The following is a 55,668-nucleotide window of genomic DNA, read 5'->3' as shown; positions in this document are numbered from 1 at the left end:
CCGTGCTCAGCGGCGAATCGGGCGCCGCCGGCCTGGCCGCGCTGGCCGCCCTCATGGCCGACCCCGCCCTTGCCGCCCAAGCCGGCCTGGGGCCGGACGCGCGCGTACTGCTCATCAGCACCGAAGGGGCCACCGCCCCGGGCGTCTACGAAGCCATCACCGGCCGCAGCCCCGCCAGCGTGCTGCAGGCCCAGGCCGAGTGGCAGGCACGTCCATTGCACGCGTGACAATGAATGCACCCATGACCCCAGGAACCCCGATGAACCACAGCACCCCCACCCTCGACTTCGATTCGCCCAGCGTGCGCCAGCTGCGCGAAGACCTTGCCCTGGCGCTGCGTGCCGCCGCCCACCACGGCCTGTCCGAAGGCGTATGCAACCATTTCAGCGTGGAGCTGCCCGATAAATCCGGCCGCTTCCTGCTCAACCCGCGCGGCCTGATGTGGAGCGAGGTCCAGGCCGAGGACATCGTGCTCATCGACGAACAGGGCCAGCGCCTGGCCGGCCGCCACGAGGTGGAGCCCACGGCCATGTTCATCCATGCCGCCATCCACCGCCTGTGCAAGAAGGCCTGCGTGCTGCACACCCACATGCCCTATGCCACGGCGCTCACGCTCACCACCGACCGTGCGCTCGACACCACCCTCTCGCAGAACGCCATGCGCTTCCATGGCCGCACGGCCGTGGACCCGCACTACAACGGCTTCGCGCTCGACGTGCGCGAGGGTGAGCGCATCGCCGGCGTGCTGCAGGCCGCCGACATCGGCTTTTTGGGCAACCACGGCGTGGTGGTCTGCGGCGACCGCATCGACTACGCCTACGACGACCTGTACTACCTGGAGCGCGCCTGCATGGCGCAGGTGCTGGCGCAGTCCACCGGCCGCCCCCTGGCCCCGGCCAGCGCCGCACTCGCCCAGCACGTGAGCGAACAGTCCATGGGCGAACGCCTGCAGTCGGAGCTGTTCTTCGAAGCATTGCGCCGCACGCTCTGATCTTTTAGAAGGAAGCTGTCACAGAACGGACCCCACGCACGTCTGGTATGCACCAGACTATGCTTGGAGCCCGACCATGACCGCAGCCCCCCTGGCCCCCGAGGCCGACGCCACCTTCGCCGCCCTGCGCCCGCGCCTGTTCGGCATCGCCTACCGCATGCTGGGCGTGCGCGCCGATGCCGAGGACGTGGTCCAGGACGCCTGGCTGCGCTGGAGCGCCACGGACACGGCGGCCCTGCAATCGGCCGAGGCCTGGCTGGTCACCGTGACCACGCGCCTGTCCATCGACCGGCTGCGTGCCGCCAAGGCCGAGCGCGAGGCCTACGTCGGCTGGTGGCTGCCCGAGCCGCTGGTGGAGCAGCTCGACGAGCGCACGCCAGAAGCCGCGGCCGAGCTGGCGGGCGAGCTGTCGGTGGCCTTCCTCTACGTGCTCGAACGCCTGGGCCCCGAGGAGCGTGCCGCCTTTCTGCTGCGCCAGGTCTTCGACTACGACTACCCCGAGATCGCCGCCCAGCTGAACAGGAGCGAAGCCGCCTGCCGCCAGATGGTGCACCGCGCCAGCGAACGCGTGCAGCAGGCCCGCACCCGCTTCGAGGTGCCGCGCAAGGTGCACCACCAGTTGCTCGAACGCTTCATCGCAGCCGCCCACAGCGGCCAGCGCGATGCCATCGAGTCCCTGCTGTCCGAAGACGCCATACTGATCGGCGACGGCGGTGGCAAGGTGCAGTCCTTCCCGCACCCGCTGGTGGGCGCCTTCCGCATCGCCAACCTGTTCTGGGCGCAGTGGCGGCGCATGGCCGAGCAGGTGGTCTACCGCACCGTGCTCATCAACGGCGAGCCGGGCCTGCTGCGCTACATCCACGGCCGCCTCGAATCGGCCCAGGCCATCGTGACCGATGGCGAGCGCATCGTCGCCATCTACGCGATCCGCAACCCGGACAAGCTGCAGGGCATCCCGCTCACGCTGGATTGATGAACACCCCCTGAGTCGCTTCGCGCCTTCACCCCTCTCTCGCATTGCTGCGCAATGCGGGAGGGGGACGCCCCCAGTGCGGCGGGGCGGCCCTTGCACGGGGGCACTGGCCTTGGCCGTGCCAGTTTCATGCGATGCGGGTGACGCGCAGCGCTATGGAGAACTGAGAGAAAGGTTTTTTGCGGCCGGCTGTCACAACGGCACAGGCCCGCGCGTCTTGAAGGGTATGGAAGGCAACGAAAGGCCCGGCGCCTTCCAGTTATCAACCCTTCATCTCCCAGGAGTCTTCACCATGTCCCAGCACACCGCCCGCCTGCCCTACCACCAGCTCGCCAACAAGGCCTTCATGGGCCTCGTCAACCTGTCCGAAACCATCAAGAAGGGCAGCCTCGGCGCCCGCCTGGCCGAACTCGTGTTCCTGCGCGTCTCGCAGATCAACGGCTGCGCCTACTGCATGGACATGCACTGGACCTATCTCGTCAAGGACGGCATGGACCCGCGCCACCTCAACGCCGTAGCCGGCTGGCGCGAAGCCCCGTTCTTCAGCGAGCGCGAGCGTGCCGCCTTGCGCTGGGCCGAGATCATCACCGCCACGCCGCACAGCGACGCCAGCGACGAGGAGTTCGCCCTGCTCAAGGCCCAGTTCAACGACACCGAGATCGCCGAGCTGGGTTTTGCCATCGGCACCATCAACGCCTGGAACCTGATCAACGCGGGCATGCGCAGCCCGATCCCGCAAGGCGCCTGATCGATCGACTCAGGCAGGCTGCAGCACGTGCTGTGACAAGGCCGCCGCGCTGCCTGCCGCCAGCGTCAGGCCCAGCGCCCCATGCCCCACATTGAGGTACAGGTTGCTGCCGCGCCAGCGCCCGACGATGGGCACCGAGGTCGGCGTTGCCGGCCGCAGGCCCGCCCAGGTGGCGGGGTCGTTCAGCACGCACAGGTCCGGGTAGGTCTGCGCCACCGCCTCCACCATGGCCTGCACGCGCCGGGCCGGCACCGCTAGGCCCATGGCACCCACCTCGGCCATGGCCGCCACGCGCAGTTGCCCGCCCAGCGGCGCGAACACCGTCTTGCGCCCCAGGTCCGTCACGCTCGCGCGCGGCCGCACCGCACCAGAGCGGAACGGCACCGTGATGCTGTAGCCCTTGATCGGCTCGATGGGCAGGCGCAGGCCCAGCGGGGCCGCCAGCTGGGGCGAGCGCGGGCCCGCAGCCAGCACGAAGGCATCGGCCGCGATGTCCCCCACGCCGGTGCGCAGCGCCGCGATGCGCTCGCCCCGGCGCACGAAGCCCTGCGCCTGCACACCCAGCGACACCGTGCCGCCCATGCGCCGCACGCTCTCCACCAGGGCCAGGCACAGGCGGTGCGGGTCGCCCACGCATTCGTCGCGCGTCCACACCCCCCCGGCGAACTGCAACGCAGTGGCACCGCGCAACGCGGGCTCCTTGTCCAGGCACTCCTGCACGCCCAGCACCTCCTGCGTGCAGCCCATGCCGGCCTGCAGGCGCACCTGCCGCTCCTGGTGGCGCAGCGAATCGGCAGTGGGGCACAGCACCAGCTTGCCGTTCTCGGCAAAGCCGAAGTCCCAGTGCTCGTCACGCATCCACTGCGCCAGCACCACCCGGCTCGACTGCGCCAGCTGCAGCAGCTGCGCCGTTCCGCTCAGCGATTGCCGCGCGGTGCAGGCGCGCAGGAACTGCAGGCCCCAGGCCCACTGCCGCCAGTCCCAGCGCTGGCGAAAGCGCACCGCTGAATGGCGCGACAGCAGCAGCCCCGGCAGCGCCCGCAGCGTGGCCGGCGAAGCAAAAGGCTCCACATAGCTGTAGCTCAGCTGCGCACCATTCGCGTGGCTGGTCTGCAGGCCTGGAGCCTGTGCCGCATCGATCAGCTGCACCTCGCAGCCCTGGCGTGCAAGCTGGTAGGCCGTGGCGCAGCCGATCACGCCGGCGCCGATGACGCAGACCTTCATGGCTGCGCCCCTGCATGCAGGATGCGCGAAACGGCCAGCTGCGCCACCGCCACGTCGGCCAGGCCGATGCCCACCGACTTGAACACCGTGATGGCCGGGCCGGCGGGCCGCCACGGGGCCTCGCCCGCATACAGCTGCGGCAGATCGATGAAGGGCGAGTTCGCGCTCCGCCCCGGCCACAGCACCACCTCGCCGGCCTCCTCCAGGCTCTGCGGCTTCCACTCCACGATGATGCGGCCGGCGCGGTCCATGGTGGCGTCGTCCAGTTCGCGCCCCTTGGGTGTGCTGGTGCCGATGGCCGAGACAAAGGCCCCCGGCGCAAGCCACGCGCCATCGAAGACAGGCGTGGACGAACGCGTGGCCGTGACCACGATGTCGGCATCCCGCACCGCCGCCTCGGCCGTGGTGAAGGCCACACGGCTGCCTGTGCGCACGGCCAGGGCCTGGCCCCAGGCCGCATCGCCAGCCGGGTCCACCAGCGCGATCTCTTCGAACCCGAACCAACCGCACAGCGCATCGGCCTGTGCGCGCCCCTGCAGCCCCGTGCCGAACAGCGCCAGCTTGCGCGGGCGCTGTGCGGCCGCCTTGGACGCCACCAGCGTGGTGATGGCCGCCGTGCGCAGCCGCGTGAGCTCGTTGCCGTCGAGCAGGGCCAGCGGCCGGTTGCTCGCCAGGTCGAACAGCAGGATGGAGAAGCTGAACTGCCCGCGCACCGTGGGGTAGACCTTGACCCCGCCCACGCCCCGGTCGGCCCACACCGCACCCATGGTGCTCAGCCGCAGGTCGCGGCAGTCGGTGCGCTGGCGGCGGTGCACGGCGGCACCTGCGGCGGCCAGGCTGGCAAAGGCCTCGTCCAGCACGGCGGCGACCGAGCGGTAGTCCAGGGCCTCGGAAATCTGCTGGTCGCTGATGAAGGGAATGCTGTTGCTCATGGGATGCTCTGCAGAGACAGGAATGGAAAGAAAGAGAGAGGAAGCGAAGGAGCGCCAGGGCACCGCTTCAGGGAATGCCGTACTTGTTGGGGTAGCGGATGTTTTCGCGCATGTGGGCGCTCATCGGGATGCGCAGCAGCGCCGTGTCGAACCACTTGCGGTACAGGGCCGCCAGCTCGCCCGAGTGCATGAGGCCCAGGACCGTGCGATCCACCACCTCGCGCAGTGGCGCATCGTCCTTGGGCAGCATGAAGGCATAGGGCTCGACGGTGAGATGCCGGCCGGTCACGTGCAGCTGGTCCTTGTGCGGCGATGCCGCAATCAGTCCATAGAGCAGCACATCGTCCTGCGCGAACGCATCGACATGGCCCTGCTCCACCAGCCGCACGCCCTCAGCGTCGGTGGCCACCACGGTCATGGCGATCTCCTGCTCGCGCTGCGCGCGCTGCACTGTCTCCTGCGCCGTCGTGCCATTGCTCACCGCAATGCGCCGCCGCCACAGGCTCTGCCCGCCGTCGAGCTGCACCGAATCGCGCGCGAGGAAGCGCACTCCCGTGGTGAACAGCGTGTGCGAGAAATCCACCTCTTTTTGCCGACCCACGGTGTTGGTGTTGCCACCGCACTCCAGGTCGATGCTGCCGGCCTTGAGCAGTGGGATGCGCTGCGCCGCCTCCAGCGGGCGAAACTCCACGCGCAGGTCCGGCCGGCCCAGTTGCTTGCGCAGGGCCTCCACGACCTTCATGCAGACATCGATCGAATAGCCCACCGTATGGCCTGCCGCATCGCGGAAGGCAAACGTGCCGGGCGTGGGGATGTAGCCCACCTGCACCGTGCCGCTGCGCGCCATGCGGGCCAAGGCACCACCGCCTGCGTTCTGCGCGTGGCACAGCGGCCCCAGCAGGGCCAGGGCAATAAAGGACGCCAGGGACTTCACAACGACGATGGCACGCATGGTTCGCTCCTTCGGAACAAGGTCGCCCCCGCCGTGCGCGCGGCACGGACGAGAGCAGGCAGGTGGCAATGAAAGGGGGGCCGGCTAGCCGTCCAACCCCGGCGGAACGGCCCGGTGCCAAGGTGTCGCACGCTCGAACGCTTGGCCCACACGCAGCGCCGTGGCCTCGTCGAACGGCCGGGCAATGAGCTGCAGCGACACCGGCATGCCCGCCCGCGTGAAGCCCGCCGGCACAGCCAGCGAACACAGGTCCAGCAGGTTCACGAAGCGGCCGAAGCGCGACAGCGGCGTCGCCAACTCATCCACCTCGGCGAGTGGGATGGCGGCGATGGCATTGGTCGGAAACACGCATACCTCCACCCCGTCCATGGCCGCCAGCATCTCGGCCTTGGCCTGCTCGCGCAGCCTGAGCAGCTGCAGGTACTGCGCCGCCCCGATGTCGCGCCCCAACAGGATGCGCCGGCGCACGTGCGGGTCGAACTCCAGCCCCTCCTGCTCGAACAGCGCGCCCAGGCTCGCATAGCCTTCGGAGCTCATCAGGCTGCCTGCCACGCGCATCGACTCGGCCAGGCTTTGTGGCAATGCGCGCTCCACGCGCCGCATGCCCAGGCCTTCGAGCACGCGCACGGCCTCATCGCAGGCGGCCAGCACCTCGGGGTCCACGTCCATGCGCTCGGCATCGGGCAGCACCCACATGCGCATGCCGGCCACGCCGCGTGCCGCATCGAGCTGCGGCAGCACCGCGCGCGCAGGCACCGCCAGCGACACGGCATCGCGCGGGTCGGGGCCCGAGAGCACGTCCAGCAAAATGGCGCTGTCGCGCACCGTGCGCGTGAGCGGGCCCACCGTGTCGTGCGTGGGGCACAGCTCGATGAGCCCGTGGCGGCTGATCAGCCCGCGCGTGGTCTTGAGGCCCACCACCCCGCACAGCCCCGCCGGGATGCGCACCGAGCCGCCCGTGTCCGTGCCGATGCTGGCCGAGCACAGGCCCGCCGCCAGCGCCACGGCCGAGCCGCTGCTGCTGCCGCCCGGCGTGCGCTGCGTCTTCAGATCCCAGGGGTTCCAGGGCGTGCCCATCGCGGCATTCGTGCCCCAGCCGCCAAAGGCGAACTCCACGGTGTGCGTCTTGCCGATCACCACCGCCCCGGCCGCGCGCAGGCGCTCCACCACCGCCGCGCTGCGGGCCGATGTGCGCGGCGGCCGCGCCTTCGATCCCGCCGCGATGGGCTTGCCCTCGACCTCGAACAGGTCCTTCACCGCCACCGTCACGCCGTGCAAGGGCCCGAGGCGGATGCCGGCGCGCGCCATCTGGTCCAGGCCGCGCGCAGCGGCGCGGGCCTCGTCGGCATACACGTCGGTGAAGGCGTGCAACTGCCCGCCGTGGCGTTCGATGCGCGCGAGCTGGTTTTCGAGCAGTGCCTCGCTCGACAGCTCACCACAGGCGATGGCTTGTGCCAACTGCTCCAGTGGTGCGTAGGTCATGGATGCCATGAGGTCCTCCTTCATGCTGCTCCCACCGTACGGCGCCCTTGGGCCAGGCGGCGCTCCAGCAGCCGCGAGAGCATGGACAGGGGAAAGGCGATGGCGAAGTACAGCAAGCCCACCAGCAGGAAGATGTGCAGCGGCAAAAAGTACTCGCTGGACATGGCGCGCGCCGCCAGCATCAGCTCGTTGGTGGCGATCAGCGCACACAGCGAGCTGTCCTTGAGCAGCGCCACATAGCTCGACAGCAGCGGCGGCAGCATCACGCGCAGGGCCTGCGGCAGCGTCACGTGGAGGAACACCTGGCGCGGCGTGAGGCCCGCGGCCAGCCCCGCCTCGCGCTGCCCGCCATGCACCGACTGCAGCCCGCCGCGCAGGATCTCGGCCACATAGGCCGCGCCGTGCACCCCCAGGCCGATGGCCCCGGCCCAGTAGCCCGACAGCGTGATGCCCACCGAGGGCAGCGCGAAGTAGATGGCCAGCAGCAGGGCCAGCAGCGGCACCGCGCGCAGCAGCTGGATGAAGCCGTTGGCCCCGTGGCGCAGCGCCGCCACGCCACTGCGCAGCATCCACACCAGCAGGGCGCCCAACACCAGCGCGATGGCAAAGCCCAGGGCCGAAAGCTCGGCCGTCACCCGGGCTGCCTGCAGCAGACGCGGCCACCACTCGCCCAGGTATTCGGCATAGGTCGTGAAGAAGGCCATCATCGCGCACCCCCTGCGGTGCGGCGCTCCAGCCGCGCAAAGGCCCAGCTCACGGGCAGCACCATGGCGGCATACAGGGCGATGGCCGTCAGGTAGATCAGCGGCGTCTGGAAGGTCGAGGTCACCAGGTTGCGCGCATAGAACATCACCTCGGGCGCCGCGATGGCCGAGGCGATCGAGGTGTCCTTGACGAGTTGGCTCGCATAGTTGCCCAGCGCGGGCAAGGTCACGCGCAGCATCTGCGGCAACAGCACCGAGCGCAGCGCCTGCGCGGGCGTCAGGCCCACGGCCAGGGCCGCCTCGCGCTGGCCCACATGCAGGCAACGCAGGCCGGCCGCAAACACGTCGCAGAGCACGGCCGCGCCCACCAGGCCCAGGCCCACCACCGCGGCCGTGAGCGGCGACAGCCGCACGCCCACCGAGGCCAGGCCGAAGTACAGCACGAACAGGTGCGCCAGCGCGGGCACATTGCGCATCCATTCCACATAGGCGGCAATGGTGAGCTGCAGCACGCGGTTGCGCACGAAGACCACGGCCAGCGCCAGCAGCAGGCCCAGGCTGGCCGCCAGCAGGCCCGCGCCCAGGGCCACCTGGGCGGCCGTGAGCGCACCGCGCGCCAGTGTGGCCACGATCAGGGTGAGGGTGTCGATGCCCGGCATGCTCACGCCCCCACCTGGCCCAGGAAGCTGCGCGTGCGCTCCATGCGCGGCTGGTTGATCACCTGCGCGGCCGGGCCTTCCTCCACGATGTGACCACCCTCCATGAAGATCACGCGGTCCGCCACGTCGCGCGCGAAGCGGATCTCGTGCGTCACCAGGATCATCGAGCGGCCCTCTTCCGCCAGCTCGCGGATCACGCCCAGCACCTCGCCCACCAGCTCAGGGTCGAGCGCCGAGGTCGGCTCGTCGAACAGGATCAGCTGGGGCTTTTGCGCCAGCGTGCGCGCGATCGCCACGCGCTGCTGCTGCCCGCCCGAAAGCTGCTCAGGGTAGGCATCGGCCTTGTGGCGCAGGTGCACCTTCTCCAGCATGGCCTCGGCCAGCGCATGGGCCTCGTCGCGCCGCATGCCGGCCGCCTTGATGGAGGCCAGCGCCACGTTCTCACGCACCGTGAGGTGCGGCCACAGGTAGAACAGCTGGAACACCATGCCGATCTCGCGGCGCTGCGGCGCCATCTCGGTGTCGCTCATCAGGCGCCAGCCGCCCTTGCGGTCGGGCCGCTGGCCGATGCGCTCGGCGCCGAGCAGCACCTCGCCCGCCTGGGGCTTTTCCAGAAAGTTCAGGCAGCGCAGGCAGGTGGACTTGCCCGAGCCGCTGGGCCCGATCAGCGACAGGGTCTCGCCCTTCTTCAGGTCGAAGGAAATGCCCTTGAGCACTTCGGCAGGGCCGTAGCTCTTCGTGAGGCCGCTCACGCGCAGCAGGGGGGGTTGGTCGTTCACAGCGGGGTTCTCCAGACGGTTGCTTGTGCGGGCTTTGCGGCACGGTCCTTGCAGCCGCATGCCCTCGTTGCCCAGTGCCTCCATGCTAGGAAGGGCAACCCTCTGTTCATTGCAGGCGGTCGCCGCTATATTGAACGTATGCGACATGCAGGGAAAACCCCATGCCACCACCCACACACCGAGCTGACCTCACTCCTGCCGAGATTGGTGCGCAGGCGCACCAGGCCAGTGCACAGAACACAGGCGACATTGGTGCATTGATCGGCAAGCTCGATGCCGCCAGGGCATCGCCCGCACCGAAGCGCAGGCACTCGGGCACGACCTCAGCCACAGAGCTGCGCGTGGGCATCCTGCTGTGGCCGCAGTTCCCCCTGCTCTCACTGGCCGGCCTGTGCGACGGCCTGCGCCACGCCGCCGACGTGGGCGACCAGAGCCGCCAGATCCGCTGCTCGTGGACCATCCTGGGCGTGCCCGGGCACTCGGTGCAAGCCAGCTGCGGCGTGCCTGTGGCGGTGCAGGATTCGCTCTCGTCCGATGGCGACTACGACTACATCGCCGTCATCGGCGGGCTGCTGCCCGCCATCCCCACGGTGCACCCGCGCTACACCACCTTCCTGCGCGAAGCGGCAGCAGCGGGCAAGCCGCTGATCGGCATCTGCACCGGCACCTTCGCACTCGCGCATGCGGGCCTCATGGCCGGGCGCCGCGCCTGCGTGCACCCCTACCATGTGGAGGACTGGAAGAGCGCCTTCCCCGCGCTCGACTACAGCACCGACTGCCACTACGTGTTCGACGGCGACCGCATCAGCTGCGCGGGCGGCATCTCCATCGTGGAGCTCACCGCCGAGCTGGTGCGCCTGCACTGCGGCCCCGACCGCGCGGCCAAGGTCATCCACCAGATGACGGTGAACCCCGCTGCGCGCAGCACCCACGTGGCGCGCCGCCATGCGCTGGGCTACGGCACGGCCGACCACGACAAGCTGCGCCAGGCCATCGTGCTGATGGAAAAGAACATCGGCACGCCGCTGGAGATCGCGGTCATCGCACGGCTGGTGGATTCGAGCAGCCGCCAGCTCGAACGCGTGTTCCTGGCCGAGACGCGCACCACCCCGTCGGAGTACTACCGCAACGCGCGCCTCAAGTACGCGCGCTGGATGCTCACCAGCACCGAGCTGCCCATCATCACCATCGCTTACGAGTGCGGGTTCTCCGATGCCTCGCACTTCATCCGGCACTTCCAGCAGCTGTACGGCATGCCGCCGGGGCGGATGCGCAAGGCGCTTCAGGCAGGGGCCGTGGAGGCCTGAAGCAAGAACGCCGCATGCGTGCCCAGGGGCACGCATGCGGCTCGCCAGGATGTCAGCAAATCACTTGCAGGACGGCAGCTTCCAGTCCACCGCGCGGTCCACGCCGGCCCGGGCGTTCTGGCCCACGGGGAGGTACCAGACATCCTGCACCAGACCATAGGTCTTGCCGATCTTGCGCAGCTCGCAGCTGCCCCACAGCTTGGCGATCTCGGCGTTCACGGCCTTCACCAGCTCGGGGTTGTCCTTGTTCAGGCCGAACACCACCTGGCCCAGGCCCGTGAGCAGCGGGTAGTCGGGCGAGGCATCGGTGAAGGCATTGAACTTGATCTTCCACTGCGGGTTCTGCGAGATCGCGTACTGCATCACCGGCGGGTCGCCGATCACCGCGTCGATGCGGCCGGCCAGTAGGTCGCGCACGGCCGCATCCGAGGTGTCGTACAGCGCCAGCTGCAGGCCGTTGATCTTGCGCAGCTCGGGTATGAACGAAAAGCCCGTGATCGTGCCGACCTTCTTGCCTTCCAGATCCTTGAGCTTGCTCCAGTCGGTCTTGTCCGACTGCGTGATGCCGTTCTTGAAGTAGTGGATCGGGTCGCTCAGCGCCATGATTTTCGAGCGCTGCTCCGTCCAGCCCATGGTGCCGGCCATCACGTCCACGCGCTTCGATTGCACCGAGGCGATGGTGCCCGACCACTCCATCAGCGCGGGCTTGACCTTGAGTTTCAAAGATTCGGCAATGCGCTGCAGGATCTCGCCGTCGTAGCCCACCATCTTGCCGTCCTGGTAGCCCGTGCCGGGCATGTCGCCCGAGAACGCGATGGTGAAGGCGCCCTTGTCCACCGTCTCCAGGGCATGGGCGGAAAGGCCCAGGGACAAGAGGCAGGTGGCGGCCGCGAACGAGGCCAGCAGCCTCCCGATTTTTGAAGTGGGCTTGGTGATGAACATGGTGGTGACCTCCAGAAGTCCGGTTTGTGGTTTCCTCCCACCGAGCGATGGGGTGAGTCCACTGTAGGGACGCCTGCTGCGCGGCGATTGGAGGCGCTCACAGCGAAATGGAATGCCCGCGACATCGCGGGAATTCCCCAGGAAACTGCTCTGTTGTGTAGCCTGCCGGACAGTCCGCGCGCCGCTGGCGGCCTACAGTGGGCTCTGATCGATCCCCATAACTCCAGGAGACATACCCATGATCGCCATCCCTTCCCTGCAAGAGAGCGTCAGCCCCGAAGAATGGCAGCTGCGCTGCGACCTGGCCGCCTGCTACCGCCTGGTGGCCCTGTACGGCTGGAGCGACCTGGTGTTCACCCACATCAGCGCCAAGCTGCCCGAATCGGTCTCGGGCCCCGAGCACCAGTTCCTCATCAACCCCTATGGCCTGATGTTCGACGAGATCACCGCATCGAGCCTGATCAAGGTGGACATGCAGTGCAACAAGCTGCACGACTCGCCCTTCCCGGTGAACCCGGCCGGCTTCGTGATCCACAGCGCCGTGCACGAGGCCCGGCCCGACGCGCAGTGCGTGCTGCACACCCACACCCGCGCCGGCGTGGCCGTGAGCGCCCAGAAATGCGGTGTGCTGCCCATCAGCCAGCAGAGCACCTTCGTGCTGGCCTCGCTGGCCTACCACGGCTACGAGGGCGTGGCCTTCCGCGACGAGGAAAAGCCGCGCCTGCAGGCCGACCTGGGCGAGGCCAACTTCCTCATGCTGCGCAACCACGGCCTGCTCACCGTGGGCAAGTCCATCGCCGACGCCTTCCTCTCGATGTACACCTTCGAAAACACCTGCCGCATTCAGATCGACGCGCAGGCCGGGGGCGAGCTCAACCCGGTGGACCCGCAGATCGTGAGCGGTGTGGCCCAGGCCATGCGCGTGCAGACCGGTGGACTGGGCGGCGCCTTCGTGTGGCCATCGCTGCTGCGCAAGGCGCAACGGGACGCACCCGGTTACGACAGCTGACAAAGCTGACAGGGGCCCGCAGCGGATTTACCGCCCGGGTCATGCAAAAAACCAGGGCTGCGCATAGGATAGTGGGCTCCTTCCTGCCATTTTTCACACCAGAGGACCCAACAATGAAACTCTACTACTCTCCTGGCGCCTGCTCCCTGTCCCCGCACATCGCCCTGCACGAAGCGGGCCTGGCCTACACCCCCGTGCTGGCCAGCACCAAGAGCCACAAGCTGCAGGATGGCACGGACTACTACACCATCAACCCGCTGGGCTACGTGCCCATGCTGGAGCTGGACGACGGCACGCGCCTGCGCGAAGGCCCGGCCATCGTGCAGTACATCGCCGACCAGGTGCCGCTGAAGATGCTGGCCCCGCAGAACGGCTCGCTGCAGCGCTACCGCCTGCAGGAATGGCTGACCTTCATCGGCACCGAGATCCACAAGGGCTTCTCGCCCCTGTTCAACCCGGCCACGCCCGAGGAGTACAAGACCATGGCGCGCGAAAAACTGCTGCAGCGCCTGCAGTTCGTGGACGGCCAGCTCGCGGGCAAGGACTACCTGATGGGCGAGCAGTTCACCGTGGCCGACGGCTACCTGTTCACCGTGACCAACTGGGCCAAGCCCACCAACGTGGACATCTCCGCCCTGGCCAACCTGGCCGCCTACCGCGAGCGTGTGGGCGCCCGCCCCGCCGTGCAGGAAGCCATGAAGGCCGAAGGCCTGCTGAAGTAAGTCAGAACACCCTGGAAGGGCTCAACGCCCCTTCCAGGGCACCAGTTGCTGCTCCAGCCAGCGCATCCACCAATCGAAGCCCCAGGCCACCAGGCCGATGGCCAGGATGCCCATCACCACCACGTCGGTGCGCAGGAAGTTGGAGGCGTTGAGCACCATCTGCCCCAGCCCCACGGTCGCCGCCACCATTTCGGCAGCCACCAGCGTGGTCCAGCCGAAGCCGATGGCGATGCGCAGGCCCACCAGGATCTCCGGCAGCGCGGCCGGTACGATCACATGCCGCACCAGTTGCCAGCGGCTCGCGCCCAGCGACAGGGCGGCGTTGATCTGCTCCACGCTGGCACTGCGCACACCGGCCTTGGCGGCCAGCGCGATCGGCGCAAAACACGCCAGGTAGATCAACAGGATCTTGGACGCCTCGTCGATGCCCAGCCAGATCACGATCAGCGGTAAATAGGCCAGCGGCGGCAGCGGGCGGTAGAACTCGATGGGCGGGTCGAACACACCGCGCGCCACGCGGCTCACGCCCATGGCAATGCCCACCGGCACCGCCGTCACCACCGCCAGCGCAAACGCGCCGAACACGCGGATCGCACTCCACTGCAGGTGCTTCCACAAGGGCTCGCCGCCCTGGATGTTGCCGCGCCAGGCATCGCCCAGGGCGCGCAGCACGGCCTCGGGTGCGGGCAGGAACAGCGGAGGCACCCAGCCGAAGTGCGTGGCCAGCCACCACAGGGCCACCAGCGCAGCCACGGTGGCGGCACTGATGGCCCGGCTGGACCCGCTGCCCGGCAGGCGGAACGGGGCCACCGGGCGCGGCAATGGTGGCGTATCGGGATGTACCAGCACCGCAGCCCCCGGCGCATCACGGCCGCTGCCCGGTATCACCAGGATCTGGCTCATCGCGTCAGGCACCGGCGGGCTCCCCCTGCGCCACACTGGGCGCGATCCAGTCCAGCACGCGCTCGCGCCAGGCGATGAATTGCGCGTCCGACTTCACCGCGCGCGCAGGCCGGCCCGCCAGGTGCTCGCGGTTGAAGCCCAGCGCATGCTGCTGCGCGATACGGCCCGGGCGCGGCGTCATCACGATCAGGCGCGAGGCCAGGAACAGCGCCTCCTCCACATCGTGGGTGATGAAGAAAATGGTCTTGCCCGTGCGCCGCCACAGCTGCAGCACCAGCTCCTGCAGCGACTCGCGCGTGAACGCGTCGAGCGCGCCCAGCGGCTCGTCCATCAGCAACACATCGGGGTCGCTGGCCAGGGCGCGGGCAATGCCCACGCGTTGCTGCATGCCGCCCGAGAGCTGCCACACGGGGGCCTGGGCAAACGCCTCCAGCCCGACCAGGGCGAGCTTCTCAGTGGCCAGGCGGCGCCGCTCCTCACGTGCCACACCGCGCAGGCGCAGGCCCAGCGCCACGTTGTCCACCACATTGAGCCAGGGCATGAGCGCATGCTTCTGGAAAACCACGCCGCGCTCCGCACCCGGCCCGGCCACATCGCGCCCGTTGAGCGTGATGCGGCCCGCCGAGGCCTCGGTGAAGCCCGCGATGCAATTGAGCAAGGTGGTCTTGCCGCAGCCCGAGGCACCGAGCGCCACCACCAGCTCGCCGCGGGCGATGTCGAGGTCCACGTCCTGCAGCGCGAGCACCGGCGATGCGCCCGCGTAGCGCACATTCAGGCCGCGTATGCGCAGACCGGATGCGCTGTCGTCGTCACTTGGCACGCCGGACCCAGGCCGGGTTCACGCCCGCGGCGTAGTCGGGCAGCACATTCTGGATGGTGCCCTGCTCCTTCAGGAAAGCCGCCGTGGCCGCCAGCGATTTCGCCACGCCCGAATCCTTGCCGCCGCCCAGCCATTGGTTCGATGCCTGCTCGGTGGGCGGCACGAAGGCATACAGCGCCAGGCTGGCGGGCACAGTGGACACCTCGGCCCCGCTCCACTTGCCCACGGCCTTCACCTCGGCCGAATCGGCGTTCCACGCGGCCTTGTTGCCGGTGTAGGCCTTGTCGGCGTCGGCCAGCACCTGCACGAACTGCGCGAGGAAGGCGTCGTGCTCCTTGGCGAAGGCCTTGGTCACCGCCAGGCCGTCGAAGGTCGCCTTGCCGGTTTTCGCCGCAATCTGGCCCGAGGTCACGATGACCTTGCCATTGCCCTTGGCCTTGGCCAGCACCGGGTCCCAGACGAAGGTGGCGTCGATGTCGCCGCGCTCCCAGGCAGCCAGGATCTCGGGCGGGCGCAGGTTCACGATCTGCACGGTCTTGGGATCGACCCCTGCGTCCTGCAGCGCCACCAGCGCATGGAAGTGGGTGGTCGAAACGAAGGGCAGGCCGATCTTCTTGCCCTTCAGGTCGGCCAGGCTGTTGACACCAGAACCGTTGCGCGCCACCAGGGCCTCGGCATCGTGGATGTTGTCCAGCACCCAGAACACCTCGATGGGCACGCCCTGCGACAGCGCCGAGGCGAACGGCGAGGAACCCGCCTCGCCGATGTGGATGGCGCCCGAGGCCAGCGCGCGCACCACCTCGGCGCCGCTGCCCAGCTTGCGGTAGGTGACCTTGTAGCCCGTGCGCTTTTCGACCTCGCGCGTTTCCTGCGCATGGCGCCAGGGCACCACCATGTCCTGGTAGCCGATCACCACCTCGCGCGTCTGCGCCAGGGCACTGAAGCCCAGTGCCATGCCCATGGCCAGGGCAGCGGCCTGGATGCTGGTTCTGCGTGTTGTTGCCATCGGGACGAAATCTTTTTTTCTCTCTCGGGTCTGTCGAAGCCAGCCCGAAACGGCCCGGCAGGAGAGAAAAATTCTAGGCAGCAGTGCCCTCACGGCCTTGCACTGCTTTCGCGCTTGGATATGCGAAAAGCGTCTATGCAGAGACCAGTGGCTTCTGCCGCGACGCCACCGCTGCGCCCACCCACAGCGCGCAGGCCGAGAACACCAGCCCGCGCGCCAGGCCGCCGGGGCCGTCGGCGATCCAGCCCACCACCGTAGGCCCGATGATCTGCCCCGCCGCGAAGACGATGGTGAAGGCGCTGATGCCGCTGGCCCACAGCGCCTGCGGCAGGTTGTGCCGCACCAGCGCCGTGGTGGAGGCCACCACCGACAGGAACACCGCCCCGAACAGCAGGCCCGAGGCCAGCACCACCGGCCAGGCCGAGGTCAGCGCCGGCAGCACGGTGGCCACACCCAGCAGGCCGTTGAGCAACGCCAGCGCCTGCCCACCGCGGCTGCGATCCAGCAGGCCTGCCCAGAGGCGCGAGGACAGCACCACCGCCAGCCCCAGCAGCGCATAGAACCAGGTCACCGCCGTGCCGCTGGCGCCCTGCTCGCGCAGCAGCGCCACCACGAAGGTCATGTAGCCGATATAGCCCACGCCGAACAGGCCGTAGCCCAGCAGCGCTGGCGCAAAGGCCGCCCAGCGCACGCTGCCGCTTGCCGGCTGTGCAGACGCAGCAGCCGGTGCCGCCAGCGCCTGCAGCGCCCGCGCCGGCCACAGCAGCACCAGCGTGGCCGCCACGCAGGCCAGCGCCAGCGCCCACCAGGCCCAGGCCCAGGGGTGCGGGCCCGGTGCAGCGGCCAGCACCACCGGCACCAGCACGGCCGACAGGCTGATGCCCCAGCCCGTGCCGCCGTAGTACAGGCCCAGCAGCAGCCCGCTGCGCCCCGGCTGCTGCGCCCCCAGCCGCGCCGCGAGCAGGCCGCCGCAGACAAACACCAGCGCGCTCGCCACCCCGGCCAGCAGGCGCTGCAGCAGCAGCGGCGCGGCCTCCACGAAAAAGCCGCACAGGCCCATGAACACGGTGGCCAGCACGGAGCCCGCCACCAGCAGCGTACCCGGCGCCAGGCGGCGCAGCAGCAGCGGTGTGGCCAGCGCACCCAGCAGGTAGCCCAGGGCGTTCACCGTGTTCATGGCCCCGGCCAGCGTGTACGACCAGGCCAGGTCCGCGCGCATGGGCGGCAACAGCAGCGCGTATGCAAAGCGCGTGATGCCCAGCGACACCGCCGCCCCCATCGAGAGGGCCACAGCCAGCCACAGGCCATTGCGAAGCAAGGGGGGCGAAGACGGCGCGGGGACAACAGTGCTCATGGCGGCCATTGTGCCGCGCAGGGCCCGGCCGTGCTGGCGCCAAGGAGCGCCTTGGAGATAGCACAAATTACTTGTCCTTGGGGGCGCCGGCCTACTGCAGCCTTCACGGTTTGCGACTAGGCTTGTCCGTCTTTCCCGGCCCCTGCGGCCTCCAACCGACTTGAAAGAAAGCACCACCGCATGTCCACACCTTCGCTCTTCGATCCCATCCAGGTCGGCGACCTGCACCTGGCCAACCGCATCGCCATGGCACCGCTCACGCGCAATCGCGCACCCAACGCCGTGCCGGCCGACATCACGGCCACCTACTACGCCCAGCGCGCCAGCGCCGGCCTGCTGATCACCGAGGCCACGGCCATCAGCCACCAGGGCCAGGGCTACGCCGACGTGCCCGGCCTGTACGGCACCGAGCAGCTCGACGCCTGGAAGAAGGTCACCACCGCCGTGCACGAAGCCGGCGGCAAGATCGTGACCCAGCTGTGGCACGTGGGCCGCATCTCGCACAACGACCTGCAGCCCGATGGCGGCGCACCCGTGGCGCCCTCGGCCCTCATCGCCAAGTCCAAGACCTATCTGATCGACCGCGCCACCGGCAAGGGCAGCTTCGCGCCCACCTCGCAGCCGCGCGCGCTCGACGCCTCCGAGCTGCCCGGCATCGTGCACACCTATGCGGCAGCAGCCCGCAACGCGGTGGAGACCGCCGGCTTCGACGGCGTGGAGATCCACGGCGCCAACGGCTACCTGCTCGACCAGTTCCTCAAGACCGGCGCCAACCAGCGCACCGACGACTACGGCGGCAGCATCGAGAACCGTGCCCGCCTGCTGCTTGAAGCCACGCGCGCCGCGGTCGATGCCGTGGGCGGCGGCAAGGTTGGCATCCGCCTGTCGCCCGTCACGCCGGCCAACGACATCATCGACGCCGACCCGCAGCCCCTGTTCGACTACGTGGTGCGCCAGCTCGCGCCGCTGGGCCTGGCCTACATCCACATCATCGAAGGCGCCACCGGCGGCCCGCGCGAGCTGCCCGACCGCCCCTTTGACTACGCCGCACTCAAGGCTGCCTACCGCGCAGCCGGCGGCAAGGGCGCATGGATGGTGAACAACGCCTACGACCCCGCCCTGGCCGAAAAGGCCGTGACCGACGGCTCGGCCGACATCGTGGCCTTCGGCAAGCTCTACATCGCCAACCCCGACCTGGTCGAGCGCCTGCGCCAAAAGGCCCCGCTCAACGCCTGGGACCAGAGCACCTTCTACGGCGGCGGCGAAAAGGGCTATACCGACTACCCGACCCTCGCAGAAGCGCAAACGGCCTGAGCGGTCTGGGGTGCGTACGCGCCACCAGCCACCCGAAGAACACGCACGGCTCAGGCCAGTGCCCCCGTGCAAGGCCGCCCCGCCGCACCGGGGGCGTCCCCCTCCCGAATCGCGCAGCGAGTCGAGAGAGGGGTGAAGGCGCGAAGCGACTCAGGGGGTGCCTAGTCCTATAGGGCTGGGGGCCCGCATCACGATGCGGGTGAACAGGCGGTCGTAGGCCCCGTCGCGGGCTGGGCCCTGCGCCAACGGGTTGGCGTTGGATGCAAACGCCATGTCCATCGCCACCCAATCCTGCGTCTCCAGGTGCGCATGGGCCGCCGGCAGCACCACGGACTCTTCCAGCCGCATGTGCTCCAGGTAGAAGGCCACATAGCGGTGCAGGGCCTCCTCGAAGGCGCTCCGCCGCACCTCCCCCAACAGCTCCCAGGCCAGCAGCAGGTGCTGCAGTTCGCGCACGGCGGCCTCGCCCCCGGCATGCTCGCGCTCCAGCCGGGCAATGGCTTCGGCCGCCTCGGGCGCGCGCTCGGCCACGCGCGGGAACAGCCACTGTGATTCCTTGGGGTGGTGCTGGCGCTCGGGAAACTCGTCGATGTAGAACAGCATGGCGCGCATCACGTCGAAGAACGGCGCGGGCGCATCGCCCGGGCCGCGGTCCAGCATCAGCTCCAGCGAGCGCAATACGGCGGCCAGCGAGGCGTGTTCTTCGCGGATGGTCTGCAGGCTGGCATAGGGCATGGCACGGCTCCAGGGGGTGTTTGTTCCAACAGCCCCGAGGGTGCCATGCAGGCCCCGCGCGCCGGCTGACGCAAGTCAACCCTGCCCATGAAAAAGGCCCCGCTCGCCGAAGCGCGCGGGGCCTTGTGCAGACTGCCTGGGGCGGGTCTCAGCGTGCCAGCAGCGGGCGCGAGGCCGCAGGTGCGCGCAGCGATGCATGCTGTTGCGGCGAAGGCTGGGCCACCGGGCCACCGCCGTGGCCGCCATGCGACATCGACTCGGCGAGCTGGAACTGCTGCACCACCTCCGACAGGCGCGCGGCCTGCTCGCGCAGCGACTCGGCCGCGGCGGCGGACTCTTCCACCAGCGCCGCGTTCTGCTGCGTCATGCGGTCGATCTCGCCCACCGACTGGTTCACCTGGCCGATGCCGCCCGACTGCTCGGTGGCCGCCGCCGTGATCTCGCCGATGATGTCGCCCACGCGCTGCACGCTGGCCACGATCTCCTTCATGGCCGTACCGGCGTCTTCCACATGGCGCACGCCGCCGTCCACGGCGGTCACGCTGTTGTGGATCAGCCCCTTGATGTCGCTGGCCGCAGCGGCCGAGCGCTGGGCCAGGCTGCGCACTTCCGAGGCCACCACGGCAAAGCCGCGGCCCTGCTCGCCTGCGCGGGCGGCTTCCACGGCGGCATTGAGCGCCAGGATGTTGGTCTGGAAGGCAATGGAATCGATCAGGCCGATGATGTCGCCGATCTTGCGGCTCGACGCCGAGATCTCCTGCATGCTGGCCACGGCCTGCTGCACCACCGTGCCGCCGCGCGTGGCGGTGTTCGATGCCGAGGCCGCCAACTGGTTGGCCATCTGCGAGGACGAGGCCGTCTGCTGCACGGTAGAGGTCAGCTGCGACAGCGAGGCCACGGCTTCCTGCGCGTTGCTGGCGGTCTGCTCGGTGCGCTGCGACAGGTCCTGGTTGCCCGTGGCGATCTCCTGGCTGGCCGTGGCGATGTTGCCGCTGGCATCGCGCACCTGCGCCACCAGCGAACCCAGGCCCTGCTGCATGTCGCCCAGGGCGCGCTGCAGGTCGGCCACCTCGTCCTTGCCCTCGGCACGGATGGGCTGCGACAGGTCACCCCCGGCGATCGCCTGGGCCATGCGGCGCGCCTCGGCCAGCGGGTTGCAGATGGAGATCATGTTCAAGAGCGTCAGCGGCACCACCACCGCCACGGTGATCAGCACGGCCAGCACGAAGAGCCACTTGGTCTGCGCAGTGACCCGGCCCTGCTGCTCCACGGCCTTGTCCACATCGGCACGCAGCACCCCATCGAGCTGCTGCATGAGCTTGTCGGCCTGGTCGAACTCAGCCACGGCCTTGCCGCTCATGCGGTTGGCAATGGTGGCCGTGTCGTAGCCGCCGGCCTCGAGCTGGCGCGCCACATGGGCGAACTGCTCGCGGTAGCTGTCCAGGCGCTTGATGATGTCGCGCACCACCGGGTTGTTCGCGTCTTCCGGCCCTTCGAGGAGCTTGTTCGCGACCTTCTTGGCCTTGTCCTGGCTGGCCAGCCACTTGGCCTGCGCGGCCTTCACGACCTCGGGCTTCTCGTAGCCGATGATCATGTCCTTCTCGAGCTGGCGGATGGTGCCCATCTCGCCGCGCAGCTCGGCCATGTGGCCCACTTCGGCGAACGAGTGGGACATGAAGTCCTCGCTGAGCGCCGCAATGCGGAACATGCCCAGCATGCCGGCCCCTCCGAGCAGGCCCAGCAGGCCCAGCACCACGGCAATGGCCCCGAGCATGCGGAATCGAATGGTGAATTGCCGCATGAGCGCGAAGAGATTCATGATCTGTCGTCCTTTGAATAGGTGTACGTGCTGGTGGCGGACTGCCGGGAAGCCCCTGCATGGCAAAGGCAACCCGCCCCCGTATCCGCCGGCCTGCAACAAAACGTTGCAGTTTGCCACGTGACTGTGACCATACGCCATACGTGTTTATCACATGCGCCACCGCTTGAGCAAAAGGGCGTTGGCCATCACGCTCACCGAACTGAGCGCCATGGCCGCCCCGGCCACCACCGGACTCAGGTAACCGAGGGCCGCCAGGGGGATGCCGGCCACGTTGTAGGCAAAGGCCCAGAACAGGTTCTGGCGGATCTTCAGCACCGTGCGGTGCGATATGTCGAGCGCCGCTGCCACCAGCCGCGGATCGCCGCGCATCAGCGTGATGCCGGCCGCGTGCATGGCCACATCCGTGCCATTGCCCATGGCCATGCCCACATCGGCCGCAGCCAGGGCCGGCGCATCGTTGACGCCATCACCCACCATGGCCACCACATGGCCGCCCTGCTGCTGCAGTGCAGCAACCCGCGCCGCCTTGTCGCCCGGCAACACCTCGGCCATCACCTCGCCGGCGGCAGGGTCGAGACCCAGGCGGCGCGCCATGGCCTCGGCAGCGCCACGGTTGTCGCCTGAGACCATCACGGTGCGGATACCACGGCCCTTCAATGCCGCCAGGGCCTCGCGCGCACCGGGCTTGGGCTCATCGCCAAAAGCCATCAGCGCGCGCAGTGCCAGGCCGCCAGGGGTGCGCTCGGCCACGGCCGAGACCGTGGCGCCCTCGGCCTGCAGGGCCGCAGCGCGATCTGCCAACGGTCCCATGTCCACCCCCAGCTCCTGCATCCAGCGCAGACTGCCCACCAGGTAGCTGGCGCCCCGCACCTCGCCCTCCGTGCCGCGCCCGGGCACGGCACGCACGGCATCGGGGGACAGCAGGGCCAGCTCGCGTTCCTGCGCCGCGCGCACCACGGCACGCGCCAGCGGGTGTTCGCTGCCGCTCTGCACGGCGGCAACCGCCGCCAGGGCCCCGCCCTCTTCCACGCCCGGCACGACTTCAAAGGCGATCAGGCGCGGCTGCCCCACGGTCAGCGTGCCGGTCTTGTCAAAGGCCACCGTGTCCACCTGGTGCGCGCGTTCCAGCGCCTGCGCGTCCTTGATCAGAATGCCGTGCTTCGCCGCCACCCCCGTGCCCGCCATGATGGCCGCCGGCGTGGCCAGGCCCAGCGCACAGGGGCAGGCGATCACCAGCACCGCCACGGCATGGATCAGCGCCGCCTCCAGTCCCGCGCCGGCCCACAGCCAGCCCAGCAGGGTGGCCAGGGCAATCGCCAGCACCACAGGCACGAACACGGCCGAGACCTTGTCCACCAGCCGCTGCAGCGGCGCCTTGGCGGCCTGCGCGTCCTCCACCAGGCGGATGATGTGCGCCAACACCGTCTCGGCGCCCACGGCCGTCACCGCCATCACGATGCGCCCGTCGCGATTGATCGAACCACCCGTGAGCGGTGCGCCCACGTCGCGCGCCACGGGCAGGGGCTCGCCGGTCAGCATGGATTCGTCCACTTGCGTGTGGCCCTCGTGCACCGTGCCGTCCACGGGGATGCGCTCGCCCGGGCGCACCACCAGCCGGTCGCCCACCAGCACCTCGGCCACGGGCACATCCACCTCGCCGGCCTTGCCCAGCAGGTGCACGACATCGGGGCGCAACGCATGAAGTGCGCGGATGGCCGCCGTGGTCTGGCGCTTGGCGCGCGCCTCCAGCCACTTGCCCAGCAGCACCAGGGTGACCACCACGGCCGAGGCCTCGAAATACAGGTGCGGGGCGTGGCCTGCATGGGCTGTAAGCCACAGCCACACCGACAGCCCCCAGCCCGCGCTGGTGCCCACGGCCACCAGCAGGTCCATGTTGCCCGACAGGGCCCGTGCGGCATGCCAGCCCGCCTTGTAGAAACGCGCGCCCAGGATGAACTGGACGGGAGTGGCCAGCACGAACTGCAGCCAGGCCGGCAGCATCCAGTGCTGCCCGAACAGGTCGCCCACCATGGGCAGCACCAGCGGGGCCGACAGCGCCAGCCCTACGCCCACGGGCAGAAAGCCCGCCCAGGCAGAGAGGTCTTCGGCCGCCTCGCCCTGCCCCGTGGCCAGCGGCTCATAACCCGCATTGCGCACCGCCCGGCGCAACTGTGCCTCCAGCGCCGCGGCATCGGCTCCCTCGGGCACCGCCATGGCCACGCGCACCGATTCCGTGGCCAGGTTGACGGCAGCGTCCTCCACGCCGGGCACCTTGCGCAGCGCGCGCTCCACACGGCCCACACAGCTCGCGCAGGTCATGCCGCCAATGCCGAAGTCGAACTGCTGCTGTTGCACTGCAGCAGAAGAGGAAGGAGAAAGGGTCGTCGTGTTCATGGCATGGAAGTTACAGCTTGCCATCATGTCAAGGTCAAGCCCTTGCCCCAGATCAAGTCGGCGCCTTGTCCGATACGGACGCCGGGTGGCCGGTAGTCGAATCCATCCATGACAAGCCCCACACCCCCACGGGCGCGCACCGGCCAGGCCCCAGAGCCGCTGGACCGCGCCGCATTCCGCGAACGCTTTCTGCTCGACTTCCAGGACCCGCGCTTTGCCGACGAGGCCGCCGACGCCCTGGACCGCATCGAGGGCATTGCCTGGCGCAACTACGACGACAACCGCAAGGCGCCGCGCACGCGCAAGGCCGGACCCGGCTATGCCGACCCGGACTACGACCTGTCCGTCGACTGGATCGAGGCCAAGGAGCGCATCGACGCGGCGCGCCAGCGCTGGGCCGATCCGGCCAGCCCCTCGCGCGTGCTGCTGGTCTGCGGTTCGGCCCGCAACGACGGCACCTGCCCCGGCGAGATCTCCAAGAGCTGGCGCATGCTCAACATGGCGCGCGACGTGCTGGCGGCCGAGCACATCGAGGTCGACCTCCTCGACCTGAGCCGCGTCACCTCCGACTACGGGCGCCACATCCACCCCTGCAAGGGCTGCGTCTCCACCGCCATGCCGCTGTGCCACTTTCCGTGCAGCTGCTACCCCAACCACGCCATGCGCCAGACCGGCGACTGGATGAACGAAATCTACGAACGCTGGACCGCCGCGCACGGCGTGATGATCATCACCCCCGTGTACTGGTACCAGTCGCCCAGCCCGCTCAAGCTCATGATCGACCGCCTGGTCTGCGCCGACGGCGGCAACCCCGATCCCACCAGCACCCACGGCAAGAAGTCAGCCGAAGCCAAGGCGCTGGAACTCGCTGGCTGGGGCTATCCCAAGCACCTGGAAGGCCGCACCTATGCCGTGGCCGTGCACGGCGACGTGGCCGGCATCGAGATGTCGCGCCGCGCCCTGTCGGACTGGCTCGACTGGATGGGCTTCATCGACGCCGGCCAGGCCGCGCGGCTGGACCGCTACATCGGCTACTACGAAAGCTATGCCCAAAGCCACGAGGTGCTGGACCGGGACCAGGCCATGCAGGCCGAGATCCGCGGCGCGGCCCAGGCCCTGGCGGTGGCCGTGGGCGAGCTGCGCGCAGGCCGGCTCTCGCGCCCCGATGCACACGTGAAGCGCGCCCGGCCCAAATAGGCCTGAAAAAAGGTGGTTCGCACCAAGGTCTTGGCATGGCGCTTGACCTTGCCACCATGTGAAGGTTTACGCTCCCTGCCATCCCATCCACTTTCAGCAAGGAGCCTTCCATGACAGCATCCAGCACCACCAGCCACGACTTCCAGGTCCAGGGCATGACCTGCGGCCACTGCGAGCGCGCCGTGACCCAGGCCGTGCAGGGCGTGGACCCCGATGCCAGCGTGCGCATCGACCGGGCCAGCGGCAGCGTGCACGTGGCGCACAGCAGCGCCGACCGCGCAGCGCTGGCCGCGGCCATCGCCGAAGAAGGCTACGCCGTCACGGCATGAGCAAGACGGCTTGGCCCGTGCCCATCGGCGAGGCCGCGCGCCGCGCCGGGGTTTCGGCGCGCATGGTGCGCCACTACGAATCCCTGGGCCTCGTGGCCGGCGTGGCGCGCACCGACAGCGGCTACCGCCAGTACACCGAGGCCGACGTGCACGGCCTGCGCTTCATCCGCCGCGCGCGCGACCTGGGCTTTTCGATGGAAGAGATCGCCGGACTGCTCGCCCTGTGGCAGGACCGCAGCCGCGCCAGCAGCCAGGTCAAGCGCATCGCGCAGGAGCACATCGCCGACCTGGGCGAGCGCATCGCCGCCATGCAGGCCATGCAGCGCAGCCTGCAGACGCTGGTCTCGTGCTGCCATGGGGACGAGCGGCCCGATTGCCCCATCCTCGATGACCTGGCGGGGGAGCTCCCTGCCCAGAAGCACTAGGCGCGCTTGCGCGCCGCCGGTGAAGCAGCAGCAGCAGCAGGTGCGGCCTTGCGCACGCGCCTGACAGGCACCTTGGCCACGGCCTGGTCCGTGCGCCGCAGCACCCCCTTGCACAGCGTCTCGATGCACTGCCCGGCCACCTGCTCGGCCGTGTACTCGCCACCGGGCTGGTACCAGCGGCCGATCCAGCTCAGCGCCCCGGCGATCACGAAGGCCGTCATCTTCGGGTCGCAGGGCTGCAGCGAGCCCTCTTCCACCCCTTCAGCCACCAGGCGGCGGAATTCCTTGTCGATGGCGGACTTGAGGCGCCGCAGCTCCACCCGGCTCTCGGGCGGCAGCTGCTCGTCGCCCACGCGGATCAGGCACTTGCCGAAATCCTCGGTGACGATGCGCGCATAGACCTGCATGCAGGTCATGAGCTGGTCGATGGCCTTGCCGCCGGCGGCGCGCGAACCGGCTATGCCCTCCAGCATCATCTCCAGCCCCTTGCTCACGCACTGCAGCAGGATCTCGTCCTTGTTCTTCACGTAGTAGTACAGCGTGGGCTTGGTCACATTGAGCCGCGCGGCGATGTCGTCGAGCGAGGTCGCATGGAAACCCCGCTCGTTGAACAGCTGGGCCGCCGCCTGCAGCACGGCATTGCGCTTGGCCTCGCGCTGCTGTTCGCGGTGGGACGCGGGCGCCCAGGGCGATGCGGGCGGGCGCGGGTCGGCACTGCGGGGGGGCGACACGGTGGGGCTGGGCATGGCAGGCTGGTTCCTCGGGAAAGTACGGATGCTGATGGGGCGCAGTGCCTTCCAGAATCTACTCGCGAGTAAACAGTTTACGCACAAGTAGAACTTTTCCGCCACCTTGGCGAGAGTTTTCCGGTCAGCACAAACCCGCATTAGAAAGCCAATGGAGACACACCCACCCGGCATTCCCCCCGCCACGGCAGCGCCGCTGCTCGCGGTCGACGGCGTCACGCTGGCCTTCGGCGGGGTCAAGGCGCTCACCGGCGTGGGCTTTGGCGTGCAGGCCGGCTCCATCACCGCCGTCATTGGCCCCAACGGCGCGGGCAAGACCTCGCTGTTCAACACCATCTCGGGCTTCTACCGGCCCGCCAGCGGCGCCATCCGCTTCAAGGGCCAGGACATCACGCGTGTGCCCGCCCCCCGGCGCGCCCGGCTGGGCCTGGGGCGCAGCTTCCAGAACATCGCGCTGTTCCGCGGCATGACGGTGCTCGACAACATCAAGCTCGGCCGCCACGCGCACCTCAAGACCAACGTGCTCGACGCACTGCTCTACGTGGGCCGCGCGCGCCGCGAAGAGGCCGCCCTGCGCGCCGACATCGAGGAGCGCATCATCGACTTCCTGGAGATCGACCACATCCGCCACGCGCCCGTCTCGGCCCTGCCCTACGGCCTGCAAAAACGCGTGGAGATGGCCCGCGCACTGGCCATGCAGCCCGAGGTGCTGATGCTCGACGAACCCGTGGCCGGCATGAACCGCGAGGAGACCGAGGACATGGCGCGCTTCATCCTTGACGTGCGCGCCGAATGGGGTGTCACCGTGCTCATGGTCGAGCACGACATGGGCATGGTCATGGACCTGTCGGACCACGTGGTGGTGCTCAACTTCGGCCAGGTCATCGCCCAGGGCACGCCGGGGCAGGTGCAGGCCAACCCCGAGGTGGTCCGCGCCTACCTGGGCGCGGGCAACGTGGGCGACCTGCGCGCCCGGTTCCAGGCAGCAGCCGCCACACCGCAGCAAGGGGCCAGCGCATGATGGACTGGGCCTACCTGTTCGAGATCAGCCTCACCGGCATTGCCGGCGGCGGCCTGTACGCCCTGGCCGCGCTGGCCTTCGTCATGGTCTACAAGGCTACGCGCGTGGTGAACATCGCCATCGGCGAACTGCTCATGGTCGGCGCGTACCTGTTCTTCACCTTCGCCGCCACCTTCGCGATGCCGCTGTGGCTGGCCATTCCCGCCGCGGTGCTGGGATCGGGCCTGCTGGGCGCGGTGATCGAGCGCACCATGATCCGCCCGCTGCTGGGCGAACCGCCGATCTCCGTCTTCATGGTCACCGTGGGCCTGGCCTCGGTGCTCGTGGGCCTGGTGGAGATGATCTGGACCGCCGACCAGCGCCGCCTGCCCGAATTCATGCCCACCAAGCCCATCATGGTGGGCGATGCCTTCCTCGCGCCCAAGGTGTTCTGGGGCGCCATGATCGCCGTGGCCTTCATCGCCGCGGTGCTGCTGGTGTTCCGCTTCTGGCGCGGCGGCGTGGCCCTGCGCGCCACGGCCAGCGACCAGGCCGCCGCCTACTCGGTGGGCATCAATGTGCCGCGCGTGTTCTCGCTGGCCTGGGTGGCCTCGGCCATGATCGCCGCGGTCTCCGGGATCATCGTCGGCTCCATCGGCGGCATCTCGTCGAGCATGGGCGTGTTCGGCCTCTCGGTGCTGGTGGTGGTCATCGTGGGCGGGCTCGACAGCGTGCTCGGCGCACTGCTGGGCGGCCTGCTCATCGGCCTGGTCGAAGCATTGGCGGGCGCCTACCTGGGCGGCGAATACAAGCTCTTGGCCACCTTCATCGTGCTCGTGGCCGTGCTGCTGGTGCGTCCGTACGGCCTGTTCGGCACGCACGAAATAGAACGTCTGTAAGGCCCGCCATGCGCATCGGAACCCTCAAGGAAAGCTACGTCGCCGACGCGGCGCTGTTCGACTCGCGCACGCAGAAGGTCTGGCTCGCCGTGGCCGCCGCGCTGCTGCTGCTCTTTCCCTTCATGGCCAGCGACTACTGGCTCTACCTGGCCTGCCTGGTCAGCATCAACGTCGCCAGCGCCACGGGCCTCAACATCCTCACCGGCTACACCGGCCTCGTGAGCCTGGGGCAGGCCGCCTTCATGGGCCTGGGGGCCTACACCGTGGCCGTGCTGGAGACGCGCGCGGGCACGCCCTTCGTGCTCAACCTGCTGGCCGGCGGCTTGGTGGCCATGCTGGGCGGAATCGTCGTGGGCATCCCCTCGCTGCGCGTCAAGGGCCTGTACCTGGCCATCGCCACCATCGCGGCATCCTTCATCGCGCACTTCATCTTCGCCAACTGGAAGTTCACGGGCGGCACCGGCGGCCTGAGCGTGCCGCCGGCCAAGTTCTTCGGCCTGGCGCTCGACACCTCGTTCCGCCTGTACTGGGTGATCGTGCCGGTCACCGTGCTCATGCTGCTGGGCGCGGCCAACCTGTTCCGCACGCGCGTGGGCCGCGCCTTCATCGCCATCCGCGACCGCGACATCTCGGCCGAGGTGCTGGGCATCCCCCTGCTGCGCTACAAGCTGCTGTCCTTCGGCCTGTCTTCGTTCTATGCGGGCTTGGCCGGTGGGCTGTGGGCCTATTTCTTCCGCGTGGTCACGCCCGAGAGCTTTCCGCTGCTCATGTCCATCTTCTTCCTGGCGGCCATCATCGTCGGCGGCATGGGCTCCATCCTGGGCGGCATCCTGGGTGCGGTGTTCATGACCATGGTGCCCGAGCTGCTCAAGCTGGTGGTCGACCTGCTGCCCGGCGGCAACGAGCTCACGGTGTTCCTCTCGCCCGTGCGCACCGTGGTCTTCGGCCTGCTGATCATCGGATTTCTGGTGTTCGAGCCACAGGGGCTCGCAGAAGTGTGGCGGCGCATTCGCCGCTTTTTCCATCTGTGGCCGTTCCGCAATTGACGGGCCCCGCCGCAGCCAAAAAACCATGAAGGAGACAAGCACCATGCCCCAAACCACCACCCCAGCCCTTGCATCGCAGCGCCGCCGCTCCCTGCTGCTCGCGGCCGGCGCCACGCTCGCCGCGCCGCTCACCGCCACCGCGCAGGCCAGCGGCGAGGACATCGTGATCGGCGGCTCCATCCCGCTCACCGGCGTGTTCGCCTTCGCGGGCGTGGGCATCAACGCCGGCATCGGCGACTACGTGAAGATGGTCAACGACGCCGGCGGCATCAAGGGCCGCAAGCTCAGGTACGTGCCCGAGGACACGGGCTACAAGGTCGACGTCTCGGTGGCCGCCTACAAGAAGATCACCAGCCAGAACAAGGTGAACCTCTACTACGGCGACTCCACGGGCTTTTCCAAGACCATCAATCCCGAGCTCGACCGCGCCGGCACCACGCTGATGGCCGGCGCCTCCTTCGCCAGCGAGCTCAACGACCCGAAGAAGTACCCCAACCAGTTCCTCGTCGGGCCCGACTACACCGAGATGTTCGGCATCCTGCTCAAGCACATCGCCAAGGAAAAGCCCGGCGCCAAGGTGGCCTTCGTGTACTCCGATTCGGAATTCGGCCGCGACCCCATCGACAAGAGCGAGGCCGCCGCCAAGGCGCTCGGCCTGTCGGTGCCCGTCAAGATCATGACGCCCGCAGGCAGCGTAGACGTCTCGGGCGAGGTCATCAAGCTGCGCCGTGCCGCGCCCGACTACACGATCTTCCACGGCTACATCCTGGCCCCCATTCCCGAGTTCATCACCCAGGGCAAGCAGCAGGGCATGACCAGCAAGTGGATGGGCACCTTCTGGACCATGGACAGCTCCACCGTGATGAAGATGGGCGAGGCCGCCGACGGCTTCATGGGTGTGATGCCCTACCGCTACTACTACGACACCGAGAAGGCGCCCATGCTGGAGAAGATCCGCGCGCTGCGCCCCGAGTACCAGAGCACGGCCTACATCCAGGGCTTTCTCGCTGCCATGCTGTTCACCGAATCGGCCAAGCGCTGCCTGGATGCGGGCAAGCCCCTCGACGGCAAGAACCTCAAGGCCGCGCTCAACAGCATCAAGGACTTCGACACCGGTGGCCTGATCGGCGTGCCGATCACCATCAGCGGCAACTCCATCCCCGTGGGGCGCGTGTACCGCGCGGACATGAAGGCCCAGAAGATGGTCGCAGCCTCCGACTGGATCAAACTGTGACCAGCCTGCCATGACCGCGCACGCCACGCCGGACCATGTCCTCGAAGTCAATAACATCGAGGTCATCTACAACCAGGTCGTGCAGGCCCTGCGCGGCCTGTCGCTGGCCGTGCCGCGCGGCCAGATCGTGGCATTGCTGGGCAGCAACGGCGCGGGCAAGTCCACCACGCTCAAGGCCATCTCGGGCCTGCTGGCGCTCGAAGACGGCACGGTGGAGTCGGGCAGCATCCGCTTCAACGGCCAGCCCACCGCGGGCCTGGCACCGCAGCAGTTGGTGCGCAGCGGCCTCTCGCACGTGATGGAGGGCCGGCGTGTGTTCGAGGACCTCACCGTCGAAGAGAACCTGGTGGCCGCGACCTATGCGCTCACCGGCCGCACCGATGCCAAGCCCGACTTCGACAGCGTCTACAGTTACTTCCCACGCCTGCACGAGCGCCGCAAGGGCCTGGCCGGGTACCTCTCGGGCGGCGAGCAGCAGATGCTGGCCATCGGCCGCGCCCTCATCGCCCAGCCCCAGCTGATCCTGCTCGACGAGCCCTCGCTGGGCCTGTCGCCCAAGCTGGTGGAAGACATCTTCACCATCATCGCACGCATCAACGCCGAGCGCGGCACCTCCATGCTGCTGGTGGAGCAGAACGCCACCGTGGCCCTGGCCGTGGCCCACCAGGGCTACATCATGGAGAACGGCAAGATCGTGATCGACGGCCCGGCCGAGCGCCTGGCCAACGACCCCGACGTGCGCGAGTTCTACCTCGGCATGGGCGGCAGCGGCGAAGCGAAAAGCTTCAAGGACATCAAGCACTACAAGCGCAGGAAGCGTTGGCTGTCATGAATCTTCCCGACCTCACCCTGCCCCAGATGCTGCGCGAGCGCGCGCGCACCGAGCCGGGCCGCGTAGCCATCCGGCAGAAGGACTACGGCATCTGGAAGCCCTTCACCTGGGCCCGCTATCACGAGCGCGCCTGCCACTTCGGCCTGGGCCTGCGCGCGCTGGGCCTGCCGGCCGGCGGCCATGTGGGCGTGATCTCCGAGAACCGCATCGAATGGGTGCTCGCGCAGATGGGCGCGGGCCTGGTCGGCGCAGTCACCGTGGGCGTGTACCCCACCAGCCCCACCAACGAGGTGGCCTACGTGGTCGGCCATGCCGACATCGAAGTCATGGTCTGCGAGGACCAGGAGCAGACCGACAAGCTGCTCGCCGCGCTGCCAGAGCTGCCGCGCCTGAAGAAGATCATCGTCATCGAGACCAAGGGCCTGCGCAGCTTCGCACCCGAGGCGCGCGCGCTGATCGCCACCTTCGCCGAGGTCGAGGCGCTGGGCGCCGCAGCGGACTCACAGGCGCTGGTGGACGAGGCGCTGGCGCGCCAGACCCTGGACGACCTGGGCCTGATGATCTACACCTCGGGCTCCACCGGCAAGCCCAAGGGCGCCATGATCCGCTACCGCAACATCCGCGGCGTGGTGCCCGGCATCGTGGATCGGCTGCAGCTCGACGCGGCCACCACCCACCTGTCCTACCTGCCGCTGTGCCATGTGGCCGAGCAGATGCTCACCAGCTTCGTGCCGGTGTACATCGGCTCGCAGGTGAACTTCGGCGAATCGATCCGCACCGTGCAGGAAGACCTGCGCGAGGTGGCACCCACCATGTTCCTGGGCGTGCCGCGCATCTGGGAGAAGATGCACGCCGCCATCCACATCAAGCTGCAGGAGACCGGGGGCCTGCGCCGCCGGCTGTTCCAGCGCGCCTTCGCCGCCTGCCAGCCCCTGGCCGAGAAGCCGCGCAGCGCCTGGAGCCTGGGCGAGCGCCTGGCATCGGCCGCCAGCTACTGGCTGGTGTTCCGTGCGCTGCAGAACTTCATCGGCCTGCGCGATGCGCGCGTGGCGCTCACCGGGGCCGCGCCCATCCCGCCCGATGTGGTGCGCTTCTTTCGCGTGCTCGGCCTGCCGCTGGTGGAGGTCTACGGCCTGACCGAATCCACCGGCATGGTCACCGGCCACCGGTTGGACCAAGTGGTGGTGGGCACCGTGGGCGTGCCCATCCTGGGCGTGGAACACCGCATCGCCGACAACGGCGAGCTGCAGCTGCGCGGCGACATGGTGTTCGCGGGCTACTACCAGAACCCCGAGGCCACGGCCGCGAGCATCGTCGACGGCTGGCTGCACACCGGTGACGTGGTGCGTGAAGAGAACGGCCAGATCAAGATCGTGGACCGGCTCAAGGACATCATGATCACGGCCGGCGGCAAGAACCTCACCCCTTCGGAAATCGAGAACACCATGAAGGGCAGCCCCTTCATCAAGGAATGCATCATCGTCGCCGAGGGCCGCAAGTTCGTCGGCGCGCTGGTGATGATCGACTTCGAGACCGTGGGCAAATGGGCCGAGGCGCGGCGCATCGCCTTCACGCACTTCCGCTCGCTGGTGGAAACGCCCGAGGTGCGCGAACTCATCGACACCGAGATCCGCCGCGGCAACGAGCGCCTGGCCCAGGTCTCGCAGATCCGCCAGTTCCACCTGCTCACCAAGGAACTGGACCACGACGACGGCGAGGTCACCGCCACCATGAAGGTGCGCCGCTCCAGCATCTACAAGACCTACGCCGCCGAGATCGAAGCGCTGTACCGCTGAGGAAACCCCGCCATGACCGACCACGCCGAGGCAGCGCCTCCTCCCCTGCTGATCGAACGCCAAGGTGCCATCGCCACCCTGTGCTTCAACCGGCCCGCTGCGCTCAACGCCATCGACGTGCCCATGGCCCAGGCCTTCCTCGCCGCCGTGCAGGCCATCGCGCAGGACCCTGGCGTGCGCGTGGTGGTGCTGCGCGGCGCCGGCAAGGGCTTCATGGCCGGTGGCGACCTGGCCACCCTGCGCGCCAACCCTGTGCAGGGCGCCATGGACCTGCTCACACCCCTGCACGCCGGCCTGGCCCTGCTCGCGCAGATCGATGCACCCGTCATCGCCCAGGTGCATGGCGTGGCCGCAGGGGCCGGACTGTCCATGCTGCTGCAGGCCGACTACGTGCTGATGGCCGAGGGTACGCGCCTGAACCTGGCCTACATCAATCTGGGCACCAGTTGCGACGTGGGCGCCTCCTGGTCGCTGCCGCGCCTGGCCGGCATGCGCCAGGCGCTGGAGATCGCGCTGCTCGGCGATGCCTTCACGGCCGAGGACGCGCTGCGCCTGGGACTGGTGAACCGCATCCTGCCCGCCGCCGACCTCGATGCCGCCACCGCTGCGATGGCCGAACGCCTGGCCGCCGGCCCCACCGTGGCCTATGGCGCGATGAAGCGCCTCATGCGCCAGTCGATGGAGCGCAGCCTGCCCGAGCAGCTCCATGCGGAGCAGCAGGCCTTTGCCCGCTGCGCAGCCACCAGCGATTTCCGAGAGGGCATAGCGGCCTTCCACGAACGCCGCCCCGCGCAGTTCAACGGGCGCTGAACCCGGTCGGCAAGCTCAGAACGGCGCCGATTCCGGGTCCGTGTCCACCGGGGCTGTTGCCGGCCCGGTGATGGCGCGCCCGCCCACATCCTTGCCGCGCGGCGCCACGGGCACGGCGGATGCGAGGCTGGGGCGCGAAGCGGCAACAGCGCCACCGCCGGAGCCGACACCATCGGACTCACCCCCCAGCGCCTCGATCAGGTCGGGGATCAGCTTGGACAGTTCGCCCGTGGCGATCGCCACATCGGTATCGAAGCCGCCGTCATCGGCCTTGGTGCCCTCGAACACCGTGTCCAGAAAGGACACCTTCTTGATCTGCAGCCCCTCGGTCAGCATCAGCGAGACGCGGTCGTCCCAGGTCAGCGCCAGCTTGGTGGGCAGCTTGCCGGCGGCGATGTGGGCCTGCACCTCCTCGATGTCGAGCGGGTGGCGCGAATAGCGCACCACGGCCTTGGCCTCGTCGGCGCTTTTCAGCTCGCATTCGCGGTCCACGGTAAAGCCCACGGGCGGCTCCTGCGTGCTCAGCCAGTGCGACATGGCCGCCTGCGGGCTGGTCTCGGTGTACAGCAGCGAGACCGACAGGCCCGGCAGCGACTCGACCAGCAACGACACCACCTCGTCGGCACGGCCCTGGCTGCCGGTGTCGAAGACGATGGTGCGTGCCTCCTTGTCGATCCACACCCACATCGAGCCCTGCTTGGTGAAAGCCATGGGCAAGAGGTCGAGCTTGGCCTCTTCCTTGAGCTCCTTGCTCTCCTTCTTGCCCGGCTTGCGCCCGGTTTCCTTCTCGATGCGCTCGGCCTTTTCCTTCACGCGGCGGTTGAGCACCGAGCCCGGCAGCACCTTGGACTCGACCATGAAGCGCAGGATCCACTGCCCGCCCACCGATTCGACCAGGGCGCCATGCTCTTCGCCGCGCGGCGGGACAAAGCCCAGCGACTTTTCCTGCGTGGCACCGCATTCCATGAAGGGCAGCTTGGCCAGCGCCTCTTCCACCTGCGTCAATTCCACCTGCCATTGCGGCGCAATGCGGTACACGATCATGTTCTTGAACACGGAAACAAACCCCCTGGTTGCCGGACGAAGCTGTCCACCGGTGCCTGCACGCCGAGAGCGCTGCGGCACGGAACCCTCCATTGTCGGTGGTCGGCACACCCTTGCGCACCAGGTTGCAGCGCGGCACGGGGGCAATGCCCGCGCCCGGCCCGCTTTTGCTCCGCTTTTGATAGCTGCAGCGCCGCGCGGACAAAGACGATCTTCTTGTCACAACTTTACACTGGGACAAACAACGTGCATGCGCGCGATACATGGCAGGCGGACACTGCAGTCAACCGCTGGAACCGTCGTTCCGGGGCCTCTTCCCCCCTCTGAAAGGACTCTCGCCATGGCCTTCCTGTCCCGCCAAACCGTTGTTGCCGCCTCCGTCCTCGCCGCCCTGGCCCTGCCGGTGCTGGCCCAGCCCACCCCCGCCAACCCGCCCGCAGCCGGCACCGTGGCCGCGCCTGACGCCCGCAAGGGCCCCGGCGAGCACCGCGAACGCCACGAGGCCCGCAAGGCCCAGCGTGCCGCCGCACTCAAGGAGCAGCTCAAGCTGACCCCCAACCAGGAACCGGCCTGGAACACCTTTACGGCCTCCATGCAGCCCCAGGGCGACCGCCCCGCGCGCCTGGACCGCAAGGACATGGACAAGCTCACCACCCCCGAGCGCATCGACCGCATGCGGGCCCTGCGCGCCCAGCACGCCGCCGAGGCCGACCGCCGCGGTGAAGCCACCAAGGCCTTCTATGCCGTGCTGACCCCTGAGCAGCAAAAGACCTTCGACGCCCGCACCCACCGCATGGGCCCGCGCGGCGAGCACGGCAAGCATGGCCCCCACGGCCACCGTGGCAAGCCTGCCGGCACACCCCCTGCCTCCCAGTCGTGAGCGGCAGGGCCACACTCCCAGGTGTGGCCGGCAGGCAGCAGATGGCGAAGGGCCCCTCGGGGCCCTTTTCCTTTTTTGCCGCCAGCAAGGCGAGGTGGCGGCCTACAAAACACCCTGGGAATGCATTCCTAAACTTGTTTACATACAGTTGTGTATGTCAAACCACGGAACAAAAACCATGAACTCCAAAACCGTCCGAACCACCGTCTCTGCGCTCGCAGCCACCCTGGCCCTGGGCTGCCTGGCAGCATTGCCCCAGGCCGTCCAGGCGCAAAACGCACAGGCATCGCCCTCCGTCTACGTTCAGGGCTCCCAGGCCCGCCGCGACACCGATGTCCTCACCATCGGCGCCACCCTGCCCTGGAAGGACTGGCAGCGCCCCCTCTGGGGCGGCCAGCTCACGGGCTATTGGGACATCTATGCCAGCCGCTGGTCCTATGACGGCCTCTCGGGCCAGCGCGAGCACCTCAGCCTGGTCGGCGTCACCCCTACCCTGCGCCTGCGCATGGACGAGGGCCGTTCCGCCTGGTTCTGGGAGGGCGGCATCGGCCTCACGGTGGCCGACAAGCGCTACGAGATCCGGGACCGCACCTTCAGCACCCGCGCCAACTTCGCCTCCCACCTGGGCCTGGGCGTGAGCCTGGGCGAACAGCGCCAGCACGACATCGTGCTGCGGGTGCAACATGTCTCCAACGCCGGTATCAAAAAGCCCAACCCGGGCGAGAACTTCGTGCAGCTGCGCTACGGCTACCACTTCTGAGCCGGCCCCCGGTCCCGGCCCCGGAGCCCGCCACCCTGGCGGGCTTTTTTGTGCCCAGGCCCATCCCGGTCTGTGGATAACCATGGGTATGGTTGCCGAACAACCGATTGCTTATCCACAGCGCTTGGCTATTTCCAAAAGTTGTTGTCATCCAACTGCAGAGTTCACCCCCGCGGCGCCACAGGGTTTGAGGCCACGCAAGTGCGCGCCAGCATTGGGAAAAAAGGGCTTGTCCACACAAACAGCCCTTGCTCTATTACTACTGCTATTGATTTATAGAGCTATCAAAGAATAACAAGCAAAGCCAACGCGGGGCATGGAACGCCACAGTGCTCCTGGAAAGCGGCCCGGTGGCGGGTTGCCGTGCCCCGCGCATCGCGCAAGGCAGGAGGGAACCCACCCGTGGCTTGCGCAAGCCGACGAGACCCCTGTCTGCCCCCCAAGGTTCAGCGACAGGCTGCACCGGCCTGGACGGCCTGCAGAGGCCGTTTCGATGGCTGAGGCGAGGGGCAGAGGCCGTGGTGCCGCAGCCAGGGCTGCAAATGCCTCTGAGCAGGCCCCCAAAGTCCCTACCCCGGTGGAAAAAAGCGGCCTGTGCCGGCAACTTCTCCCCACATACGCAGCCCCTTGTGCATAACTTTGGGGGAATCGCTGGCACAAGCGCCTGGTTGTCCACAGCGAGGAGCCGTTTCCAGGTTTTGTCCCCGTTGGCGCTACAGCGGGACCCGCGTGCTGCGCACAGGGTTGGCGGCGACGCAAGTGCTTGTCACGCCAAAGGAAAAAGCCCTTGTCCACAGAAAAGCCGGTGCTTTACTACTACGACTATGTATTTATAAAGAAATTAAGAAGAAGACAGAGAACAACATCCCTTTGCGCCAGCACCCGGGCAGGGGCCAAAAAAGCGCACACCACTGGGCGTTGTTTCAGACGGGTTCTCAGCGCCAGAGGCCAGGAAACAAGCGCAGCCGGTAAAAACTGGCGCGCCCCAGGTCAGCGCCCCCGCGCTAGGGCCGCCCCGCCGCGCTGGGGGCGTCTCCTGGGGGGAATGGCGCCGCAGGCGACTCAGGGGGGCTTCTTATCCAGGACTGCGCAGGAAGGCCTCCAGCCGGTCCACGGAGAGGGGGCGGCTGAAGAAGTAGCCCTGGTAGAGCTGGCAACCTGCGCGGGCCAGCAGTTCGCGCTGCTCGGCGGTTTCCACGCCTTCGGCGATGACCTCCAGGCCCAGGCTGCGCGACAGGCCGATGATGGTGTCCACGATGGCGGCATCGTTGGGGTCGGTCAGCAGGTCGCGCACGAAGCTCTGGTCGATCTTGAGCTGGTCCAGCGGCATGCGCTTCAAGTAGCTCAGGCTCGAGTAACCGGTGCCGAAGTCGTCCAGCGAGAAGCCCACCCCGTAGGAGCGCAGGGCGGTCATGGTGGCGATGGTGGTTTCCATGTCCTCCACCAGCAGGCTTTCGGTCAGCTCCAGCTTGAGCAGGCCCGAGGGCGCGCCGGTGATGGCCAGCACCCGCGCCACGTCGTCCACGAAGCTCGCATGGCGGAACTGGCGCGAACTCACGTTGACGGCCACCGTGAGGTGGCTCAGGGCCGGGTCGTCCTGCCAGCTGGCCAGCAGCTTGCAGGCGGTGTGCAGCACCCAGCGGCCCAGCGGCAGGATCAGCCCGGTTTCCTCGGCCAGCGGGATGAACTGCGCCGGCGAGACCATGCCGCGCTGCGGATGCGCCCAGCGCAGCAGTGCCTCCACCCCCACCACCAGGCCCGACTGGCGCACCTGGGGCTGGAAGTGCAGCAAAAACTCCTCCTGCGCCAGGGCCGAGCGCAGGTCGGTCTCCAGCGAGGCGCGTTCGGTCACCACCGCCTGCATCTGCGGGTTGAAGAAGCGCAGCGTGTTGCGGCCCGCTGTCTTGGCCTGGTACATGGCCAGATCGGCCTGCTTGAGCAGTTCACCCACGCTGGTCTGCTCGCCCGTGAAGGGCGCCACGCCAATGCTCGGCGTGCTGCGGTACTGGTAGCCGGCCAGTGCATACGGCAGTGCCAGCGTGGCCAGGATCTTCTCGCCCACCGACCGTGCGTGCAGCACCAGGTCGTCGGGCCGGCTGCTCAGCTCCTCGAGCATCACCACGAACTCATCGCCGCCCAGGCGCGCCACCGTGTCCACGGCACGCACGCAGGTGTTCAGGCGCTGCGCCACCTGCTGCAGCAGCAGGTCACCCTGGTCATGGCCCAGGGTGTCGTTGAGGGTCTTGAAGTTGTCCAGGTCGATGAACAGCAGCGCACCGCCGCGCTGGTGCCGCCGGGCACTGGCCAGCGCCTGGTGCATGCGGTCCATCAGCAGCATGCGGTTGGGCAGCCCGGTCAGCGGGTCGTAGAAGGCCAGGCGCTGGATCTCGCGCTCGGTGGCCTTGCGCTGGCGGATGTCGGTGTTGATGGCCAGGATGGAATGGGGCTGGCCGTTGTCGCCGCGCACCAGGGTCCAGCGGCCTTCCACGTCGATGGAACTGCCATCGCGGTGCTGCTGCACGATCTCGCCGGTCCACTCCCCATGCTCCAGCGTGGCCTGGGTGGCGCGGCGGAAATGCGTGGGGTCCCCGTACAGCAAGGTCTCGATCGACTGGCCCAGCACCTGCAGCTTCGACCAGCCGTACAGGCGCTCGGCGCTCTGGTTCCAGAAGATGATGCGGTGCTCCAGGTCGCGCACGATGATCGCGTCCTGGGCCTTGTCCAGCAGTGAGGCCTGGTGGCGTATGCGCGCATCGGCCACCTGGCGCTCGATCTCGGCCGAGGCACGGGCCGCGAAGATCTGCAGCGTGGAGATGATGAAGTTCGGATCGGCGATGGCCTGGCGGAACAGCACGAACACCAGGCCCACCACCTCGCCATCGGCATTGCACAGCTGCTGCCCGGCGTAGCCGCGCGCCTGCACCATGCGCAGCACGGGCGCCTCGGGATACAGCTGCTGCACCCCGTCGGCCACCACGAACTGGCGCTGGTTCAGGAGCTGCAGGCTGGGCGTGCCTTCCAGCGTGTAGTCGGTGGGCGCGAGGAACTGGCCATCGAGCACGGCCGCCAGCGTGCTCACCCGCGGGGGCTGGTCATGGTAGTGCGGCAGCAGGCGCACCACCCACCCGCCCTGGGCATCCAGGGCGTCGGCCATGTTGCGCACCAGCTGCTCGAAGAACTCCGTGCCGGTGCTGGCCGACACAGCCGCCGCCACCTTGAGCACCGAGGCCTGCAGCCGCTGCTGCGCCTTTTGCGTGCGCAGGCTGGTGATGCCGAAGGCCAGGTCGTTGGCCAGCTCCTGCAGCAGCGCGGTCTCCTCGGCACTGATCTGCAGCACCTGCGGGGCGTACAGGTACAGCAGGCCGAAGGTGCTGTCGCGGTCGCGCAGCGGCAGGCAGACCACGGCATGGAACCCGTGCTCCAGCATGCGCTCGGTCCAGTCCATGAAGTAGCGTTCCGCGCGGATGTCGCGCACGATCTCGGCCTGGCCCGAGCGCACGGCGCGGCCGGCGGGCCCGCGCCCGTAGCGCTCGTCCTCCGACCAACTGAGCTTCAGGGTCTCGAGGTAGTTGTCGTTGTGGCCTGCATGGGCCACCGGCTCGATGGACTTGCGCTCGTCGTCGCGCGCAAAGCCCACCCAGCCCATGCGGTAGCCGCCGATGTCCACCGCGATCTTGCAGATGGCCTGCAGCAGCGCCGCCTCGGAGGTGGCGCGCACCAGGGTCTCGTTGCAGGCACTGAGCAGGCGCTGGGCGCGGCCCATGCGTGCCAGCTCGGCCTCGTTGCGCACGCGCTCGGTCACGTCGGAGGCCAGCACCTGGCGCGCCGCCACGCCGTTGAAGTCGATGTTGCCCGCCGTGAGCTCCATGTCGATCAGGCTGCCGTCCTTGCGCACATGCCGGCGCACCTTGGGCCGGTTGCGCTGCTGCGGGTCGATGGCGCGCAGTTTGCGCTCGGCCAGTTCGCGGTGCTCCGGGGGCCACAGGTCCTGCATGCCCATGCGCAGCAGCTCCTTTTCGCTGTAGCCGTAGTGGTGCACCATGGCATGGTTCACGGCCAGGATGCGCAGGCTTTCTCGCTCGTACACCCACATGGGCTGCGGGTGCTCGTCGAACAGCAAGCGGTACTGCAGTTCCGAGGCATGCAGCTGCCCGGCCACGCGGCGCAACTGCACCGTGGCCCCGAGCGATTCGGCCAGGATCTCCAGGTGCGCGACATCGCGCCGCGAAAAAGCGTTGGCCTGGTCCGAGGTGACGGTGAGCGAGCCCACCACCATGTCCCCTGCGCGCAGCGGCGCCGCCATCACCGAGCGCACGCCACGGCGGTGCGCCATGGACTGCATGTCCCAGCCAGCGCCTTCGGTGTCGTTGCACAGCACCGAGCGGCCCTGCTGCAGCGAGGACCAGAGAAGGCCTTCATCCACCGCCAGCAGGTCGCCCATGGGCCGCACCATGTCGCCGGCCGAGGCCTTGGCCACCAGGTACCGGCCCTCGAGCAATTCCACCATGGCGCCGCGTGCGCCGGTCTGGCGCTGCACGGTCTCGGCCACCATGTGCAGCACCTCGGCCAGCGGCAGGTCGAGCGAGGAGATGCGCTGCTGCAGGTCCAGCAGTTCGGCATGGTTGTGCGTGTCGCGCTGGGCCTCCAGCTCGGTGGCCTTCTGCGCGCTGTGGTCGGCCATGCCGCCCACCATGCGCACGGCGCGGCCGCTGCTGTCGCGGATCAGGAAGCCGCGGTCCAGCACCCAGGCATAGCTGCCGTCCTGGCGGCGAAAGCGGTACTCGGCCGACCAGTGGCTGTCGGTCCCGTCGATGGCCGCATGGATGCCGCTGAGCACGGCTTCGCTGTCCTCGGGGTGCAGGCGCAGTGTCCAGGAGGTGCTGTCCGGCGGCAGCTCGCCGAGCGGCACGCCGAACAGGCTCTGCATGCCCTCGTTCCACCACATCGCGTCGGTGGTCAGGTTCCAGTCCCAGATCGCATCGGCCGTGGCGCGCGAGACGAGCTGGAAACGCTCTTCGCTGCGCTGCAGCGCCAGGTCGGCCTGGTGGCGCGCAGAGATGTCCTGGAAGGCCCCCTGGATGCGCACGATGCGGCCCTGCGCATCGCGCACCGCCTGGCCGGCGGTGCGCACCCAGAAATGCCGCCCGCCCGGCATGACGACTTCGGCCTCCAGGTCGAAGGGAGTGCCGTGGCGCATGCAGGCGCGGAAGGCCGCGCGCAAGGCGGCGCGGTACGGTGGCGTGTACAGGTCCTGGATCTGGCCCACGGTACTCACCCGCCGCGTCAGCCCGTAGGTGGCGGCAATCTCCTGCGACCAGCTCAGGCGCATGCTGGGCAGCTCCACGATCCAGCCGCCCACCTGCGCGATGCGTCCGGCCACGCGCAGCGTCTCGCCCTGCTCCAGCAACTCGCCGTGCATGCGGTCGCGCTGCTCCACCAGCTGGGCCAGCAGGCGCTGCTGGCGGCGCAGCTCCAGCTGCACCATGGCCTGCTCGGCCAGCACCGTGAGGCCGTCGAGCTGCTCGGCCGTGAGGCCGCGCACACGGGTGTCCAGCACGGCCAGCGTGCCCAGGGCAAAGCCTTCGCCATTGACCAGCGGCACACAGGCGTAGAAGCGGATGTGCGGGCTGCCGGTCACCAGCGGGTTGTGCGCGAACACGGGGTGCGCGCTGGCATCGCCCACCACCACCGGCTCCTTGCTGCCGTGCAGCGCGTGGGCGCAGAACGCGACGGCGCGGTCGGTCTCCTGGAAAGGGATGCCCACTGCGGCCTTGAACCACTGGCGCTCGCTGTCCACGAAATTGACCACCGCCATCGGCGTGCCGCAGATGCGCGAGGCCAGCACGGCCAGCTTGTCGAAGGCATCCTCGGACGGAGTGTCCAGGATGGCATAGGACTGCAGTGCATGGAGCCGCGCAGCCTCAGCGGTGGCGTGCTCTGGGTGCTGCATGCTCAGGCGCTCCAGCTGCCGCCCGGGCCGCACGCATCCACGTGTCGCAGACACGGTCTTGCAGGGAGCGGTATGGCCAGCATGGAGGGAAGAACCGGACCGGAGTCGGTGGTGGGGGGAAGAATGGAAAAGGACTGTGGCCCTGCGCCGCCAACCTGTTGGCGCAACCAGCCAGCATTTCTAGACGTAAAAAGTGTTCCCTGCAACCTTAAAAGGACAATCCTACACCGGGAAGTCGGGCGGCCTGGTCCCGCAAAACCCGCATGGGGCCCTGCGGGGCAGTCGCGCAGGCAACCTTCGTGCAGGGCGAGGCTTGCTAGCCTTCATGGCATGCAGATCTCCGAACTCGCCCGCCGCACCTCGGTCTCGGTGCATGCCCTGCGGCACTACGAAAGCCAGGGCCTGCTGCTGCCCGAGCGCCGGCCCAACGGCTACCGCGACTATGCCGAAGGCACCGAGCGCGAGGTGGTCTTCATCGCCATGTCGCGCCAGCTCGGCTTTGCGCTGCCGCGCATCGCCGGGCACCTGGCGGATTTCCGCAGTGGCCGGCTGAGCATCGCCACCATGGTGCAGGCGCTGCAGCAGCGCGCGCAGGAGCTGGCCGACCAGGCGGCCCTCTTGCAGGCGCAGCGCCAGAAGGTGCTGGAACACATGGCCTGGCTGCAGGCCAGGGCCCCTGCGTCGCCTGCCCCGTCCCCTCCCGCAGCACCACCCTGGCCGCGCGTGCGCCGGCGTGCCGCGGGCCCTTCCTCGCCAACCCACCGGAGCCCACCATGACACACAGCCCCACCACCCCGGCCGGCCTGCTGCAGGCCCATGTACTGGCCATGCCCATTGCGCAGACCCTGGGCTTGCGCTTCACCCGGGTGGCCCCCGGGCGCGTGGACCTGGAGATGCCCATGCAGGAATCCCTGTGTTTCCGCACAGGCCAGCTGCAGGCCACGGCCGTGTTCGGGCTGGCCGACTTCGCCGCCGTGGCGGCGGCCGGCAGCACCCTGCCGGCCGGCTGGGTCAATTCCACTGTGGATGCCCAGGTGAAGCTGCTGGCCCCCGCGCGCGGCCACTGCCTGCGCGCCAGGGGCCGGGTGGTGAATGCCGGTCGCACACTCACCGTGTGCGCGGCCGACGTCTATGCGGTGGCCGATTCGGGCGAGGAGACCTTGTGCGCCACCTTGCTGGCCACGGCGCACAACACCGAGGCCAGGCAAGCCCCCGGCCCGGCGGTTGTCAGTTGAGGGCTCTGCGGGCGCGCACTGCCTGGGCCAAGCCTTCGAGCACCGGCACGGTCTGCGCCAGGCTGATGCAGGCGTCCGTCACCGACACGCCATGTGCCAGCGGCTGGCCGGGCACGATGTCCTGGCGGCCTTCCTGCAGGTGGCTTTCGACCATCAGGCCGGTGATGCGCGTGTCGCCCGCGGCGATCTGCCGCGCCACGTCCTCGGCCACGGTGATCTGGCGCTGGTGCTGCTTGCTGCTGTTGGCGTGCGACACGTCGACCATCACCTGCGGGCGCAGGCCGGCCGAGGCCAGCATGGCGCAGGCGGCCTCCACATCGGCCGCGCTGTAGTTGGGCTGTTTGCCGCCGCGCAGGATCACGTGGCAGTCGTTGTTGCCGCGGGTCTCGAAGATCGCAGCCTGGCCCATCTTGGTCATGCCCATGAAGGCGTGCGCGGCGCTGGCCGCCTGGATGGCGTCGCTGGCCACCTTCACACCACCATCGGTGCCGTTCTTGAAGCCTACAGGGCACGACAGGCCGCTGGCCAGTTGGCGGTGGCTCTGGCTCTCCGTCGTGCGGGCACCGATGGCGCCCCAGCTCACCAGGTCGCTGATGAACTGCGGGCTCAAGAGGTCCAGGAACTCCGTGCCCACCGGCAGGCCCAGGGCCAGCACGTCCAGCAGCAGTGCGCGTGCCATCTCCAGCCCCTCGTTGATGGCGAAGCTGCCATCGAGGTGCGGGTCGTTGATGTAGCCCTTCCAGCCCACGGTGGTGCGTGGCTTCTCGAAGTACACGCGCATCACCACCAGCAGCTCGCCGGCCAGCGCATTGGCGTGCTGCTTGAGGGCGCGGGCGTACTCCATGGCCTGGCCATGGTCGTGGATGGAGCACGGCCCGACCACCACGATGAGCCGGTCGTCCTGGCCGTGCAGCACGCGCGAGATCGCGGCGCGGCTGGTTTCCACCAGGGTCTGCGCGGCCTCGGGCGCGGGCTGCCACTCCTGCAGCAGGGCCGGGGTGATCAGCGGGCGCACGGCCTTGATGCGGGTGTCGTCGATGCGGGTCGTGTCGTGGGTGGACAGCGCTGCCGTGGCGGTGGTGTGTACGTGGAGGGTCATGGTGGCTGCCATTTTCGCCTTGGTCGCGGGAGGGCTTTGCGCTAGGGTTTCGTCCTACAGCCTTTCGCCCCTGCCGCAGATATACCTAGGGCCTGCCCTAGCCAGTCCAACCGCCCGTCCCCAGGAGTTTCCATGGCCATCCAGAACGCCCTTGCCAGTGTCGCCGTCAGCAGCCTGCCGGATGCCGTGCAATGGTATGGCGCCCTGTTCGAGCGCGGGCCCGATTCGCAGCCCATGCCCGAACTGGCCGAATGGACCTTGCCGCAGGGCGGCTGGCTGCAGGTCTACGAACTGCCCCGGCGCGCGGGCCGCTGCTCGGTCACCCTGGCGGTGGACGACATCGACCGGCAGGGCGAGCAACTGGAACGCATGGGCGTGGACACGGCCCAACGCTCCAACAGTCGCAAGGTGCGCGCCATCCTGGTGACGGACCCGGACGGCAACCACCTGGCCTTTGCGCAGGCCCTGGGGCGCACTCAGCTCTCGAACTGAGGGGGTCAGGGCCGACGGAAGGCGGGCCGCTGGCCCGCCCAGTGCTTGGCGCTCAGTTGGTCCAGCCGCACCGTGCCGCCCGTGGACGGCGCATGCACGAAGCGCCCCTCCCCCACATAGATGCCCGCATGGTTGGGCTGGCGCCCGGTGCCAAAGACCACCAGGTCGCCGGCGCGCAACTCGCCTCCTTCGATCGGGTAGCCCCAGGTATTGAGCGCGGCCACAGTGCGTGGCGGCGGCGTGCCGACCTGGTTGCGGTAGACATAGCCGATCAGCCCGCTGCAGTCGAAGCCCGAATCCGGCGTGTTGCCGCCATAGCGGTAGGGCGTGCCCACCAGGCCCAGCGCGTGGATGGCGATGCCGTGCGCCTGGTCCGGGCTCAGCGGCGGCGTGGTGCGGACCGGGGCGGACGGGAAGGAAGACGACGACGACGAGGGAGGCCGGGAGCTGCCGCAGCCTGCGATCAGCAGCGCAGCGGACACCAGGGCCAGGCAGGAAAGGGCACGCATGGATTGCAAGCGTACCGTACCCTGCGGGCGGGGGTGAATGCCCCGCCGTGGCGCCTGCCTTTTGTGAAGGCCCGCGCCACTGTGGTCCCTGTCTTTCGTTACACGGTTGCAGCCACTGCCCGGGCACCTTCGCGGCGTTCGGCGAGCCGGTTGGCCACGCTCACGATGGCCTGTACCGAGGCCGTCACGATGTTGTGGCTGGCGCCTGCGCCAAAGGTGGAGCCGGCCACGCCTTCGAGCGCGGCCTCCACGATGGCCAGGGCCTGGGCGTTGGCGCCCGTGCCCGTGGCGCGTTCTTCGTAGTGGTCCACGCGCAGCGGCAGGCCCAGGGCGTCCACCGTCGCAGCGATCGGGCCATTGCCCTGCCCTTGCAGCGTCTGGCGCACGCCATCGATGCTCACGTCGAGCTCGATGCCCTGGCCGTCATCGGCCAGTTTGTGGCCGTGGCAGACGATGGCGGCCTGGGGGCCCGAAGCCAGGTAGGTGGACTGGAACAAGGACCACAGCGCATCGCCCGTCATCTCGCCTTCGCTGGCATCGGTCTGGCGCTGCACCACGGCGCTGAACTCCACCTGCATGCGCCGAGGCATCACCACGCCGTGCTCGCGTTCGAGCAGAAAGGCGATGCCGCCCTTGCCCGACTGGCTGTTCACGCGGATCACGCTGTCGTAGGTGCGGCCGAGGTCCGCCGGGTCGATGGGCAGGTAAGGCACTTCCCACAGGGCGTTCGGGTCCTGCGCGGCAAAGCCCTTCTTGATCGCGTCCTGGTGCGAGCCCGAGAACGCGGTGAACACCAGGTCGCCCGCATAGGGGTGGCGCGGGTGCACGGGCAGGGCCGTGCATTCCTCGGCCACGCGCGCCACGGCGGTGATGTCCGAGAAGTCCAGGCCCGGGTGCACGCCCTGGGTGTACATGTTGAGCGCCAGGGTCACGATGTCCACGTTGCCGCAGCGCTCGCCGTTACCGAAGAGGCAGCCCTCCACGCGGTCGGCGCCGGCCATCATGGCCAGCTCGGCCGCGGCCACGCCGGTGCCGCGGTCGTTGTGCGGGTGCACCGAGAGCACCACATGTTCGCGCGGGGCCAGGCGCCGGTGCATCCACTCGATCTGGTCGGCGAACACATTGGGCGTGGCGTTCTCCACCGTGGTCGGCAGGTTGATGATGATGGGCCGGCCCGGGCCCACGCCCCAGGCCTTGATCGCCGTCTGGCAGGCGCGCAGCGAGACTTCGAGCTCGGTGGCGCTGAAGGTCTCTGGCGAGTACTGCAGCGTCCATTGGGTGCCGCGCTCGGCATCGGTCAAACGCTTGAGGTGCGAGACGTTCTGCTCGATGAACTCCATGACCTGCGTCACGTTCATGCCGAACACGATGCGGCGCCAGGCCGGTGCCGTGGCGTTGTACAGGTGCACGATGGCGCGCGGCGCGCCGCGCACGGCCTCTACAGTGCGCTCGATCAGGTCGGCGCGCGACTGCGTCATGACCATGAGGGTCACGTCCTCGGGCACCAGGTCTTCGTCGATGAGGCGGCGCACGAAGTCGAAATCGGTCTGCGAGGCGGCGGGAAAGCCCACCTCGATCTCCTTGAAGCCGATGCGCACGAGCTCCTGGAACAGGCGCATCTTGCGCTCGCCGTTCATGGGCTCGAACAGGGCCTGGTTGCCGTCGCGCAGGTCGGTGGACAACCAGATCGGCGCCTGGGTGATGGAACGCGAGGGCCAGGTGCGGTCGGTGAGTGCGACCGGGGCGATGGGCTGGTACTTGGTGGCGGGCTTGGCAATCATGAGAGGCTCCACGAACAGGTGCGTGCAGTGCGCCATGCGGTGGGCGCTGCCTGCATGCAGGTCAAACGAAATGAATACGGATGACGTCCCCTGCAGCCCTTTGCACAGGTGCAAAGGCTGGTTCGCGGGCCGGGGTCAGGGGGAAATCAGGTGTTGCGCAGAACGGCAACGGTGGCGAACGCAGGCAGACCCCGGCCAGGCACTAGGCCTAGAGCTAGGGTGGATAGGGACATGCTGCGTTGCATAGAGGCAAATGCTAACACGGGCTTTGCCGCGCTGCCAAGCCCTGGATTTTTAGCCGCCCTGTGTGCGCCGGCTCCAGTCCTCGACCTCGCCCTGCTCCAGCCGCCGCGCCACCAGCTTCTGCCACGAGGGCGGCAACTGAGGCAGCGCTGCCAGCTCGCGCAGCAGGTCCGCGTCGAGCGTGCGGTGGTAGAGCACCTCGATCACGCGGGCCAGAGACCATGCAGGGTGCGGGCGCGCCACCAGCGTGATGGCATCACCCGCCTGCACCGTGCCGGGTTTGAGCACGCGGTAGTACCAGCCGGTGCGGCCCGTGCGCTGCACGGAGAGCGCCATGTCGCGCTGGCCGAAACGGGTGTTGAGCTTCCAGCAGGGCTGGCGCGTCTGCGCCACCTCCAGCAGCACGCTGCCCATGCGCACGCGGTCGCCCCAGCACAGGTCGGCCTCGGTCATGCCGATGCTGGCGATGTTCTCGCCAAAGGCCCCTGGCTGCGTCAGCACGGGCAGCTCTCCGAATTCGCTGCGCCACAGCGTGTAGTGGCCCAGCGGGTACTGGTGCACGGCCTTGTCGGGGCCGCCGTGGATGCGGGTGTCGCCCTGTTCGTCGCCCTGCAGGCCTGTGGTGCCTACGTGCACCGGGCCCGCGACGGCCTGCTTGGCGATGGCGCTGCGTGCATCCGGCCGGTCACCGAATGGCACGGCGGCCCCACGCAGCACGGCCGCCACCTGGCCCAGCACTACCGGGCTCATGCGGCGTCCGCTCCCAGGCCGTCGAGCCAGGCACCGAACACGGCCTCGGCCGCATGCGCCAGTGCGGCCCCGTGTGCGCGTGCACCGGCGCGCAGCGCATGCAGGTCCACGCCAGCCGCAGCGAGTTCGCAGGCATGGCCCACCAGCCACTGCTCGATGCGCGACAGGTCCGCTTCCAGGTGGAACTGCAGGCCCAGCGCATGCGTGCCGATGGCAAATGCCTGGTGCGGGCACAGCGGGGTGGTGGCCAGGCCCTGGGCACCGGCCGGTATCTCGAACTGGTCGCCATGCCAGTGCAGCACCGGTGTGCCGTCGGCCAGGGGGGCCAGCACCGAGCGTGCGCCGCCCGGCGTGAGGGCCAGCGGCGCAAAGCCGATCTCCTTGTGCCCCATGGGCGCCACACCCGCGCCCAGGGCCCGCGCCATGAGCTGCGCACCCAGGCAGACGCCCAGCACCGGCTGGCGCCGAGCCAGCCGCTCGCGCAGCAGGGCCAGGGTGTCGGCGAGGAAGGGGTAGGCCGCATCGTCGAAGGCGCCGATGGGCCCGCCCAGCACCACCAGCAGGTCGGGCTCGGGGTGCAGGTGGTCCGCGAGCGGGCCCACGCCGGCCTCGTGCATGCGCACGGCATAGCCACGCTGTTGCAGCAGGGGGGCCAGCAGGCCCAGGTCTTCGAAGGGAACGTGGCGCAGCACAAGCGCGGTCTTCATGGCGGTTTCCTTGTTTGTACTAATACATTAAAATAAATGTATGAGTACATTGTACGTTTCTGGAAAATCCGCTGCCGACATTGCCGACAGCCTGCTGGCCGCCATGCGCGACGGAACCCTGCCGCCCGGCAATCCCCTGCCCGCCGTGCGCGTGGCGGCACAGCAGCTGGGCGTCAACCCCAACACCGTGGCGGCAGCCTACGCGCGCCTGCGCGATGCCGGCCACGTGGTGACCGACGGGCGCCGCGGCACGCGCGTGGTCGAGCCGCCCGCGCGCATGCCGCATGCCTACGCCGTACCCCCCGGCCTGCGCGACCTGGCCAGCGGCAATGTCGATGCTTCCCTGCTGCCCCAGTTGCAGGGCGGCCCAAGCGCCTGGGCGGCGCTGACTTCCTCGGCGGGCTACGACGCTCCGGCCGATCTGCCCGCACTGCAGGCCGAGGCGCGCCATTGGCTGACGGCCCAGGGCCTGCCGTGCGAAGAGATCGCCGTGTTCTCGGGCACGCTCGATGCGGTGGAGCGGGCCCTGCGTGCGCACACGCGCCCGGGCGAGCGCGTGGCGGTCGAAGACCCCTGCTGGCCGCCCATGGTGGCGCTGCTGCACAGCCTGCGCCTGAAGCCCGTGCCGCTGCCGGTGGATGGCGAAGGCGTGTGCGTCCCCGAAGCCGGGGTGCTCGAAGGCTGTACGGCCCTGGTGCTCACGCCGCGTGCGCACAACCCCACGGGGGCAGCCATCAGCCCCGCGCGCTGGAAGGCGCTGCAGCCCCGGTTGCAGGCCCTGCCCCGGCTGCTCGTGGTGTTCGACGACCACTGGGGCCCGCTCAGCAACGCGCCGCTGGCCGCGGCGGCAGCGCTGCCTGCGCTGTGGCTGCACGTGGTCTCGCTCAGCAAATTCCTCGGGCCCGACCTGCGCGTGGCCGTGGCTACCGGCAGCCCCGCCCTGCTGCAGACCCTGCGTGCGCAGCAGGCCCTGGGGCCGCGCTGGGTCAGCCGCATCCTGCAGGGCCTGGCGGCCGCCCTGTGGCGGCAGATGCGCGACGGCAGCGCGCTGGCGCAGGCCGGCGGCTCGTACGCCGCACGGCGCCAGGGCCTGGTGCAGGCACTGGCCGCGCAGCAGATCACCGTGGCGCCCGGTGAGGGCCTGCACCTGTGGCTGCCCGTGGCCGACGAGGCAGCCGTCGTGCAGTCCCTGGCCTCGCGCGGCTGGGCCGTGCAGGCCGGCGGCCCGCTGCGCCTGGCCAGCGCGCCGGCCGTGCGCGTGAGCCTGGGCGGCTGCAAGCCCACGGACATGGCCCGGCTGGCGGCCGACCTGGCGCAGGCGCTGCGCACGCCGGGACGTGCCGTGTTCTGAGTTCTAGAATCGCGCCCATCTGAACCACCACCCCCTGCCGGAGACAACCCCATGCCCTACATGCTGCTCATCATGGAACCCCCAGGCCAGCGCGCCGAACGCGGCCTGGCCGCCGGGCAGGAGGTCTATGCGCGCATGCAGCGCTTCGGTGCCGGACTGCAGGCGCGTGGCCTGCTGCTGGGGGGCGAATCGCTGGCCAACGACACCGACGGCGTGCGCCTGCAGGTGCGCGAAGGCCAGCCGCGCCTGGTCGATGGGCCCTTCGCCGAGACCAAGGAAATGGTCGGCGGCTTCTTCCTCGTGGACTGCGCCACGCGCGAGGAGGCCCTCGCCATCGCGCGCGAATGCCCGGCCGCGGAGTGGGCGACCATCGAAGTGCGCGCCATCGCTCCCTGCTACGACGGTGCGGCCGCCTGAGCGGCCGCAGACCCGTCAATCGTCGTTCTCGGCCTTGCCCTGCGCGGCGTAGGCCAGGCCGATCTTGCGATACAGCCGGTGCCAGACGAATAGGTAGAGCACCACCACCAGGCAGGCCACGCCCAGCGCGGGGCGGAAAGGCGTCGAGAACACAAAGCGCCAGGCCCAGTACAGCTCCGAGAAGCCCATCAGCGCAAAGGTGCCCAGGCCCACCCACGGGCCCTCGGCGCGCCAGGCGCCCACCGACACGAAGGCGTGGGCGATGAGCGCGGAGAGTGCCAGCAGCGCATTGGTCACCATGGACAGCACGGGCCGCACCTCGAACCAGCCCGCCAGCCCCTTGAGCGTGGGCGCATCGTCGGACCTGGAGGTCAGCGCCGCCTTGACGATCATGGCCATGAACAGGCCCTTGCTCTTCCAGCCGCTCGAACCGGACCCGCCCAGCATCGCATCGGCCAGCTTGCGCGTGAGCCAGTCGTGGCGGGAGGATGAACCGCTGCTGCCATCGCCGTCGTCCTCGTCGTCCTTCTCCTCGGGCGGCAACTGCGCGATGGCTCCCGGCACCTGGTCGCGCAGTGCCTCGGGCACGTGCTCCATGGCCCCACTGCGGCTGCGCACGGCATAGGCGCACACAGTGAGGGTCCGCAGCGCCTCGGGCACCTCATCCAGGCGCCAGCCGCCGTCCTTCACATGCTCGATGCAGGCTTCTTCGTTCAGCATGGCCGGCGGGATCTGCCGGAACTCCTTGACACCCTGGCGCAGCGCCGCCGCATAGCGCTCGGGGGTCATCAGGCGCCGCGGCACGAAGCGCACGGTGTCTTCGTCGGCCTCCATGGCCACGTCCACCATGGCATCGGTGATGCGCTCGCGCGGAATGTCGGCTAGCGTGCGCGGGTGTGTGCCCAGTTGCTCCATCAATGTCGCGTCGTCGGCGGCACTGGCCTGCCCGCGCGCCAGCGCGTGCAGCCAGCGGGTGTCTTCGTGGTCGCCCCACTCCGACTGGAACTGCGGGTACAGGGACAGTACGGTGGATGCCTCCAGCGCTGCCTCCCGTTCATGGCCCAGGGCGCGGTGGGCGCTGGCCATCACGTAGTGGGCATTCTCGGGGTTGCTGACCTCCGAGCGGCCCAGCTGCGCGTCGGCGATAGCGCCTTCGTGGTCACCGGCCCACAGTTTTGCCCAGGCCCGCGTGACATGCCAATGGCTGGCCTGGCTCGGCTCGCCCTGCTTGCGCAAGCGCTCCAGGTGGTCCTCGATCATGCGGGTAGCCACCTTCACGCGCTCGGCCTCCGGCACCTCCAGGAACACGCTGGGGCTCTCCTTGAGCGCCGCCACGCACACCGCCACGCTGCGCATCGGCCGGGGGATTTTCTTGAGCGACAGGCCGTTGGTGCGTGCCGATGCCAGGCACAGTTCGGGGGTGACCAGGGCCGGCGGAATGTGCTCGATCAGGCAGCCATAGTCGTGCCGCACGGCACGTTCGGCCAGCTCGGGCGTGATCTTCGCCGGATCGATGTAGCTGATGTTGTAGATGTCGGCCTTGAGCGCCGCGGCCTCCAGCGCATCGGTGCGCAGCCAGCGCGCCACGTTGCGCAGCGGCACCTCGGCGCGCACGGCCTTGAGCGCCATTTCGGGCGTGACCAGGCAGCCCCAGACGTCGTACAGGCTGTTCTTGTCCCAGGTGGTCGGCAGCCGGCTGCACCGTTCGTCGCGGTAGTCCCAGTCGCGGTCCCCGGCATAGAGCCCGCGTGCCAGGGCCAGGCCCTCGGCGGTCATGCATTCGGACGGGATCGCGGTCGCCGTGCGCACGTCCCTGCGGATCAACGCCTCCAGCCGGGCAGGCGTGTGCAGGTACGCGGGCAGCCAGGACAGGTTGTCCACGTAGTGGGCCAGCGTGGCGTCGGCCATCGCATCGTCCATCCACTGCGCGGGTACGCGGTAGATCGCATAGTGGTCATCGGCCACGGCCTGCAGCCATTCCTCGCGGGTCTGGGGCTCGGCGGGCCTCGGCGCAGCGGTGCCGCCCTCGCTTGCATCCGCTTCATCCCCGGGCGTGCCCGCCACTGCGCTGTCGTGTGCGCGGCGTGCCGTCTCCAGGGCATCGAGGCTGGGCGAGGCCATCAGCCACAGTTCCCACCAGGCGTCCCCGTCGCCCGTATCCGAATGCGCGTACAGCGTGAGCCATTGCTCGCGCGACTCGCGCAGCACACCGCTGTCGCCGGGCAGGGCCTGCGCCAGCGGCACGGCCCAGGCGTAGCTGCGTTGCTCCCTGCGGTTCCACGGCACGATGCACTCCGGGTCTGCATCAGGCTTGCCGTAGCGCGCGGTCAGCGTGTCCAGCAAGGCGGTGCGCAACTGCCCTACGGCATCGCCAAGTTCGCTGCCCAGGTAGTCGTAGTAGCCGTTGTGCTCTTCGCTGATGTAGGCGCGCGCGATGCGGCGCACGGCCACGGTGCGGTTGGCCTGCACGGTGGCTTCGTCCTCATCGTCGTCCTCGTATTCATCATCATCACCGTCGTCGTCATCGCGGGCACCATGCTCCGGGGAGGACTCGCGTTCCAGCGTTTCGCCAGCCGCCAAGCGGTGCAGGCGTGCCTCGGCCTCGGCCAGCAGGTCTTCGGCCAGGGCGGTGACCTCCTGAGGCGCCACCATGCCTTCCAGGTGGTCCGTGGCGGGGGGCGTGAAGAACGGGCCTGGCGGCCGGCAGCCATCCAGCGCATTGCTGCTGCGCCACAGGGGCGTGCCGTCGGCCTGCTGCAGGGCGACCTGCTGGCCGTCGTACACGGCGCGCCACACCAGGGCACCCTCCTTGTCGACAAAGTGCACCTGGCCATCGCGCGTGAGAAAGGGCACCAGCGGGGTGTCCGGCTCTTCGCCCACCAGCCAGCCATCGCCATCGGTCAGCGGCTCCAGCAGTGGCTCGCCCACGGTGAACACCCGCCCGTCCGGGTGCAGCATGCCCCAGGTGCCTGGTCCGGCATCGCCCCTGCGCGGCGACGCGAGCACCACCGCGCAGCCGCCTGCGGCGCGGAAGTGGCTGCCCCAGGCCAGCGCCGGTGTGGACAGTGCCGTGCCGTCGGCGCGCAGGAAATCCGTGCCGTTGTGCGTGTTGGCCGCCAGACCGCAGACCATGCGGTCGGACAGGTGCCTCTCGCCCCTGACCACCACGCGGCCCCGGGCATCAAGGTAGCCGTGGCCGTTGTACCAGGATTCGGGCTCATCGAAATAGGCCAGGCCGGCGTCGTTGAATGCCTGGATGCGTGGGTAGCGCGGCTCCAGCACCCACTGGCCGCGGGTGTCGATCAGGCCCCATTTGTCCTCCTCGATCGAGGCCGGGGTCACCGGCAGCTCGCCGAAGGGCCACACGAAGTCGAAGCGCGGCTCGATCACCCAGCGGCCGTCGCGGTCCACGAAGCCCTGCAGGCGCTGGTTCTTCTTGCGGTCCCAGTGCGTTGCGCGCGCCAGGCCGCCAGCGCCGAACAGGCTCAGGTCATGAAAAATCTGCTCCGAGGTGAAGCGCCCCTCGCGGTCGATGCTGCGCCAGGCGTTCTCGCCCACCTTCACGGCGCACAGCCCATCGCGGAAAGCCCGCGTGTCCTCGAAGCTTGGTGCTATCACCACCTCGCTCGCCAGGTTCACAAAGCCCCAGCGCCCGTCCTGCAGAAAGCGCGCCATGCCGTCTTCGGAATAGTTGCGCGCGTTCTCCAGCGTGGGCGGCACGCGCCAGCGGCCCTCGGCATCGATGTAGCCCCAGCGGCCATCGCCAGCCTGGGCGGCGGAGATCCAGCCCCCCTGCCCGTCGGCGTTGAAGCGAAGCAGGGAGCGCAGCCCCTCGGCCGGTGCCACGGCCCGGCCCGGGTGCACGATGACGTGGGCATTGCGGCTGCCGTCGGGCGACAGCGGGATGCTGGCGACCCACGGGGGCGCCGCAGCGGTGTTCTTTTCCATGGTTCTTTTCCTCCGCGCGGGATCGTAAGGGCGGGTCAGGGAGCGCGCAGCCAAAGACCCCGTGCGCCCGCGAAAAACCGGGCATTTGTCACGCTTGCAGCCACCGGGTCCTGCGGCCGGGGCCGGGCCGGCGCGGGTTCTGGGTTAGGGGTGTATCAATTCGTCAGAGATGTTGCCTTCAGTTGTGCAGGGAAAGGGCCGCTGCGCGCACGGCGGCCAGGAATTTGGCCGCGGCCGGAGTCGGCACGGCGCCCCGCCGGGTGATGGCGCTGATGGTCAGCTCGGGCAGGCGCTCGCGCGCGGGGATGGCGCGGATGCCATGGCGCGCGAGTTCCCGGTCCAGCGCCGGGCGCGCGAACACGCTGATCAGGTCGCCCCGGCCCACCAGTGCGCGCGTGATCTCCATCGAGCGGCTC

50 protein-coding genes (2 of these 50 running past the window's edge) are annotated in these 55,668 nt (G+C 69.0%); 25 read left to right on the top strand and 25 right to left on the bottom strand.

Annotation, left to right across the window (positions count from 1 at the left end; genetic code table 11):
• From AC07X5_RS02135 to AC07X5_RS02120, 4 genes are all read left to right on the top strand, one after another.
• A protein-coding gene (locus AC07X5_RS02135; RefSeq protein ID WP_494768882.1) for a diaminopropionate ammonia-lyase crosses the window boundary here: on the top strand, positions 1–227 show its final stretch. It extends 1,009 nt beyond the left edge of the window; 227 of the gene's 1,236 nt are visible here — the last part of the coding sequence; the start codon falls outside the window, past its left edge; it ends in the stop codon at positions 225–227.
• A 32-nt stretch (positions 228–259) separates the two neighbouring features.
• Complete coding sequence (locus tag AC07X5_RS02130; protein WP_494768881.1) at positions 260–991, top strand: aldolase; 732 nt, start codon at positions 260–262, stop codon at positions 989–991.
• A gap of 76 nt (positions 992–1,067) precedes the next feature.
• Complete coding sequence (locus tag AC07X5_RS02125) at positions 1,068–1,964, top strand: RNA polymerase sigma-70 factor (RefSeq protein WP_494768880.1); 897 nt, start codon at positions 1,068–1,070, stop codon at positions 1,962–1,964.
• A 292-nt stretch (positions 1,965–2,256) separates the two neighbouring features.
• On the top strand, positions 2,257–2,712 hold the full coding sequence (locus AC07X5_RS02120; RefSeq protein ID WP_409961544.1) for a carboxymuconolactone decarboxylase family protein: 456 nt from the start codon (positions 2,257–2,259) through the stop codon (positions 2,710–2,712).
• A gap of 9 nt (positions 2,713–2,721) precedes the next feature.
• Here the strand turns inward: AC07X5_RS02120 and AC07X5_RS02115 are convergent, their stop codons facing one another.
• The 7 genes from AC07X5_RS02115 to AC07X5_RS02085 all read right to left on the bottom strand — a co-directional run bounded on the left by AC07X5_RS02115 (position 2,722) and on the right by AC07X5_RS02085 (position 9,444).
• Positions 2,722–3,936, bottom strand: a complete 1,215-nt coding sequence (locus AC07X5_RS02115; protein ID WP_494768879.1) for an FAD-dependent oxidoreductase — start codon at positions 3,934–3,936, stop codon at positions 2,722–2,724.
• Complete coding sequence (locus tag AC07X5_RS02110; protein WP_494768878.1) at positions 3,933–4,868, bottom strand: ornithine cyclodeaminase family protein; 936 nt, start codon at positions 4,866–4,868, stop codon at positions 3,933–3,935. The genes AC07X5_RS02115 and AC07X5_RS02110 overlap by 4 nt, the downstream gene beginning before the upstream one ends.
• Positions 4,869–4,935: 67 nt before the next feature.
• Positions 4,936–5,820 (bottom strand): amino acid ABC transporter substrate-binding protein, encoded by an 885-nt coding sequence (locus AC07X5_RS02105; RefSeq protein ID WP_494768877.1) that lies wholly within the window; start codon positions 5,818–5,820, stop codon positions 4,936–4,938.
• 84 nt (positions 5,821–5,904) lie between these two features.
• Positions 5,905–7,311: an amidase gene (locus AC07X5_RS02100; RefSeq protein ID WP_494768876.1), complete on the bottom strand. Its 1,407-nt coding sequence runs from the start codon at positions 7,309–7,311 to the stop codon at positions 5,905–5,907.
• Positions 7,312–7,322: 11 nt separating this feature from the next.
• The gene (locus AC07X5_RS02095; protein ID WP_494768875.1) at positions 7,323–8,009 is read right to left on the bottom strand and encodes an amino acid ABC transporter permease; all 687 of its coding nucleotides are present in this window, start codon (positions 8,007–8,009) and stop codon (positions 7,323–7,325) included.
• Entirely contained in the window at positions 8,006–8,665 is a 660-nt protein-coding gene (locus AC07X5_RS02090) for an amino acid ABC transporter permease (RefSeq protein ID WP_494768874.1), read from the bottom strand. Before AC07X5_RS02090 ends, AC07X5_RS02095 begins: the two co-directional genes overlap by 4 nt.
• A 2-nt stretch (positions 8,666–8,667) precedes the next feature.
• Complete coding sequence (locus AC07X5_RS02085; protein WP_494768873.1) at positions 8,668–9,444, bottom strand: amino acid ABC transporter ATP-binding protein; 777 nt, start codon at positions 9,442–9,444, stop codon at positions 8,668–8,670.
• 161 nt (positions 9,445–9,605) lie between these two features.
• Here AC07X5_RS02085 and AC07X5_RS02080 point away from each other — a divergent pair, with 161 nt between their 5' ends.
• Positions 9,606–10,751, top strand: coding sequence for a GlxA family transcriptional regulator (locus AC07X5_RS02080; protein ID WP_494768872.1), 1,146 nt, complete (start codon positions 9,606–9,608; stop codon positions 10,749–10,751).
• A gap of 60 nt (positions 10,752–10,811) precedes the next feature.
• Here AC07X5_RS02080 and AC07X5_RS02075 read toward each other — a convergent pair whose 3' ends face one another.
• Positions 10,812–11,693, bottom strand: coding sequence for an ABC transporter substrate-binding protein (locus AC07X5_RS02075; protein WP_494768871.1), 882 nt, complete (start codon positions 11,691–11,693; stop codon positions 10,812–10,814).
• A gap of 238 nt (positions 11,694–11,931) precedes the next feature.
• On the opposite strand from AC07X5_RS02075, the gene AC07X5_RS02070 reads away from it, so the two are divergent.
• Positions 11,932–12,702 (top strand): class II aldolase/adducin family protein, encoded by a 771-nt coding sequence (locus AC07X5_RS02070; RefSeq protein WP_409959946.1) that lies wholly within the window; start codon positions 11,932–11,934, stop codon positions 12,700–12,702.
• A gap of 113 nt (positions 12,703–12,815) precedes the next feature.
• On the top strand, positions 12,816–13,424 hold the full coding sequence (gene gstA, locus AC07X5_RS02065) for a glutathione transferase GstA (RefSeq protein WP_409959948.1): 609 nt from the start codon (positions 12,816–12,818) through the stop codon (positions 13,422–13,424).
• Positions 13,425–13,445: 21 nt separating this feature from the next.
• Here gstA and AC07X5_RS02060 read toward each other — a convergent pair whose 3' ends face one another.
• The 4 genes from AC07X5_RS02060 to AC07X5_RS02045 form a co-directional block, all read right to left on the bottom strand.
• The gene (locus AC07X5_RS02060; RefSeq protein WP_494768870.1) at positions 13,446–14,327 is read right to left on the bottom strand and encodes an ABC transporter permease subunit; all 882 of its coding nucleotides are present in this window, start codon (positions 14,325–14,327) and stop codon (positions 13,446–13,448) included.
• A 4-nt stretch (positions 14,328–14,331) separates the two neighbouring features.
• Positions 14,332–15,147: a taurine ABC transporter ATP-binding protein gene (locus AC07X5_RS02055; protein WP_494768869.1), complete on the bottom strand. Its 816-nt coding sequence runs from the start codon at positions 15,145–15,147 to the stop codon at positions 14,332–14,334.
• Positions 15,137–16,153, bottom strand: a complete 1,017-nt coding sequence (gene tauA, locus AC07X5_RS02050) for a taurine ABC transporter substrate-binding protein (RefSeq protein WP_494768868.1) — start codon at positions 16,151–16,153, stop codon at positions 15,137–15,139. Before tauA ends, AC07X5_RS02055 begins: the two co-directional genes overlap by 11 nt.
• Before the next feature lie 133 nt (positions 16,154–16,286).
• Positions 16,287–17,507, bottom strand: a complete 1,221-nt coding sequence (locus tag AC07X5_RS02045; RefSeq protein ID WP_494768867.1) for a YbfB/YjiJ family MFS transporter — start codon at positions 17,505–17,507, stop codon at positions 16,287–16,289.
• A 180-nt stretch (positions 17,508–17,687) separates the two neighbouring features.
• Between AC07X5_RS02045 and AC07X5_RS02040 the strand changes: the two genes are divergently transcribed.
• Entirely contained in the window at positions 17,688–18,821 is a 1,134-nt protein-coding gene (locus AC07X5_RS02040; protein ID WP_494768866.1) for an alkene reductase, read from the top strand.
• 150 nt (positions 18,822–18,971) lie between these two features.
• On the opposite strand, the gene AC07X5_RS02035 is transcribed toward AC07X5_RS02040, so the two are convergent.
• The 3 genes from AC07X5_RS02035 to AC07X5_RS02025 form a co-directional block, all read right to left on the bottom strand.
• Entirely contained in the window at positions 18,972–19,556 is a 585-nt protein-coding gene (locus AC07X5_RS02035) for a hemerythrin domain-containing protein (protein WP_494768865.1), read from the bottom strand.
• Positions 19,557–19,704: 148 nt separating this feature from the next.
• Positions 19,705–21,375, bottom strand: coding sequence for a methyl-accepting chemotaxis protein (locus AC07X5_RS02030; protein WP_494768864.1), 1,671 nt, complete (start codon positions 21,373–21,375; stop codon positions 19,705–19,707).
• Between the two features lie 150 nt (positions 21,376–21,525).
• The gene (locus tag AC07X5_RS02025; protein ID WP_494768863.1) at positions 21,526–23,772 is read right to left on the bottom strand and encodes a heavy metal translocating P-type ATPase; all 2,247 of its coding nucleotides are present in this window, start codon (positions 23,770–23,772) and stop codon (positions 21,526–21,528) included.
• Between the two features lie 108 nt (positions 23,773–23,880).
• On the opposite strand from AC07X5_RS02025, the gene AC07X5_RS02020 reads away from it, so the two are divergent.
• The 3 genes from AC07X5_RS02020 to cueR all read left to right on the top strand — a co-directional run bounded on the left by AC07X5_RS02020 (position 23,881) and on the right by cueR (position 25,723).
• On the top strand, positions 23,881–24,969 hold the full coding sequence (locus AC07X5_RS02020) for a flavodoxin family protein (protein WP_494768862.1): 1,089 nt from the start codon (positions 23,881–23,883) through the stop codon (positions 24,967–24,969).
• A 110-nt stretch (positions 24,970–25,079) separates the two neighbouring features.
• Complete coding sequence (locus AC07X5_RS02015) at positions 25,080–25,298, top strand: heavy-metal-associated domain-containing protein (protein WP_409959964.1); 219 nt, start codon at positions 25,080–25,082, stop codon at positions 25,296–25,298.
• Positions 25,295–25,723, top strand: coding sequence for a Cu(I)-responsive transcriptional regulator (cueR, locus tag AC07X5_RS02010; RefSeq protein WP_494768861.1), 429 nt, complete (start codon positions 25,295–25,297; stop codon positions 25,721–25,723). Before AC07X5_RS02015 ends, cueR begins: the two co-directional genes overlap by 4 nt.
• Here cueR and AC07X5_RS02005 read toward each other — a convergent pair.
• The gene (locus tag AC07X5_RS02005; RefSeq protein ID WP_494768860.1) at positions 25,720–26,469 is read right to left on the bottom strand and encodes a TetR/AcrR family transcriptional regulator; all 750 of its coding nucleotides are present in this window, start codon (positions 26,467–26,469) and stop codon (positions 25,720–25,722) included. The two genes, cueR and AC07X5_RS02005, sit on opposite strands and share 4 nt — an antisense overlap.
• Before the next feature lie 151 nt (positions 26,470–26,620).
• Here AC07X5_RS02005 and AC07X5_RS02000 point away from each other — a divergent pair, with 151 nt between their 5' ends.
• The 7 genes from AC07X5_RS02000 to AC07X5_RS01970 are packed head-to-tail and all read left to right on the top strand — an operon-like array spanning position 26,621 to position 34,086.
• Positions 26,621–27,490 (top strand): ABC transporter ATP-binding protein, encoded by an 870-nt coding sequence (locus AC07X5_RS02000; RefSeq protein ID WP_494768859.1) that lies wholly within the window; start codon positions 26,621–26,623, stop codon positions 27,488–27,490.
• On the top strand, positions 27,487–28,368 hold the full coding sequence (locus AC07X5_RS01995; protein WP_409954673.1) for a branched-chain amino acid ABC transporter permease: 882 nt from the start codon (positions 27,487–27,489) through the stop codon (positions 28,366–28,368). The genes AC07X5_RS02000 and AC07X5_RS01995 overlap by 4 nt, the downstream gene beginning before the upstream one ends.
• An 8-nt stretch (positions 28,369–28,376) precedes the next feature.
• Positions 28,377–29,414, top strand: a complete 1,038-nt coding sequence (locus AC07X5_RS01990) for a branched-chain amino acid ABC transporter permease (RefSeq protein ID WP_494768858.1) — start codon at positions 28,377–28,379, stop codon at positions 29,412–29,414.
• Between the two features lie 43 nt (positions 29,415–29,457).
• Positions 29,458–30,648, top strand: a complete 1,191-nt coding sequence (locus tag AC07X5_RS01985; protein ID WP_494768857.1) for an ABC transporter substrate-binding protein — start codon at positions 29,458–29,460, stop codon at positions 30,646–30,648.
• Positions 30,649–30,658: 10 nt separating this feature from the next.
• Positions 30,659–31,480, top strand: a complete 822-nt coding sequence (locus tag AC07X5_RS01980; protein WP_494768856.1) for an ABC transporter ATP-binding protein — start codon at positions 30,659–30,661, stop codon at positions 31,478–31,480.
• On the top strand, positions 31,477–33,276 hold the full coding sequence (locus tag AC07X5_RS01975; RefSeq protein WP_494768855.1) for an AMP-dependent synthetase/ligase: 1,800 nt from the start codon (positions 31,477–31,479) through the stop codon (positions 33,274–33,276). The genes AC07X5_RS01980 and AC07X5_RS01975 overlap by 4 nt, the downstream gene beginning before the upstream one ends.
• A 12-nt stretch (positions 33,277–33,288) precedes the next feature.
• Positions 33,289–34,086 carry an enoyl-CoA hydratase/isomerase family protein gene (locus AC07X5_RS01970; RefSeq protein ID WP_494768854.1) on the top strand — a complete coding sequence of 266 codons (798 nt, stop codon included), beginning with the start codon at positions 33,289–33,291 and terminating at the stop codon, positions 34,084–34,086.
• 15 nt (positions 34,087–34,101) lie between these two features.
• Here the strand turns inward: AC07X5_RS01970 and AC07X5_RS01965 are convergent, their stop codons facing one another.
• Positions 34,102–35,142: a recombination-associated protein RdgC gene (locus tag AC07X5_RS01965; RefSeq protein ID WP_409954679.1), complete on the bottom strand. Its 1,041-nt coding sequence runs from the start codon at positions 35,140–35,142 to the stop codon at positions 34,102–34,104.
• 328 nt (positions 35,143–35,470) lie between these two features.
• On the opposite strand from AC07X5_RS01965, the gene AC07X5_RS01960 reads away from it, so the two are divergent.
• Positions 35,471–36,010: a Spy/CpxP family protein refolding chaperone gene (locus AC07X5_RS01960; RefSeq protein ID WP_409954680.1), complete on the top strand. Its 540-nt coding sequence runs from the start codon at positions 35,471–35,473 to the stop codon at positions 36,008–36,010.
• Between the two features lie 178 nt (positions 36,011–36,188).
• Positions 36,189–36,770, top strand: coding sequence for an acyloxyacyl hydrolase (locus tag AC07X5_RS01955; protein WP_494768853.1), 582 nt, complete (start codon positions 36,189–36,191; stop codon positions 36,768–36,770).
• A 1,075-nt stretch (positions 36,771–37,845) separates the two neighbouring features.
• On the opposite strand, the gene AC07X5_RS01950 is transcribed toward AC07X5_RS01955, so the two are convergent.
• Positions 37,846–42,720: an EAL domain-containing protein gene (locus tag AC07X5_RS01950; protein WP_494768852.1), complete on the bottom strand. Its 4,875-nt coding sequence runs from the start codon at positions 42,718–42,720 to the stop codon at positions 37,846–37,848.
• A gap of 330 nt (positions 42,721–43,050) precedes the next feature.
• On the opposite strand from AC07X5_RS01950, the gene AC07X5_RS01945 reads away from it, so the two are divergent.
• Together AC07X5_RS01945 and AC07X5_RS01940 are read left to right on the top strand one after the other, a co-directional pair.
• Complete coding sequence (locus AC07X5_RS01945) at positions 43,051–43,497, top strand: MerR family DNA-binding transcriptional regulator (RefSeq protein ID WP_409954683.1); 447 nt, start codon at positions 43,051–43,053, stop codon at positions 43,495–43,497.
• The gene (locus AC07X5_RS01940) at positions 43,494–43,955 is read left to right on the top strand and encodes a PaaI family thioesterase (protein ID WP_409954684.1); all 462 of its coding nucleotides are present in this window, start codon (positions 43,494–43,496) and stop codon (positions 43,953–43,955) included. Before AC07X5_RS01945 ends, AC07X5_RS01940 begins: the two co-directional genes overlap by 4 nt.
• Here the strand turns inward: AC07X5_RS01940 and AC07X5_RS01935 are convergent.
• Positions 43,948–45,054 carry a 3-deoxy-7-phosphoheptulonate synthase gene (locus AC07X5_RS01935; RefSeq protein ID WP_494768851.1) on the bottom strand — a complete coding sequence of 369 codons (1,107 nt, stop codon included), beginning with the start codon at positions 45,052–45,054 and terminating at the stop codon, positions 43,948–43,950. The genes AC07X5_RS01940 and AC07X5_RS01935 overlap by 8 nt on opposite strands.
• 132 nt (positions 45,055–45,186) lie before the next feature.
• Between AC07X5_RS01935 and AC07X5_RS01930 the strand changes: the two genes are divergently transcribed.
• Complete coding sequence (locus tag AC07X5_RS01930) at positions 45,187–45,546, top strand: VOC family protein (RefSeq protein WP_409954686.1); 360 nt, start codon at positions 45,187–45,189, stop codon at positions 45,544–45,546.
• Between the two features lie 5 nt (positions 45,547–45,551).
• Here AC07X5_RS01930 and AC07X5_RS01925 read toward each other — a convergent pair whose 3' ends face one another.
• From AC07X5_RS01925 to AC07X5_RS01910, 4 genes are all read right to left on the bottom strand, one after another.
• A complete protein-coding gene (locus AC07X5_RS01925) occupies positions 45,552–46,055 on the bottom strand; it encodes a C40 family peptidase (protein ID WP_494768850.1) in 504 nt (167 codons plus the stop codon).
• Between the two features lie 98 nt (positions 46,056–46,153).
• Positions 46,154–47,836, bottom strand: a complete 1,683-nt coding sequence (leuA, locus tag AC07X5_RS01920; protein WP_494768849.1) for a 2-isopropylmalate synthase — start codon at positions 47,834–47,836, stop codon at positions 46,154–46,156.
• Positions 47,837–48,130: 294 nt separating this feature from the next.
• Positions 48,131–48,829 carry an MOSC domain-containing protein gene (locus AC07X5_RS01915; RefSeq protein ID WP_494768848.1) on the bottom strand — a complete coding sequence of 233 codons (699 nt, stop codon included), beginning with the start codon at positions 48,827–48,829 and terminating at the stop codon, positions 48,131–48,133.
• On the bottom strand, positions 48,826–49,536 hold the full coding sequence (locus AC07X5_RS01910; protein WP_494768847.1) for a glutamine amidotransferase: 711 nt from the start codon (positions 49,534–49,536) through the stop codon (positions 48,826–48,828). Before AC07X5_RS01910 ends, AC07X5_RS01915 begins: the two co-directional genes overlap by 4 nt.
• Positions 49,537–49,576: 40 nt before the next feature.
• Between AC07X5_RS01910 and AC07X5_RS01905 the strand changes: the two genes are divergently transcribed.
• Together AC07X5_RS01905 and AC07X5_RS01900 are read left to right on the top strand one after the other, a co-directional pair.
• Positions 49,577–50,887, top strand: a complete 1,311-nt coding sequence (locus AC07X5_RS01905; protein ID WP_494768846.1) for an aminotransferase class I/II-fold pyridoxal phosphate-dependent enzyme — start codon at positions 49,577–49,579, stop codon at positions 50,885–50,887.
• A 51-nt stretch (positions 50,888–50,938) separates the two neighbouring features.
• Positions 50,939–51,304, top strand: a complete 366-nt coding sequence (locus tag AC07X5_RS01900) for a YciI family protein (protein WP_494768845.1) — start codon at positions 50,939–50,941, stop codon at positions 51,302–51,304.
• A gap of 15 nt (positions 51,305–51,319) precedes the next feature.
• Here AC07X5_RS01900 and AC07X5_RS01895 read toward each other — a convergent pair whose 3' ends face one another.
• Together AC07X5_RS01895 and AC07X5_RS01890 are read right to left on the bottom strand one after the other, a co-directional pair.
• Positions 51,320–55,252 carry a WG repeat-containing protein gene (locus AC07X5_RS01895; protein WP_494768844.1) on the bottom strand — a complete coding sequence of 1,311 codons (3,933 nt, stop codon included), beginning with the start codon at positions 55,250–55,252 and terminating at the stop codon, positions 51,320–51,322.
• 178 nt (positions 55,253–55,430) lie between these two features.
• On the bottom strand, positions 55,431–55,668 hold the 3' end of the coding sequence (locus AC07X5_RS01890) for a LysR family transcriptional regulator (protein ID WP_494768843.1). The gene runs 647 nt beyond the window's last position; 238 of the gene's 885 nt are visible here — the last part of the coding sequence; its start codon lies off the right edge, out of view; its stop codon occupies positions 55,431–55,433.

The sequence above is a fragment of the Acidovorax sp. GW458-11-26-14-TSB4 genome (assembly GCF_059423865.1).
The sequence above is the reverse complement of the archived record's forward strand: the minus strand, read 5'-3'. Positions and strand labels throughout refer to the sequence as shown.

What these genes read in the sequence shown, in the direction of transcription:
- AC07X5_RS02075 (WP_494768871.1), bottom strand. Translation starts at nt 11,693, where the DNA reads ATGTTCATCACCAAGCCCACTTCAAAAATCGGGAGGCTGCTGGCCTCG.
- AC07X5_RS02125 (WP_494768880.1), top strand. Translation starts at nt 1,068, where the DNA reads ATGACCGCAGCCCCCCTGGCCCCCGAGGCCGACGCCACCTTCGCCGCC.
- cueR (WP_494768861.1), top strand. Translation starts at nt 25,295, where the DNA reads ATGAGCAAGACGGCTTGGCCCGTGCCCATCGGCGAGGCCGCGCGCCGC.
- AC07X5_RS01955 (WP_494768853.1), top strand. Translation starts at nt 36,189, where the DNA reads ATGAACTCCAAAACCGTCCGAACCACCGTCTCTGCGCTCGCAGCCACC.
- AC07X5_RS02000 (WP_494768859.1), top strand. Translation starts at nt 26,621, where the DNA reads ATGGAGACACACCCACCCGGCATTCCCCCCGCCACGGCAGCGCCGCTG.
- AC07X5_RS01895 (WP_494768844.1), bottom strand. Translation starts at nt 55,252, where the DNA reads ATGGAAAAGAACACCGCTGCGGCGCCCCCGTGGGTCGCCAGCATCCCG.
- AC07X5_RS02020 (WP_494768862.1), top strand. Translation starts at nt 23,881, where the DNA reads ATGACAAGCCCCACACCCCCACGGGCGCGCACCGGCCAGGCCCCAGAG.
- AC07X5_RS02105 (WP_494768877.1), bottom strand. Translation starts at nt 5,820, where the DNA reads ATGCGTGCCATCGTCGTTGTGAAGTCCCTGGCGTCCTTTATTGCCCTG.
- AC07X5_RS02120 (WP_409961544.1), top strand. Translation starts at nt 2,257, where the DNA reads ATGTCCCAGCACACCGCCCGCCTGCCCTACCACCAGCTCGCCAACAAG.
- AC07X5_RS02110 (WP_494768878.1), bottom strand. Translation starts at nt 4,868, where the DNA reads ATGAGCAACAGCATTCCCTTCATCAGCGACCAGCAGATTTCCGAGGCC.
- AC07X5_RS01950 (WP_494768852.1), bottom strand. Translation starts at nt 42,720, where the DNA reads ATGCAGCACCCAGAGCACGCCACCGCTGAGGCTGCGCGGCTCCATGCA.
- AC07X5_RS01930 (WP_409954686.1), top strand. Translation starts at nt 45,187, where the DNA reads ATGGCCATCCAGAACGCCCTTGCCAGTGTCGCCGTCAGCAGCCTGCCG.
- AC07X5_RS01985 (WP_494768857.1), top strand. Translation starts at nt 29,458, where the DNA reads ATGCCCCAAACCACCACCCCAGCCCTTGCATCGCAGCGCCGCCGCTCC.
- AC07X5_RS01940 (WP_409954684.1), top strand. Translation starts at nt 43,494, where the DNA reads ATGACACACAGCCCCACCACCCCGGCCGGCCTGCTGCAGGCCCATGTA.
- AC07X5_RS02130 (WP_494768881.1), top strand. Translation starts at nt 260, where the DNA reads ATGAACCACAGCACCCCCACCCTCGACTTCGATTCGCCCAGCGTGCGC.
- AC07X5_RS02100 (WP_494768876.1), bottom strand. Translation starts at nt 7,311, where the DNA reads ATGGCATCCATGACCTACGCACCACTGGAGCAGTTGGCACAAGCCATC.
- AC07X5_RS02045 (WP_494768867.1), bottom strand. Translation starts at nt 17,507, where the DNA reads ATGAGCACTGTTGTCCCCGCGCCGTCTTCGCCCCCCTTGCTTCGCAAT.
- AC07X5_RS01905 (WP_494768846.1), top strand. Translation starts at nt 49,577, where the DNA reads ATGAGTACATTGTACGTTTCTGGAAAATCCGCTGCCGACATTGCCGAC.
- leuA (WP_494768849.1), bottom strand. Translation starts at nt 47,836, where the DNA reads ATGATTGCCAAGCCCGCCACCAAGTACCAGCCCATCGCCCCGGTCGCA.
- AC07X5_RS02015 (WP_409959964.1), top strand. Translation starts at nt 25,080, where the DNA reads ATGACAGCATCCAGCACCACCAGCCACGACTTCCAGGTCCAGGGCATG.
- gstA (WP_409959948.1), top strand. Translation starts at nt 12,816, where the DNA reads ATGAAACTCTACTACTCTCCTGGCGCCTGCTCCCTGTCCCCGCACATC.
- AC07X5_RS01925 (WP_494768850.1), bottom strand. Translation starts at nt 46,055, where the DNA reads ATGCGTGCCCTTTCCTGCCTGGCCCTGGTGTCCGCTGCGCTGCTGATC.
- AC07X5_RS01970 (WP_494768854.1), top strand. Translation starts at nt 33,289, where the DNA reads ATGACCGACCACGCCGAGGCAGCGCCTCCTCCCCTGCTGATCGAACGC.
- AC07X5_RS02030 (WP_494768864.1), bottom strand. Translation starts at nt 21,375, where the DNA reads ATGAATCTCTTCGCGCTCATGCGGCAATTCACCATTCGATTCCGCATG.
- AC07X5_RS02070 (WP_409959946.1), top strand. Translation starts at nt 11,932, where the DNA reads ATGATCGCCATCCCTTCCCTGCAAGAGAGCGTCAGCCCCGAAGAATGG.
- AC07X5_RS02025 (WP_494768863.1), bottom strand. Translation starts at nt 23,772, where the DNA reads ATGAACACGACGACCCTTTCTCCTTCCTCTTCTGCTGCAGTGCAACAG.
- AC07X5_RS02060 (WP_494768870.1), bottom strand. Translation starts at nt 14,327, where the DNA reads ATGAGCCAGATCCTGGTGATACCGGGCAGCGGCCGTGATGCGCCGGGG.
- AC07X5_RS01910 (WP_494768847.1), bottom strand. Translation starts at nt 49,536, where the DNA reads ATGAAGACCGCGCTTGTGCTGCGCCACGTTCCCTTCGAAGACCTGGGC.
- AC07X5_RS02080 (WP_494768872.1), top strand. Translation starts at nt 9,606, where the DNA reads ATGCCACCACCCACACACCGAGCTGACCTCACTCCTGCCGAGATTGGT.
- AC07X5_RS01995 (WP_409954673.1), top strand. Translation starts at nt 27,487, where the DNA reads ATGATGGACTGGGCCTACCTGTTCGAGATCAGCCTCACCGGCATTGCC.
- AC07X5_RS01945 (WP_409954683.1), top strand. Translation starts at nt 43,051, where the DNA reads ATGCAGATCTCCGAACTCGCCCGCCGCACCTCGGTCTCGGTGCATGCC.
- AC07X5_RS01935 (WP_494768851.1), bottom strand. Translation starts at nt 45,054, where the DNA reads ATGACCCTCCACGTACACACCACCGCCACGGCAGCGCTGTCCACCCAC.
- AC07X5_RS01915 (WP_494768848.1), bottom strand. Translation starts at nt 48,829, where the DNA reads ATGAGCCCGGTAGTGCTGGGCCAGGTGGCGGCCGTGCTGCGTGGGGCC.
- AC07X5_RS02095 (WP_494768875.1), bottom strand. Translation starts at nt 8,009, where the DNA reads ATGATGGCCTTCTTCACGACCTATGCCGAATACCTGGGCGAGTGGTGG.
- AC07X5_RS01975 (WP_494768855.1), top strand. Translation starts at nt 31,477, where the DNA reads ATGAATCTTCCCGACCTCACCCTGCCCCAGATGCTGCGCGAGCGCGCG.
- AC07X5_RS02035 (WP_494768865.1), bottom strand. Translation starts at nt 19,556, where the DNA reads ATGCCCTATGCCAGCCTGCAGACCATCCGCGAAGAACACGCCTCGCTG.
- AC07X5_RS01900 (WP_494768845.1), top strand. Translation starts at nt 50,939, where the DNA reads ATGCCCTACATGCTGCTCATCATGGAACCCCCAGGCCAGCGCGCCGAA.
- AC07X5_RS01960 (WP_409954680.1), top strand. Translation starts at nt 35,471, where the DNA reads ATGGCCTTCCTGTCCCGCCAAACCGTTGTTGCCGCCTCCGTCCTCGCC.
- AC07X5_RS02005 (WP_494768860.1), bottom strand. Translation starts at nt 26,469, where the DNA reads ATGCCCAGCCCCACCGTGTCGCCCCCCCGCAGTGCCGACCCGCGCCCG.
- AC07X5_RS02115 (WP_494768879.1), bottom strand. Translation starts at nt 3,936, where the DNA reads ATGAAGGTCTGCGTCATCGGCGCCGGCGTGATCGGCTGCGCCACGGCC.
- AC07X5_RS01990 (WP_494768858.1), top strand. Translation starts at nt 28,377, where the DNA reads ATGCGCATCGGAACCCTCAAGGAAAGCTACGTCGCCGACGCGGCGCTG.
- tauA (WP_494768868.1), bottom strand. Translation starts at nt 16,153, where the DNA reads ATGGCAACAACACGCAGAACCAGCATCCAGGCCGCTGCCCTGGCCATG.
- AC07X5_RS01980 (WP_494768856.1), top strand. Translation starts at nt 30,659, where the DNA reads ATGACCGCGCACGCCACGCCGGACCATGTCCTCGAAGTCAATAACATC.
- AC07X5_RS02040 (WP_494768866.1), top strand. Translation starts at nt 17,688, where the DNA reads ATGTCCACACCTTCGCTCTTCGATCCCATCCAGGTCGGCGACCTGCAC.
- AC07X5_RS02090 (WP_494768874.1), bottom strand. Translation starts at nt 8,665, where the DNA reads ATGCCGGGCATCGACACCCTCACCCTGATCGTGGCCACACTGGCGCGC.